Genomic DNA, 57,671 nt, shown 5'->3' on the forward strand with positions numbered 1-57,671 from the left:
AAGGGCGTGCGCTGCTCTAAATACTCGTCGGCAAAGGCTTGATAGATCATCTGAGAGGTGATCTCTTTGCCCGTACGCTCCGCTACTTCCTGCACGACCTGACTGAACTCGATAGAGAGACGACGTGGCAACTCTATTCCGTGCTCTTGCTCCAGCAGATAAGAAACGCCGCCTTTGCCTGATTGACTATTAACGCGAATCACCGCCTCGTAGCTACGGCCCACATCAAGCGGGTCGATAGGCAGGTAAGGCACGTCCCAAATGGCATCAGGATTCGCCCGGCGATCCGCCATGCCTTTTTTGATCGCGTCCTGGTGTGAGCCTGAAAAAGCGGTAAATACCAAATCGCCTACATACGGATGACGCGGATGCACCGGCAGTTGGTTGCAGTACTCCACCTCACGCATGATCGGGGTAATATTGGAGAAATCGAGCTGGGGGTGAACGCCCTGGGTGTACATATTCATGGCCAAGGTGACGATATCCACATTGCCGGTACGCTCGCCGTTACCAAACAGCGTCCCTTCCACACGGTCAGCGCCCGCCATTAGCGTTAACTCTGCTGCCGCCACACCTGTACCACGATCATTATGGGGGTGAACGCTCACAATCAGCGTGTCACGATTTTTCACATGGCGGCAAAACCATTCAATTTGGTCGGCGTAATTATTAGGCGTGGCCACCTCGACCGTCGCCGGTAGGTTAACAATCATCCGGTTATCAACGCTCGGTGCATAGGTGTCCATCACCGCTTCGACAATCTCTACCGCAAAATCCATCTCTGTGGTGGTAAACAGCTCGGGTGAGTATTGAAACGTCCAGTTCGTTTCAGGTTGATCTGCCATCAAGTCACGAATTTGTGCCGTAGCATCCACTGCTATTTGCACACACTCGTTTTTATCAACGTTAAAGACTACCCGGCGAAACATCGGATCAGTCGCATTATAGACGTGAACAATCGCGTTTTTGGCGCCTTCTAAAGCTTCAAACGTGCGCTCAATCAAGTGTGGGCGCGCCTGAGTAAGCACCTGGATCGTCACATCGTCAGGAATCTTATCCTGCTCTATCAGCGAGCGCACAAAATCAAAGTCCGTTTGCGATGCCGAAGGAAACCCCACCTCAATCTGTTTAAAACCGACCTTGAGCAACCTATCAAATAGGCGCTCCTTACGCTCTTGATCCATAGGGTCAATCAGCGATTGATTGCCGTCACGCAAGTCAACACTGCACCAGATAGGCGCTGTCTCAATACGCTGGTTGGGCCACTGGCGGTCAGGCAGCTCTACGGCCACGAAGGGGCGATATTTTTTTGAAGGCTCGGGCAGCATCATGGCAGGGCTCCTAACGTCAGTCGGTTTTGGGTGTATCGGCACGCTGGGTAAGCGCGGCTTCCATACGATCCAGCTGGCTGCGTAACTCTTTTACATCGGCACGCAATCCTTGCATTTCTGCAGCCTCCCCCTCGCCGCTTTCGAAGTCAATCAGCGCGCTCTCTTTTTGCATAACGTCCAGCACAATACCAATCATCATATTCAGGAAAATAAACGCATTGAGAAAAATGAACGTCAGGAAATAGATCCAGGCGTAGGGGTAGTATTCCATGGTGGGGTAAAGCACCGCGGTTGCCCAGCTCTCAAAGGTGGCTACCTGGAACAGCGTCAGCATAGCGAGGGCAATATTTCCCCACAGCTGCTCATCCACGTCATGGAAGATAAAACTGCCAATGGCGGCATAAATATAGAAGATGATGAACATGAGTAGCGCAACATAGCCCATGCGCGGAATCGACTTAACCAATGACACCAGCAATAGGCGAAGCTCTGGAATCATCGACACCAAGCGGAGCACCCTGAAGATTCTTAGCAGGCGCGCCAGCAGCACCATCTCCGAATCATCCATGGGGATGAGGCTGGCGGTCACAATCAGGAAATCAAAAACATTCCAGCCCTTTTTAAAGAAGCTGAGTAGGTTTTTCTCTGCCGCCATACGGATCAGCAGCTCAACTAAAAAGAACACCGTGACCGCGACGTCTAAGTATATAAGCCACTGTTCAAACTGACTTGCTTCTTCATAGGTGCGCGCCCCTATCATCAAGGCCGACACGACGATGATGGCAATGACTACTGTTTCAAACAGCTTATTGCTGCGCAGCTTCTCAAAACGGGCTTGCCAAGTAGTAAAGGATTCACTCATGGAGCAGGGGTTCTCTAGGGGTGTAATCGGCACACTTTATACCAAACTATTGGCCGTTCCACAGGTGTTGGTAGGTTTTGATTTCGGCCTAGCCGCTAGTGGTCGATATCACTTTCCGGTAAGCTCCTCCCGATTTAACAGCCTGGTTTGAGGTGGATATATGTGGAGCCTACTTAGGCTACCTGCCCTATCACTAACGATGCTGGTGATAGCGGGTTGTTCAGACCCCAAAATAGACACAAGTTCAATGCCCGCTGCGGTTGTCTCTGTCGATAAAGTGCGCGAATCGCTGCCTGCCTATAAACGCAACGAGTTCGACCAAGCGCTGACCATCATTGCAATGTCGTCGTTTAGCGGGGTCAATATCCTCAACCCCCACCGCATGAACGCCGCTGAAATTGCCGAGTCCGCCAATGCTTACATGCACGGCTTAACGGGCGATGAAATTATTGAGCGCGCCGACAAAATGCTGCGTGAGCGACGGGCAAGAGAGCGCGATCAAGCACTACGAACGCTTAACCGCCTGGAAGAAAAAGAAGCCAACGCCGAACAAGACCGCCAGCAACTTACCCAAGTGAGCATTGATCAGGCCGACTACTACCTCAGCACTAGCCCCTACGGCGCCCCGGAGCCTGTGATTGAACTAGCAGTGGCGAACGCGACTGAGCAGACACTATCCCAGCTGATGCTGCGAGGCGAGCTATCAAGCCCTGAGCACGATACACCGTGGGTCGACGAGACGTTTTTATACGTTATTTCTGGCGGGTTAGCGCCGGGCGAAACCGGCCAATGGAGTCTCGCCCCAAACCGATTTGGCCCCTGGGGCGACCCTCAAATTCCTCGGGACGTAAGGTTAACGATCACGCTTGAAGGAGTAAGGGATAGTGAAGGCAACCCCCTCTGGAACTCGCCGCCCCTAACGGAATCCGAAGCGGCGAGACTAGAAGCACTACGCAAAGACTTTGCGGGTATTCGCTTAGCTGATTAGATCGCTGGCGCGGTAGCCCATGAGATAAAGCACCCCATCAATGCCTAGGGTAGAAATTGCCTGACGCGCCTGGGCACGCACAACGGGCTTGGCACGAAAGGCAATTCCCATGCCCGCTTTGGCTAGCATTTTAAGGTCATTGGCGCCATCGCCCACGGCAATGGTTTGCGCAAGTGAAAAGCCTTCTCGCTGAGCGATCTGCTCTAGTAGCAGGGCTTTTCGCTCGGCGTCGACAATCGGCTCCTGCACTTCGCCGGTTACCTTGCCGTTTACAATCAACAATTCGTTGGCATGAATCTCATCAAAGCCCAGCCTCTCTTGGAGGTGGCGGGCAAAGTAAGTAAAGCCCCCAGATAGAATCGCCGTGCGGTAGCCAAAGTGCTTGAGGTTTTTCATTAACCGCTCGACGCCCTCCATCAGTGGCAGCTCAGCAGCGATACCGGCTAATACGGACTCGTCCAGCCCTTCGAGCTTGCTCATACGCTCGCGGAAGCTGGCTTGAAAATCCAGCTCGCCACGCATGGCACGCTCGGTCACCGCAGCCACTTCATCGCCCACGCCGTGGCGGCGCGCTAGCTCATCAATGACTTCGGCCTTAATCAGGGTAGAGTCCATGTCAAAGCAGACTAGCCGTGGTTTAGCCAGATCACGGTGATCCTCTTGGATGACAATATCCACCCCCAGCGACTCACCCAATGATAAGGCGGCTTTGCGCAATGCTTCCGTGTCTATCCGGTCACCGGAGAGGTGCTGTTCCACGCAGTCATGCGATTCTCCCGGCAGCGATGCATCTGCCAGTTGCTTGGGAACCCCTGCCTGCAAACCAAACTGCTCGACTAACTCAGCCACTTGCCGCTGGGCGTCCGCGGTGATCCGCGGCGCTAATACGGTTAAAAGAACATCACCGCGTGCCATCTATTACTCCCCTGCTTCTAAACGGTCTACTTTTTGGAAACCCCGCGGCAGCTTGCTGCCTCGCCTACCCCGCTCACCGCGATAATACGCGAGATCGTCGGCTTTTAGCGTCAGCTTGCGCTTACCCGCATGGATAATCAGCTCTTTATCATCCGCCACAACGGTAATATCGCGCACAAACTCCTCGCGCCGTGCGGCTCGGGGGCCAGGAATATCGAGCATTTTATTACCCTTGCCTTTAGACATCTCGGGCAATTGATCCAGTGGGAACAGCAGCAACCTACCTTCGTTAGAAACGGAGGCAACCCACAGCTCGTTGCCAGCAGGCACTTCTATTGGTGCCATCACGCTGCACCCCTTGGGTAGGCTGAGCACCGCTTTACCGGCTTTATTTTTACCCGTGAGCGTATCAAGCCGTGCCACAAACCCATAGCCACCGTCGGTGGCAAGCACAAAGCGCTGCTCGGGCGGTGCGAACATCAGCCCGGCCATTTTCGCCCCAGCCGCCACATTGGCACGGCCTGTCACCGGCTCGCCCTGGCCCCTTGCGCTGGGCAGGTTATGCGCCGACAGCGTATAAGCACGCCCGGTGTCATCCAGCAGCACCAGTGGCTGGTTAGTTTTGCCACGGGCCGCCAGGTGGAAGCTATCCCCTGCTTTGTAGGAGAGCCCTTCGGGGTCGATATCGTGGCCTTTCGCTGCGCGAATCCAGCCTTTGTCCGAGAGCACAACGGTAATCGGGTCGGCACCCATGAGTTCAACTTCAGAGAGTGCCTTGGACTCAGCACGCTCCACTAGCGGTGAACGACGGTCGTCGCCGTGCTCTTTGCCCGCCGCGCGAATCTCTTTCTCGATTAACGTAGTGAGTTTGGCTTCGCTACCCAGTAGGCCCTGTAGATACTTTCGCTCTTTCTCTAACTCATCCTGCTCGCCGCGAATTTTCATCTCTTCGAGCTTGGCAAGATGACGCAGGCGCAGCTCTAAAATGGCTTCAGCCTGACGCTCGGAGAGACTAAAAACAGCCATCAGTGAGGCTTTCGGGTCGTCCTCCTCGCGAATAATACGGATCACTTCGTCAAGGTCTAGATAAGCGATCAGCAGACCTTCCAGAATATGCAGCCGATCTTCGACCTTGCCTAGGCGGTGCTCTAAACGGCGACGTACTGTGCTGCGACGGAACTGTAACCACTCGCCCAGCATCTCAGGCAGTGGCATGACCCGTGGGCGGCCATCTAGGCCGATGACGTTCATGTTCACCCGCACGTTCTTTTCTAGATCCGTGGTGGCAAACAGGTGCGCCATTAGCGATTCAACATCAACGCGACTAGAGCGCGGTTCAATCACTAGGCGAGTGGGCTCTTCGTGGGTCGACTCATCGCGCAGATCAGCCACCATGGGCAGCTTTTTAGCCTGCATTTGCGCGGCGATTTGCTCTAACACTTTGGCACCGCTCACTTGATACGGCACCGACGTGATAACAATGTTGGCGTCTTCACGAATATAACGCGCACGCAGCTTGACGGAGCCTCGCCCGGATTCGTAGAGCTTTCTTAAGTCCGCAGGCGGGGTGATGATTTCGGCATCTGTTGGGAAATCCGGCGCTGGGACGAACGCCATTAAATCAGCAGTCGTGGCGCTGGGGTTGCGCAGCAGATGGCAGGTCGCTTCGACTACTTCCGTCACGTTATGGGGCGGTATATCCGTCGCCATACCCACCGCGATGCCGGTGCCACCATTCAATAACACATGGGGTAATCGAGCCGGCAACACAACAGGCTCTTGCATGGTGCCGTCGAAGTTAGGCGTCCACTCCACGGTGCCCTGGCCAAGTTCGCTGAGGAGTACTTCAGCAAACTTGGAAAGTTTGGCCTCGGTGTAGCGCATGGCGGCAAACGACTTGGGATCATCCGGGCTACCCCAGTTACCCTGGCCATCTACCAGTGGATAGCGGTAGCTAAACGACTGCGCCATCAGCACCATGGCTTCGTAACAAGCGCTGTCACCGTGGGGGTGAAATTTACCCAGCACGTCACCGACAGTACGCGCCGATTTTTTGTACTTGGCATTGGCGTGCAGCGCTAGCTCGCGCATGGCATAAATAATTCGCCGCTGCACAGGCTTCATGCCATCGCCAATGTTGGGCAGGGCCCGATCTAAAATGACGTACATCGAGTAGTCGAGGTACGCTTTTTCGGTGTAGTCGCGTAGGGAGAGTCGTTCGACATCACCCTCCGCTACTTGAATATCCATGGTCATCGGGGGTTATACCTCAATGTCTGCGAGGTTGCCGTAATCTTCCAGCCATTTTTTGCGGTCGCTGGCGCGCTTTTTGGCCAGCAGCATATCCATCATTTCCATGGTGCCGTCGCCCTCTTCTAGGGTGAGCTGAACTAAACGGCGGGTTTCCACGGCCATGGTGGTTTCACGTAGCTGCAGCGGGCTCATTTCACCCAAGCCTTTAAAGCGCTGAACATTGGGCGTTCCACGCTTGTTGGCCAGCTGTTTGAGAATGGCGGCTTTTTCGCTCTCATCCAGGGCGTAGTGAACTTCTTTACCTAAATCGATGCGGTAAAGCGGTGGCATCGCTACATAAACGTGGCCTGCATCAACTAGACTCGGGAAGTGGCGAACAAAGAGCGCGCATAACAGCGTTGCAATGTGCAGACCGTCGGAGTCGGCATCCGCGAGAATGCACACTTTGTGATAGCGCAACTTCTCCAGATCCGCACTGCCTGGGTCGGCACCGATCGCCACGGCGATATCGTGCACCTCCTGAGAGCCGTAAATATCGTGGGTCTCCACTTCCCAGGTATTCAGAATTTTGCCGCGCAGTGGGAGAATCGCTTGGGTTTCGCGATTACGCGCCTGCTTAGCGCTACCGCCCGCGGAGTCACCCTCAACTAAAAAAAGCTCGCTTTGGGCGGGGTCTTGGCCGGAGCAGTCGGCGAGTTTGCCAGGCAGCGCAGGGCCAGAAGTGACCTTTTTACGGGCGACCTTTTTGGACTTTTTCTGACGCTGCTGTGCGGCGCTGATCACCATTTCAGCCAGCTGCTCAGCCTGCTCAACATGATGATTAAGCCATAGTGAGAAGGCGTCTTTCACTACGCCAGAAACAAAGCCTGCAATGGTACGAGATGAGAGGCGCTCTTTGGTCTGCCCAGCAAACTGGGGATCGAGCATTTTCACCGAGAGCACGAAAGAGGCACGCTCCCACAGGTCTTCGGCGGTAAGTTTAATGCCCCGAGGCAACAGGCTACGGTATTCACAAAACTCCCGCAGCGCGTCTAACAGGCCAGAGCGAAACCCATTGACATGGGTGCCGCCTTGGGGAGTCGGGATCAGGTTAACGTAGCTCTCCAGCAGCGCCTCGCCGCCTTCGGGTAGCCACTGAATCGCCCAATCCACGCCGTGCTCATCATCAATAAAGTGACCAATGAAGGGCTCTTTGGGCAATACCTCGTAGCCGTCGGTGGCTTCGGCTAGGTAGTCGCGCAGGCCATCTGCATAGGCCCACTCGGTTTTGGTTCCGTCGGGTTCTACTAGCGTGACGGACAGCCCAGGGCACAGCACGGCTTTGGCGCGTAACAGGTGTTTTAGCTTGGAGAGCGCAAGCTTCGGGTTATCGAAGTAGCTTTCGTCGGGCCAGAAACGCACCAACGTACCGGTCGCCTTCTTGGCAGCTTTACCAATTTCATGCAACTCTTCGACTTTTTCACCAAACTCAAACGCCATGGCGTGACGCGTGCCGTTACGCGTAACTTCAACGTCTAGCCTGCGCGACAGGGCGTTAACCACCGACACCCCTACCCCGTGCAAGCCTCCTGAGAAGCGGTAGCTGGTGGAGGAGAACTTGCCACCCGAGTGCAGCTTGGTGAAGATTAACTCAACGCCGGATACGCCGTGCTCGGGGTGCAGGTCGATGGGCATGCCCCGACCATTGTCCTGAACCTCAATGGCGCCATCACTATGCAGCACCACGCTGATCGCCGAGGCGTGACCGGCGAGCGCCTCATCGACACTGTTGTCGATCACCTCTTGGGCGAGGTGGTTGGGCCGCGAGGTATCGGTGTACATACCGGGACGCTTACGCACCGGTTCGAGCCCGGACAGGACTTCAATAGAGCTCGCGCCGTACTGGGAGGCATCAAACTGGGTCATGTAGCGTCAGTTCCTGAAAAATAACGGTTCCTGAAAAATAACGGTTCCTGAAAAATCACGGTGTCTAAGAACAGTCGTGCCAGCCGCATAGCGTAGTGACACACGCTGCCTATACGCGCGGCTGACAAAAGGGCACAGGATAGCGGAAAAGCAAAAAGCTGTATATCTAGCCATGCTTATCGCAGGCAATGTGATAGAGGGCATCCCCCTCGTCAGGGGTAGCGGAGCGCCATTACTGGCTCGCTGACTCCTGCTCCGCTGCCCAAAACGCCTCGATTAGCCCACGGCTAGAGGCATCCATGCGGGATATATCACCCTCACCATCGATGATTGCCTGGGTGTCAGTGGCAATTTGCTTGCCGAGTTCTACGCCCCATTGATCAAATGGATTGATGTCCCATATCACCGCCTGCACAAATACTTTGTGCTCGTACAGGGCAATCAGCGCACCCAGGGTCGCTGGCGTTAGCTTATCCAACAGCACGGTAGAAGAGGGCTGATTGCCTCGGTAGCGCTTGTGCTCTGGGCGGGGGCCATCATCTTCCAAGGCGTCATCTCCTAGCATGAGTACCCGGGACTGGGCGAAGCAATTCGCCAGCGCCAACCGGTGCTGGGCTTTCAAGTGGCGGCGGGTATCCGGGTCTTCCACCTCATCGTAGCGTTTCAACGGGGCAATAAAATCACACACCACCGGCTGAGTGCCTTGATGAAGCAACTGATAAAACGCGTGCTGCGCGTTGGGGCCAAGCTGCCCCCATAGTACCGGGCAGGTTGAGTAGTTCACCGCCTTACCCTGACTGGTGACTGACTTGCCGTTGGATTCCATCTCCAGCTGTTCAAGATAGGCAGCAAAGTACTCCAACCGTCCATCGTAAGGCAGAATCGAATGGGCGCGAATATCTAGAAAATTGACATTCCAAATACCTGCCAAGCCCAACAGCACCGGCAGATTGTCTTCCATCGGCGCATGGCGGAAATGAGTATCCATCGCATGGGCACCCGCCAGCAGCTCGCGGAAGTTCTCCATGCCAACCACCAGCGCAATAGGCAAGCCAATGGTGCCCCATAGCGAGTAGCGACCGCCTACCCACTCCCAGAACATCAGCTGATGATCTGACGCAATTCCCCACTCGCTCATTTTATCGGGGCTAGCGGAAACTCCGATAAAGTGCTGACGAATGACCAGCTCCGCGCTGACGGGATTGGCATGGGTACGGGGTTGCTGGCCGCCATCCAACACATCGCTATGCTTGGAAAGCCGCCCTAGCAGCCAGTCGCGGGCTGTGTTGGCATTAGAAAGCGTATCGATGGTGGTGAACGACTTTGACGAGAGCACAAAAATAGTCGTTTCCGGATTAAAGCGGCTTAAATAATCTGCCAGTTGGGAGCCATCCATAGTGGAGGCAAAATGTACCTCTACCGGGTGAATATCCTTCGGTCGATAGTCGGCCAGGGCGTGGGTGACCATCAGCGGCCCTAAGTCCGAGCCGCCCACCCCCAGGTTCACCACATGACGAATCGGTTTGCCGGTCGCCCCCCGCCACTGCCCCGCGTGCAGCCGCTGCACTAGGCGCTCCATCTGGGCAAGACTCTCATGCACGTCGCTGACCACGTTGTGGCCTTCCACATTAAGCACGGCATCGGCAGGTAGCCGAAGAGCGGTGTGCAGCGCTGGACGATTTTCGCTTACATTTACCCGCTTACCGCTCAACAGGGCATCAATCGCCCCTGGCACGCCTGCTTCATGGGCAAGTGCTAACAGGTGTTCTAGGGTGTCGTCGTCCCAACGCTGCTTGGAAAGGTCCAGGGTGAGCCCCGCCACTTGACGCGTAAAGTTAGTCCAGCGGCTGGCATCGTCGCCAAATAGATTTCTCAAATGAACGCGTTGCAGCGACTGAGCATGCTGCGTAAGCGTTTGCCATGCGGGTAGCGTATCTGGGGTTGCGCGTGTTGCTGATGCCATGTGCCCTCTCCTGTGGCGTCATTCCATGTGGCAGGAATCTGTGATGGGCAGGTCTGTTCTGGTTAACCAAGGCCGCGTAAACTACGCAGCCTCATTAACAAACCTGGCTAGCCCATGAGTGATGCATCTTACCGCGACGCTATCTTTTCAACACCCCTTGATAAGGTGGCAAGGTTCTCCTTCGACGAACAGGTGGTCGCGTGCTTCCCTGATATGATCCGCCGTTCGGTGCCCGGCTATGGGCAAATCCTTGGCATGTTGAGCTTAATTGCCCAGCGCCACCTGCGCCACGGCGCCCACGTCTACGACCTGGGCTGCTCATTGGGGGCGTCGGGGTTGGCGCTGGCGGGCGCGCTGCCTGCCGATGCGTTTCGCTACACCGGGGTCGACCTTTCACCTGCCATGGCGGCTAGGGCCAAGCAAACGTTTCAAGAAGAGTGCCCTGATCACGCCATGCAGGTGGAAGAAGCCGACATACGCACGCTTGAGTATGCGCCTTCCGGCATGATCATTCTCAACTTTACGCTGCAGTTCCTGCCCCCCGCTGACCGCGATGCGCTGCTGAAGCGGCTGTACGACGCATTAGAACCCGGCGGCGTGCTGATTTTGTCAGAAAAAACCATCGATGCCGACGAACGAGATAACGCCTGGCGGGTGGAGCGCTACCACGACTTCAAACGCGCCAATGGCTACAGCGATATGGAAATCAGTCAAAAGCGCACCGCGCTGGAAAACGTCTTGATCCCTGACACCTTAGATGCCCTGCATGGCCGCTTAGCCCAGGCGGGTTTCCCCCGATCAATGACCTGGTTCCAGTACCTGAATTTCACCTCGCTAATCGCCTTTAAGGAGGGGTGACGTGCCGCTACTGCCCGACGACCATCGCGTGCTCTATCAAGCGTTTTTAGACCAAGCAACACAAGACGCCACGTTAACACCGTGGCTAGCCAAGCTGCCCGAGCAGCTCGCCAATGGGCTAGACCGCCATCGCCACGGCGACCTTTCGGCCTGGGAAAAAGCAGTCGCTAAACTGCCCAGCCTGCCAGCTGAGCGCCACGTCGATCTGACCAGCGATACGCTGACGGTCGACGTGGTCTTGACTGATAGCCAGCAGCGCCAGTGCTTTAACCTGCTGCGCAAGCTCGCCCCCTGGCGCAAAGGCCCCTTTCGGCTTGGTGGTATTGATATCGACACCGAGTGGCGCTCTGACTGGAAATGGCAACGCGTCGCCCCGCACCTCGCCCCCTTAAAGTACCGCAAGGTACTGGATGTGGGCGGCGGCAGCGGCTACCACGCTTGGCGTATGGCCGGTGAGGGCGCAGCTTTTGTACTGGTCATTGACCCTTCGCCGCGCTTTTACTGGCAGTTTCAGGCGGTGCGCCACTTTGTCGGCAACGCTGATGAAGGCCGTACGCAGTTTCTGCCGGTGGGCATAGAAGACGTACCGGAAAAACTGGGCTTTTTCGATACGGTATTTTCCATGGGCGTACTCTACCACCGCCCTTCACCTCTTGAGCACTTACAGCAGCTGAAAGATGCGCTAGCCCCCGGCGGCGAACTGGTGTTGGAGACGCTGGTGGTGGAAGGCGATGAACAAACGGTGTTTGTGCCCGGCGAGCGCTACGCCGCAATGCCCAACGTTTATTTCCTGCCCTCTTCAAAAGCGCTTTGCCACTGGCTAGGCCGTTGCGGCTTTACCAACGTGAGGGTGGTCGACGAAGCGGTAACAACGCTCGATGAACAGCGTTCAACCGAGTGGATGACCTATCAATCACTGGCAGACTTCCTCGACCCCAACGACCGTACGCGTACCATTGAAGGCTATCCCGCCCCACGGCGAGCGGTGATATTGGCGAATAAGGCGGGGTAGGCGTGCACGCTGTCAAACTTAGCGTTCACCGCGTTGTAGGCTCATAACGCTGACCAGCAAGCTACTGGTCAGGTTACAATTTTAACCACTAGCCATGTGCCAGCGCGTTACCAGCGCAGGTAGCTTCTGTTCGCGCTCGATAAAGAAATCGGTAGGGAACTGACAGTATATCCTGCTTATCATTTCATCTTGTCCCTTTTCAAGCACATCGATGCCATTCGCATCAGCATCGCTACGGCGTTGTTCACCGTGATAAACAAACTCCCACTCGCCTGCGCCATAGCCAGGCAACCAATCAAAAGGAATAGTATGGCTATTGAAACCCTTGAGCTTTTTCCAGCGGCCGGTGGTGGGGGTGGTCGTCCAGGTGAGCGGGTCGCCTATCAGATCGCGGCAGTCGGCAAGAATGTCCAGTACCGCTTGGCGCTACCTTTACGTGCATCACGCGCACGCTGGGTAACCACGCCTTTTGGGGTTAGGCAGTGCACCGCTGAACAAGGGCAAACCATTGGCTGCGCTCCTGTTCGCCAAATGCATTCAGGAAATGGGGCAACACTTCGTGGTTGGCCAGAGCACTTCGTTGCCCTGGTCATTCAAGATCATTAGCCAATACTGAAAATGATCGACCAGTTCCTGAGATGAGGCACGACTTTCTAGCAGACGCCCCAGCGCGGGTTGGGCGGCATCTAGCACAAGATGCGTGCATGAAGGCAAAGCCATTCTCATGAGGCCGCCCCCTGTGGGTTTTTCAAGGTGTCGGCACAGAGGTCGCTGAGTGCTTTGCCACTGCTGGCCGCCTGTTTAAGCGCTATCGCCTGCCCTTGAAAGCAGTGGGCTGACGTTTTATCGTCTTCGCTAGTCGCTTTACCTGGCAAACGCTGCCCCTCAGCCGCTTGCCCGGCACGCATATGAAAGGTGCCTTCCACGCTTAAGTGGTGGCACGCCTTGGTTTGCGCAAAGCGGTGGCGGTGTACCGTGTGGTGCTCGTCGCAGTAGATCCCTTCGCCTTCCGGCCCCACCACAAAGGCTACCTGGGGGCCCTACACAGGCTCCATGAGGAAAGTCTGGTTAAAGGCCATCTCGGTCTCCCGGTACTACATCAAATAGTTTCTTACTCATGCAGAGCTAACGTTCGCTCTAAACGGAAAGGTAGGATAAGCCTGTTGGCTAGCGGCAGGTACCGCCACGCCAAAACGCTTTTCTATATCGCCCATTTCAATAAATTTTTCGCTGCGCTGGTAAGCCGCTCGCAGATGCTCACTCAATTCGTTAACAGCCGCCGAAGGCTTGGCCCATTGGGATTCGGGTAAGGGTTTTGACCACTCGGCCAGCCAGTCGCTGGGCACGGCTTTGGGCAGGATATGCTTCATGCGGTATTCGGTGTACCAGTGGGCGAAGCGAGCATGCTCCCATAGGCGCTTACGCCGAAAACGCCGCCAGCGGGCGGGGTCGTTGGTGCGTTCGCATTCGGCTTTCTCGCGGGCTACATAGGCATTGTACCACTCGACGCCCCACTCCCTGGCAGAAGGGGTAATGGCATCGGCACCGTCTTCCATAAAGCGACGAATATACTCCCACTGAGCCAGCGCGCCGGGCAGTCCACCTACGCCCACCATTATGCCCGCACCCGGCAATGTATAGCCTGGGCGTTCCGGATCAGGGGGCAGCAGCGCAAAGTTCCAGCCAAAGCCGGTGATCGCTCCTGGCCCGAGGTTGGGGTTAAAGCCACACACCGCGATGACATCTTCCCAGGGTGCCAACACCGTGCGCCGTTCGCGTTTGAATAGCCGACAGATGGCATCATAAATCGGCGGGTAAACGTAGAAAAAGGTCATAGCGCCGATATGCAGTAGTGTCAAACCGACAGGGAAACTCTCCCGAGCACCGCGCAACCATTCGCCAATCTCAATTATTCCCATAAAACCCGATGCCGCTGCGGCTAGGCCCACTGCAGACGTTAACCACAGGTTTTGAGGCGCAGGAAGCCAGAAGCGACCTGAGGGATCTACCACAAAAGCAACTTCACGGCGCTGGCGGTTTAAGCGAATAGGGGGTATGCGCTTAAGCAGCGTATTGATCCAGATAATGCCTAAAATAAAGACATACAGGAAAACAAAGTACAGCCCCCCCCATCCTATAAGCACCATGTCGTACAAAGAGTTTTTAGTAATGGCAATAAAAAACAGCAACAACCCGAAGCCGTTCATAAACACAGCTCCTACGCTTAACATATGTCCCGCCGTCATCATGCTATCGGGGCTGGCACCCTGGCGAATATCCATAGTCACGTCATCGTGACGCACATCGATATGCGCCACATCCACCGCGTGCTCGCTATCTGCCGGTAGCGGTAACGGGCTTAAACAATATTGTTCGCCCCCGGCGCGGCTTTCATGTTCGCCTGCGCGCATGGGAGGCAGAGTTCCTTTTGGTTGGGTGTTAAACATAACTCTTCCTTGTTTAGGACGTCCAGGGCGTTAGCGGCATACTTGGACAAGTACCGAGTCTATTGCTATACCAACTATTTTCGAGGGCGCTTAGCTCGCGCCACTCCCCTAGCAGCGCACGGCCGCGGCGGTGTAACTCATAAACGCTGGTGGTCGATTCACCGTTGAGGCATGAGCGTACCACTAGCCGAACGAAGTAGTACTGGCTTAGCTTCTCTGGCAAAAAGTGGTAGATGACTGCGGTTCTGGAGCTTTCTGTTTGCTTATGGGCATAAGCCAGCACATCACTTGTCAGATCTTGATGCGCTCACTGGCCACTCAGCCTGAAATTGCCGTCTCCTCGACATAAACCTCAGCAAAGATAGCGGTGATCGGCCGGCTTGGTTGCCGGGCATGGCGCTGTTCGACCTCTTTTGAGAGGCGCGTGAGCTCTTCGCTAGGCTTGGCCCACTGTTCTTCGGGCAGGGGTTGCGACCACTGATCAAGACTCTCTGGTAGCGTTTTCTGTCCAGCTTTTTGGATGACGCTTATCTCCCATTCCGCAAGGTAAAAAGGTATCGTCCATAGGTCGATAATGTGCCACAGGTACCACATGGTGACCGCGAACAGGCCGATATCGCCCTCGCGGTAGCGGCGGTGCAGCCGGCGCCGGGCATTGTGGAAGGTATGCACGCCCTCGTAGGGCGGATCGCCGGGGCGATGCAGCCCGTGGGGGTCTTGGAGTTCCTCGCGGGTATTGACCTCGTGCTCCATATAAGCCCGCACTGCTTCCCAAAGCCCCAACGCCAGGGGCATGCCCGGCTGTGATAATTCAATAAAGTGCTGCTGCCCTGTCTCTGGCTCGATAAAGCCTATCCCCAAGCCATACTGACGCTGCACACCGTATTGCGTTACCCCCTGCGCTTGAGTCACCCAGGCCGCCACGCTCTCCCAGGGCACGATGATAGGCGGTTTGCCATCACCCGGCGCAAAGGCCACCTCGCGGCGCTGGCGATTAAAACGGGTAGGCACAGCCTCACGGAACTTGAAGTGGTAGTGGGCTTTAATCACTAAGGCTAATAGTAATACCAATGTCGAGAACACTACGGCCTGAGCAAATACCTCATCAAATACGAGTCCAGTAACCAGAAAAAATGCATCTACATCTTTTCCATATATCCCAATTGCCCCCCCTCCAATCAAGGGAAGAAGAAAAACTAGCATTAAAAACCCTATAAAAGGTATGCCTAACGTAAACTGCCAAGTAAATGGCGTGGGAAGGCTACCGCCGAAATCCAAGTAGGCATCGTTCACTTCCCCAATTGCCTGGTTGAAATCCAAGGGCGCTTCCCCTGTGGGCAAGGGAGCAGGTGAAAGATAGATAACTTTGCCACCTGGAAAGGGCTCGACATCTCCAGCCCGGTGGGGCTGGAGGATGTCAGGGCGCGGCGTTGGGTTTTGCTTGGCCGACATAGGAATGCCTTACATCAAGTAACTAGGGGTCAGGCAATGTATTGCCCACTTCGTCAGGCTGAAATTGTCGCCTTCTCGACATAAACCTCAGCGAAGATAGCCGTGATCGGCCGATTTGGTTGCCGGGCATGGCGCTGTCTGACTTCTTTTGATAGGCGCGTGAGCTCTGCGCTAGGCTTGGCCCACTGTATTTCGGGCAGGGGTTGCGACCACTCATCAAGGCTCGCCGGTAGCGTCTTCTGACCGGCCTTTTGGATGGTGCGGATTTCCCACTCAGCAAGATGGAAGGGAATCGTCCATAGGTCGATAATGTGCCACAGGTACCACATGGTGACCGCGAACAACCCGATATCGCCCTCGCGATATCGGCGGTGCAACCGGCGCCGGGCATTATGGAAGGTGTGCACGCCCTCGTAGGGCGGATCGCCGGGGCGATGCAGCCCGTGGGGGTCTTGGAGTTCCTCGCGGGTATTGACCTCGTACTCCATATAAGCCCGCACCGCTTCCCAAAGCCCCAACGCCAGGGGCATGCCCGGCTGTGATAATTCAATAAAGTGCTGCTGCCCTGTTTCAGGCTCGATAAAGCCTATCCCCAAGCCATACTGACGCTGCACACCGTATTGCGTCATACCCTGCGCCTGAGTCACCCAGGCCGCCACGTTTTCCCAGGGCACAATGATGGGCGGCTTGCCGTCGCCCGGCGCAAAGGCCACCTCGCGGCGCTGGCGATGAAAACGCGTAGGCACAGCCTCACGGAACTTGAAGTGGTAGTGGGCTTTAATCACTAAGGCTAATAGTAATACCAATGTCGAGAACACTACGGCTTGAGCAAATACCTCATTAAAGAGCCCAGCAATCCCTGCGTAAAATAGTGCGATATCCTTCCCTATTATCCACATTAGCCCCCCCCCCCAACATTGGAATAACAAAAACCAACATTAAAAAACCTATAAAGGGTATGCCTAACGTAAATTGCCAAGTGAAGGGAGTAGGAAGACTGCCTCCGAAATCCAAGTAGGCATCGTTCACTTCCCCAATCGCCTGGTTGAAATCCAGAGGTGCGGATTTCGTAGGCAAGGGAGCAGGTGAAAGATAGATAACTTTGCCACCTGGAAAGGGCTCGACATCTCCAGCCCGGTGGGGCTGGAGGATGTCAGGGCGCGGCGTTGGGTTTTGCTTGGCCGACATAGGAATGCCTTACATCAAGTAATTAGGGGTCAGGCAATGTATTGCCCACTTCGTCAGGCTGAAATTGTCGCCTCCTCGACATAAACCTCAGCGAAGATAGCCGTGATCGGCCGATTTGGTTGCCGGGCATGGCGCTGTTCGACCTCTGCCGAGAGGCGCATGAGTTCTTTACTGGGTTTGGCCCACTGTTTTTCGGGCAGGGGTTGCGACCACTCATCAAGGCTCGCCGGTAGCGTCTTCTGACCGGCCTTTTGGATGGTGCGGATTTCCCACTCAGCAAGATGGAAGGGAATCGTCCATAGGTCGATAATGTGCCACAGGTACCACATGGTGACCGCGAACAACCCGATATCGCCCTCGCGATATCGGCGGTGCAACCGGCGCCGGGCATTATGGAAGGTGTGCACGCCCTCGTAGGGCGGATCGCCGGGGCGATGCAGCCCGTGGGGGTCTTGGAGTTCCTCGCGGGTATTGACCTCGTACTCCATATAAGCCCGCACCGCTTCCCAAAGCCCCAACGCCAGGGGCATGCCCGGCTGTGATAATTCAATAAAGTGCTGCTGCCCTGTTTCAGGCTCGATAAAGCCTATCCCCAAGCCATACTGACGCTGCACACCGTATTGCGTTACCCCCTGCGCCTGGGTCACCCAGGCTGCCACGCTCTCCCAGGGCACGATGATAGGCGGTTTTCCGCCACCCGGCGCAAAGGCCACCTCGCGGCGCTGGCGATGAAAACGCGTAGGCACAGCCTCACGGAACTTGAAGTGGTAGTGGGCCTTAATAAACAACCCCAAAGCAAGAGTCAGCCCCCCACGCCCCCATTTCGAACCCTACATCAAAAAAAATCTTAAATTCACTGAAGAATAAATATTCTGAATTCGACGTTATAGCCGCAGAGAATGCCGGAAATACTAAAGCCATTATTAAGAAACCGATAAAAGGTATTCCTAATGTGAACTGCCAGGTAAAAGGTGTAGGAAGGCTTCCTCCGAAATCCAAGTAGGCATCGTTTACTTCCCCAATCGCCTGGTTGAAATCCAAGGGCGCCGCTCCCGTGGGCAAGGGAGCAGGCGACAGATAGATAACCTTACCACCTGGAAATGACTCAACATCTCCAGCCCGGTGGGGCTGGAGCATGTCAGGCCGCGGCGTTGGATTTTGTTTGTCCGACATAGAAGTGCCTTAATCAAATAAAAAGAAGGGGGTCGATGTGTTGCCACGGGGCCTCTTGACCACGAATAGCAACATCCGATGGCGTGTAATCTCCGCTGCCCCCTGAGGGTGATACATAAATATGGTAATCGTTGGCCTGATATTGGCCATCGCGGCCCAGCACTTCCAGCCGAACGGCAAAAACATTATGGGTGGGGCGCGCGGATATTGAGTTCAGTGGCTCGGGCTGAGGCAGGGCAAACGCAAGCGGCGCTTTATCCGCAAGGGACAAGCTTTCCACGATCTTATCGGTAGCCGTCACCCAGCGCTCAGGCCGATAATCTCGGCCACCATCTTCAGGGTGCACCTGGTAGGCCCCCAGGGAAAGGCGCACCGGTGCCTTGCCGCCAAAGGGTGCTGTTAGGTCTTGAAGGCTAATAGGAAAGACAAGTTTAAAATCGACCGATATTGGCCCGCTTACTCTCCTCTTCCACCAACTGTCAGCCTCTTCAATCGTGACATTGATTTTGGGCGCCTGGGCAATCTCTTGTAACCGTGCCTGATACGCTTCAAGCGTATCATTACCGGCCTTAGAGGCATCCTGGCTCCAGGGCGTAGAGAGCAACCATTCGTCATGGCGACTAATACTGTAATAGTTAGTCAGCCAGCTCCCTCCCAGTTCAAGTATGCTAAACAAGCCCCCAGCGAGATTAAAGCGCCAAAACACCGTCCCCAGGCGTGTACCCGCCGCGGCCCACTCGGCGCCTCGGAATACCACCGAATAGCCGGTGTGTAGTGTATGGGTTAGCCCATATACATTGGCGCCCAGCATCCCACCTGCACCGATTGTACTCGCCATGGCAGCACTCTGAGCGTTACGGTTACCACTACGGACAGCTTCCTGCCATGTTCCGTGCCGGTTAGAAAAACTTGAATACGCTGCAAAAGATCCAAAGAAGTATGTAAAACCGCCAAGAAAAACATGTAGCCTTCCAAGGGAGGCGCTCACACTTTGAGCACCGGGCACATTGAAATCACCGGCAAGCGCTTTCGCTCTAGCGCCGAGGGCAGTATCCATAATTGCTTGAGCAGCTAGGAACCCGGCCGAACCAGTAGCGGCAAAGACCTTAGCCAAATCAATAACAGTCAGAGCCTCATCAGTACCTCGCAGATTTTGGTACTGCCTAAATGTTTCTGCTAGTGTTGATAGCTGAGCCGCAAACACCAAAAGCCCCAGCCCATCCCCAGCCAAACTGACCCTCGGCGCTACCGCAATCCCTTGGCGTACATTGCTAATTAACCTGCCCACCTCGGCCTGCTGGGCGGCGGAAAATATCGCTGTCAGGCCAATCCGTCCGGGTTTAGCCCCCGCGATACGAACGCTGTTCTCGGGAAGCTCTTCGATTGGGCTAATGGCTTTAGCAAGGGCGGGCTCATGCACCGTTTGTAGCTCATGGCGCAGACGCTTGAACTCATTAAGTAGATCTTTCGCTTCAGGGGAGCGGTGCCCAGCGGTTTTCTTCACCTCGTTGCGGCGCTTGCGTATCGTGTCGAGCTCCTCACGCAGTGCCAAGACGCGCTGCACGGTGCGACGGAAATTCACTAACTCTTCATGCGACGCCACCACAAAAGTGGCTCCCGTGCGCTGTGCGGCATCCAGAATTCTCGCCGGTAGGGCCTTGGGTAGGCGTCGGAATAGCTCCTCAATATCAGGCATCGAGTGACGGTCGATACTTTGATAGAACTCATCCATCACGTGGGCAATTCCCCGCGAGATAGCGGGCCCCAGAGTCTGATGGGCACTATCAGCGATAACCTGAGTATTCTCGAGTAGTGTATCAATCGCAGGTAACCGCCCCGCCTCAAGGGACATAAGCTCACTGCGTAGGTCGTCTAGCTTGAGCAAGGTGCCGTAGCCAGCATTAGCAATTGAAGAGTACTGGCCGATGAAGTCATTTTGATCCACAAGCGGCAGCGTATGGAACAGCGGCCGATCATAGTGCGGTGCCTCCTCTAGCCAACCGGCTATTCGCTCAGTGACCTCGTCGCTACGACAGATATCCTTAAGGCAGCCATACTGGACTTTGAAAGCCTCAAGGGCCTGAACGTCGTCCTGCGCATCGAAATACCAAGCAGCGTTGTGGAAGCGTGTATTGCACAGCATATCGGCACGATCATCAGAGATAGTATCGAGCAAAGCATTCCAGCGCTGCAGCCGGGGGCGCTGTTCAGCAAGGAAGTCATCCATGCGCCCCCGATCAATCAGGTCATTAATGCCTCGCTCCCCGATTTTACTGCCTTTTAGCAGGGCCTTGAGCCGCTCATTGTGCCCCTGCTTCACCGAGAGCAGCGCCTCGCCATGGCGCTCTACAAAGTCGCTCCCTAAACTGTCGCCAAGACTCTCTTCGACATAGTAGCGATGAACTTCGCTATTCAATTGATCGGCGATTGTCCGCCAATTAGCGCGGTCTGCCTCGAGACGGATTTCGTATAGGCGATCCTTAAGGTCTTCGGGTAAGTCCGGGTCGGAGGGTTGCGGCAAACTACCGGTATTACTCTCCTGATTGAGGAAATCAAGCAGCGCCTGCCGAGCCTCACTTTGCCGAGGCTCCTCCATCGCGGCAACTTCGTCCCACATCGCCTGAACGGCTGGATCATTAAACACTTGGCGCATGTCATCCAGTGAGGCTTCGTTCAGTTGGGAAAGCGACTCTATATAGCAGGCCAGCATGTAATCCCGCTCGGTACGCCCCTCGTTCTCAGTGGCCCACTGCTCTATCCACCCTACGACTTCATCCTGAAACTGGGCCAAATCACGCATCACGCCAATATCATCGCGCGCAATCAGGCAAAGGCACTCGTCGCAATCTTCGACTTCATGCTGAGCAAGCAGCTTGCCTAAACGCGTTTTGTGGTAGTAGTGATCGTTTTCCCAGAGATAGGGCTCCGCCTCATGCTCGTAACCTTCTTCTGGCACTTCTAGCTCGGCGTCTTCTGCAAACTCGGCTACCCACTCTTCTGCCTGGGCTGTCGTGATCAGATGCCTGCCGCCACCGGTGACCGGGTTGGCACTGGCAAGATTGATCGCTTGCATAAAGGCATCGCGATCCTCTTCGCTTTCCTGCACCTGGGTGCGTTTTGCTGCGGTCCATTCGACCTCTGAAAAACAGACGTAAAGCGTGCGGTCGGTCTCGTATTCGAGCTTGCCGCCATTGTGCCCCTTAAGGGTATTCCCTTGATCGCGATACTCGTACTCATGCAGTTCGTTGCTTTCGCCATCCAGTACATAGAGATAGCCATTGCGCAGCAAACGAATGCCTAGCGGACGGGCTCTCAGTGAGTAAGGCATGCTTTTGTCGGGTTCAAGCTCTTCTACTATGCCGTAACGAAGCGGCACCAGTCGTACCTTGCCGGTGAAAAGAGAGCAAGTAGCGGCTTCGTCGCTATCCCGCGAGGAGAGTTCGTGGGCGGCAAATTCGGCATTGTCACGTTCATCTGAGGGGCGTTCAAACGCCGACATTGTTAGGCTTCCTTATATCGCCGCAGCGGCGGTATTTGGTGATCCAGTTTTTGGTGACGTAGCAGCTAGCGCTTGCTTCAGGCGCTGCTGGGCTGAATCGCTGCTGGCGATTAACAATGGATAAATCGAGTGCTGTTCTAGGGCTTGCCAGGAGGTGAGGCTCAAACGCGCCATTAAGGTGCACAGCAGCGCCCACTCTTTAGGCGAGTTGAAACCGTAATGACGTGCGTCCTCGACTAATAACGCAAGTAATTGAAAGCGCTGGAGGGTTGAGTCTGTACATGGCCAGCCGCCATGATGCTGTTCCACAAAGGCCATCAGGTGACGAATATCGCGGCGTCGATTACAGCTCTGCAGTCGTTGATGCTGCTCTTCGTTCAATGGGTAGCCACTCACGTCAAGCGTTAGCGGTGTCTCAGTCGTGGATTGGGGCGCATGATACTGCCACGCGCTTTTCACTGCATCGGGCAGATATAACTGCTGTATAGGCCCCCATGGGGCTGTGGCCATTGAGCTATTATTAGGCAGCATGGCGGCAATCACCGCCGGGTCGGCCACTCTGAGCATCATGGGTGTGCCCAATGGGTGTAACACAACTAATAGATGGCGGTAGTGTTTTGCCACCTCGGTGAGAGGGGCGTCACTTTCGATTAAATAGCCCCACTCAGCCAGCGTTCCTTGCGCCAGATAGTGTTTCAACACTAAATCCTGAGGCCCCGTCAGTTGGATTAGCCATGGCGAAATATCGTTCAGTGATGACAAGGGCGTCCCGGCATAAAGCAACTCTGCGTTTAAGTTCCCTTCTGACCAGTTATATAAGCGCTGTGCGGCTTTTTTGACCCTGACGCCATCTAAGATAAGGAAAACATTCCGGTGACGTGGCCATTGCCAACGGATGGTGTTGAGCAAGTGGGATGGCTGATTAGCAGTGGCCATCATTACTTCGCCTCCTTACGGGGGGAGCACAGTGGGCATAACGCGCTTTCTTGCAACAGCGCGGCGTACTGCGTGGCTGGCTCAATCGCCGTACTGAGCAACGGCGAGTGCCCTATCGCCTCTTTCCGCTCATGGTCTTTACCTTCCAGCACGGGGGCCAGTTTGGGCAGTTCAACCGCTTGCCCGGCGCCATTGCCGGGGCTGCCACCGGCATTGACCAACACTTTGGGGCCAACGATAGTGATACCGCTGGCGTCGAGTTTGATAAAGCTGCCACCGGCTTTTAGGGTGATTTCGCCATCGGCTTCAAGTACCGCTTTTTGCCCCGACTTGATATGCAGTTCCTGACCACTCTCACTTAACCAGGCCTCTCCGGCACGCATATGCATGGTGCCTTCCACGCTTAAATGCTGGGCGCCTTCGGTGTGCTCAAAGCGGTGGCGGTGCACGGTGTGATGCTCGTCGTTATCGATCTCGCTGATGCGGTCGTTGTGTACCTTAAGGTGGCTGTCGCGCTTGATCTCTTCCGTGCGGTCATTAAGGGTGAGTAGTTCAAGGTCTTTCTGGGCGTGGAGCCAAATTTGCTCTTCCCCGGTGGCGTCCTCAAAGCGCAGTTCGTTAAAGCCTTCTGACTTATGGCTCTGGGTACGGATGACCGTGCGGGTCTTGTGTTCCGGTAGCGGGTAGGGCGGGGTATTGACCGCGTGGTAGGTGCGGCCGGTGACCAGCGGTTGATCGGGGTCGCCCTCTAGGAACGAGACAATGACCTCGTGGCCGATACGGGGAATCGCCATGCTGCCGTAGCCGCCGCCTGCCCAGCCTTGGGCCACCCGCACCCAGCAACTGGCGGTTTCATTGGGTTCGGCGTAGCGGTCCCAGGGGAACTGGACTTTGACCCGGCCGTGTTCGTCGCAGTAGATCTCTTCACCTTCCGGCCCCACCACAAAGGCCACCTGGGGGCCATCCACGCGCGGCTTGGGGTTGGGCGTCGGGCGGAAGGTCTGCTCCTTCGGCATGATCACCACGTCATTGTGGTAGCGGGTCATTAGCTCGCCCGACTGGGCCGACGCAGAGCCGCTGCCCCCATTGTTACTGTCATAGCCTCCCCGGGCCATCCCGTCCTCTTCCAGGGCCTGGGGCTGCTCACCATGGTGCACCACCGAGACCACTTGCCAGTCACGGTTGAGGCTATCGATATCGTGGTCGGTGAGGGTAAAGCAAATACCGGGCGCAAGTTCGGGTAAATCACTCTCCGCTTCGGCGGTGGTGGCATCGGCACGCAGGGATTCTAAGCGGTGACGGGTGAAGGCCTTGCCGGCGGCGTCCTTCTTATAACGGCCAGGGTAATCAAAATGTTCGTAGTCTTCCCGCTGGGCATGCTCACCCAGCCCAGGGTCGTGGTGTTCGTGACTCTGGTCGTAGGGTGGGTTCTTAAAGGTGTAGTCTTTAAGCATGGCCGAAGCGGGGCGTACCCGGCTGGCCTGACGCAACTTGCGTACGTGGCGTCGGGGCGGGGAGCCCCCGGCGCGACCGTGGTAGACGCGCTCGCCTATGCTGGGCAGTACCACGGTGGCGTCAGCAAACACTAACGAGTGTTTACCCCCTTCGGCGTTCTCAAACGCATGGAAATAGAAACACCCCTCTTCGGCGGCTACACGCTCGATAAAGGCCAGATCGGTCTCGCGGTACTGCACCAAAAACTCGCGATCCAGGGGCGTGCGGGTGGTGGCAAAGCCGATATCGGTGAGGCTGCGCTCGCTGGCTAGCGTAGTAATCGCATCGTAAGGCGAGGCGTCCTGAAAGATGCGCGAATTATGGCGCAGGGATAACCGCCACAGCGCAGGGCGAATCTCGACCCGATAAAAGCTGCGTCGATGACCGCGATCGCCGCGATGCAGCTCTGCGATCACCCCATGCACGCGGCGCAGCGGTTCGCCGTCCTGCCAAATGCTAAGCGTCGCCTCCTGATCCAAACAGTCGGTGGGCGACAGGTCGTGGGTACGGCTGGCAAAGTCCACGGAGAGGGTAAACGGCTCAGAGAGGGCTTCACGATGGGTAAAACGCACCACGGCGGTATCATCCACCCCGGGTAGGGTCAGGGTAAACTGCAGGCCCGTTTTATCCGCCATCGCGCCGCTCCTTGGATCGTTATCTACTAAATAAGAACGGATTAGGATAGCGGCAACGGGGCCCGAGACAAGCCCAGATAGGCAAGTCACAGGGATCTCTTACGCGTGTAAGAAATGGCTTACAAGATTCTAAGCGCTGGCTTACAAAAAGGTGGGCTACCTGTTAAGGCGCTTGCAATTGCTAGCAAAAAACTGCATCCGATTGGCATTTATAAAAAGCTCTAGCGCCTCAAAATCACCAGCCAGCGGCCCAAGTTCATCACGCTGGCCAGTGACGCCGCCACGTAGGTAAACGCGCAAGCGGTGAGTACGTGGCGAGCACCGGGCATATCGTAGGGGGGGACGTACTCTTTGAGCAGTGGCAGTGCGCGGTTAAAACTGGCATCGAACTCCACGGGTAGCGTTACGAGATGCACGAGCGCGGCGGTACCAAAGCTAATCACCGCCATGGCGATCACCACGGCTAACCCGCCTGGCAGCCGGGTCAGCACAAACAGGAAAGGGGCCGCCATCATTAAAATAGCGCCCAGCTTTTCGGCTTTCTGAGCCACTTGCACTAAACGGCTGCGCGCTAGCAAGGGCGTATAGCCTTCATGGTGCTGGATGGCATGCCCCACTTCATGGGCAGCCACGGTGACGGCGGTAAGCGAGCGGCCATCGTAGTGGTCGGGGGAAAGGCGCACACACCTCGCTTCGGGGTCATAGTGGTCGCCATACTCCGTGCGCTCAACGTTGACGCCTTCTACCCCTAAACGGCGTAATAGATGGTCGGCTAGCTCCGCCCCGGTGCCCGGGTAATCGTCACGCCCACGGGTATGGCGTTTTAGCACCCATTTCGCCCACAGGTTGGGCAGCACAAAAACTGCCAGCGCCAACGCAATTAATACGATGAACATAGAAGCACCGAGCCTGAAAACGCCGCGAACATGATATTCACCCCTGATGAAAGGTCTAAATAAATGACCCGCTTATAGGCATTTAGTTTTATCACGTTCGCCGCAGCGCTGCATATGGCAGAGCTGGTTTGCCATTCAGTCCGGGGTGTTTCGGTGTGCTTCGACATCCCGCTCCACTGCCTGCAGCCCTCTGGCAGAAATATCGCCTTGGGCATAAGCATGCTCAGCAATCAAAATACTGTCTGCCGCGAGTACCAATTCACACGCGGTATCAGCCAATTCATCACGCAAGCGTTGAATAGCCGCTTCGCGCTTAGGGTCTTTATCTACCCGCCGAATATAGATCGCTTTAATCCGCCCTGGATAGGCTTTGACGACCTCGGTATAGACCTCCGGGTCGTGCTGGCCGCTGTCGCCAATTAAGATACACGGCATATCGCTATAGAGCGTCAACATACGATCGATAAGATCACGCTTATGGGCTTCCGCTCGCCGCGGCCATGGCTTGCGCAATGATATCCCCCACTCGCGCAGAAAGAGAATAGGGCCAACGGGAATGCGGTTAAGCTGAAAGAAGGTTTCCAGCATTTCATAAATAGCCCAAGGCCCCCTGGAAACATACAGAATAGGCCGCTCAGCCTTTTCGCTTTTACCGCGATAGAGCGCCTGATAGAGAGAAGCAACCCCAGGAAATGCCGTGCGACGATGAGGTTTACGCACAAATAAGCGGTAAAGCATTTTGAGCTTTTCTGCCACGCCAGTGAACATAACCGTATCGTCAATATCGCTAATGACAAGCAGGTCAGCCTCAGGCGGTGGCACGTAAACCTCAACGCTGGTGCGAACGGGCGCCTGCCCCTTGGCGTGCACTAAGATATCGGCTCGGTGCCAGGAAACATCCAACGGCAGGGTGGAACTGATAGGCAAATGAGCGTCAAAATAGCCGTCGCGATCGGTTGTCATGCATAGCTGATTATCGCCCACATGGATCTCAACCTGGGCATCAGGTAAACCACGCCGAAAGATACGCCGGGCCACATCGGCTGTGTCCCGCAGCATTCCTCGGCGAGGTATCGCACGCCCCAGGGCCGCCTGACGAAACACCCGGCCCATAACAAATATTTCACGCTGAGAACCGTAACCACGATAAGGATGCACAACCATCCCACCGCGCCCGCTGTCCCGCTTCATGGGCTTTGCAATAACGTGAGTAAGCCTTTTGGCAAAGCTTACCCATGGGTGATACCACGCCATTAAGCGAGCTGACCTGAGTGGCGACCTTCCTGCAACTCTTCCAGCAGTTTGGCATTAAAAGCGTCCAGGTCTTTGGGGGTACGACTGGTCACTAGGCCGTTATCAACTACGACCGGCTCGTCGACCCAGTTCACACCGGCATTGAGCAGATCTTGGGCGACGCTCAGCACGGAGGTCATTGTGCGCCCTTCTACTACGCCAGCATTAATCAAAATCCAAGGCGCGTGGCAAATGGCGGCAACCGGCTTGCCCGCTTGAAAAAATGCCTTAGCGAAGCTTAGCGCGTCTTCGTTCAAACGCAGCTCATCAGGATTGAACAGGCCACCGGGCAGCACCAGAGCGTGGTAGTCTGATTCTTTAGTATCTGCCAGCGACTTGTCAGCGTCGTAAGTATCGCCCCAGTTGGTTTCGGCCCAAGCGCGAATGCCCTTGCCCTCAGGCGAGACCACATGCACATCAACCCCTTCTTTTTGGAGCGCTGCGCGGGGCACGCTTAGTTCGGACTCTTCGAAACCGTCAGTAGCGAGAATGGCAACGCGTTTACCGTTCAATGCTTGATTCATCATGCTCTCCCTTTCGTGATGAGTGTGCGTCTACAATGCCTCTCCCAGTGTGGCGCATCTTGTACAGTCGTCAAGCGCAGATAGCGAATCCGTCCAGGCCCCACGCGTCTAGGCGTTGTACAACACGCGGCCCAGTTGGCTTACATCGTAACCGTTTAATGTGTTGGCTCGTTGGGCAAATCGGGGCGTGCGGGCAAACGCAAAAAGCGCCTGAACGGCTGGCTCAAAATAGCTTCTCCGATGCATCACCACATCGAAAGACTCCTCCACCAGCGGGATGAAATCTAGCTGCTGACGCTGTGCAGCAGCCTCCATGCCGAGTCCTACATCGGCATCGCCTTGGGCAATGACCAGCGCCAAATCGTCTTCGCTAAGGGAGGAATGCGCTGCCCACCTCAGCGCTTCTGGCACGATACCTGCCTCCTGTAGCAAGCAGCTTAAGAGCTGAGCAGCCCCCGCTCCTGGCTGGCGATGGGCAAGCACCACCCCTTGTTTGGCAATATCGCCTAGCGACCAAAGGTTCAGCGGATTACCCGGCGCCAACAGCAGCCCCTGGCGGCGCTTGGCCCAGTGCAGCACAATCAGATCGCGTACCCCGTTCAACCCTAGCGCAGCGGGTTCGTTATAACGCCCAGAAGAAGCATCCAGAAGATGAATGCCCGCCAGCATTGCCTTGCCCTCTAGCAAGCGACGCACGCCGTCGCCGCTGCCATGACACAACAAGGCCAGATCACTGCCGCTCTCGCGCACAGCCCACTCCAACAGCGGGTCTTGGCTACCGGCTAAAACCGCCGGAGGCGACTGCCGCTGTGCTTGGTCCCCTTCCAAGTGGCTAAGCACCCAAATGTCGATGTGCTGACGAGGAAACAGCAGTTTTCCCGTGGCGCGACTACAGGGAATATGGCCTTGGCGCACCAAGTCATACACCTTGCGCTCTTTTAAGCGCAAATAATCGGCCACTTCAGCGGTAGTTAAATAGCTGTGGTACATCGCTTACCCTGCATTTTTCTGCGTAAAGCTGCATATATTTCAGCAACTGATGCATAACTTCAATTAAACGTACACTATGCAGAATAACAAATACGTTTAGCTAACCCGTTGCCCTACGGCCATTACACTGGCTTTTCCGCGACCAGACGCTCCCACATCAGGTACTTATGTCAGCAAGTGATAACCCTTTCTATACGGCACTCGGGCTGATTCTGGGCATGGATTCCGCCTTGATCAACATTGTGACACTCTCACTGCAGGTGTCGCTGATTGCCGTGTTAATCGCCAGCGCCTTAGCCCTGCCAGTAGGCGCAGCGCTGGCGTTATGGCGTTTTCCTGGCCGCAACGCGCTAATCGTGCTGCTCAATGCATTAATGGGATTGCCACCAGTGGTAGCCGGGCTATGTGTTTATCTGCTGCTCTCCCGGGCGGGGCCGCTGGGCCAGTTCGGACTGCTGTTTACCCCCACCGCCATGGTGATTGCGCAGGTCATTTTGGTCTTTCCCATCATCGCGGCGCTAACCCGTCAGCAGGTTGAAGCACTACATCACGAGTATGCCGAACAATTACGCTCCTTGGGGCTTACCCAACTGCGCATGATGCCCACCCTGCTGTGGGATGCCCGCTTTGGTCTGCTTACGGTGGTACTGGCGGGCTTTGGGCGTGCCAGCGCCGAAGTGGGCGCAGTAATGATTGTCGGCGGCAATATTGATGGCGTTACCCGTGTGATGACCACCAGCATCGTACTGGAAACCAGCAAGGGCAACCTACCCCTTGCGCTGGGATTAGGCATTGTACTGCTGACACTGGTAACACTGATTAATGCGTTGGCTCACAGCGTCAGTGAAGCAGCAAAAAGGCGGCTAGGATGAACGCACCGCTGCTAACGCCCTCACAATTAAGTCACATGCCTCCGTCTGTAGTGCCCGCCCTGCACTTTCAGCAGGCTCATTTTGAGCATCGCGGCCACCGTTTGTTAGCCCCCACAACGCTTACGCTATCCGGCTGCTATCGCACCCTCATTATGGGGCCTAACGGGGCGGGCAAAAGCCTGTTCATGCGTTTGGCCCACGGGCTTTTGTACCCCAGCGGCGGCCAGATAAGTTGGGGAGGCGCAGCCCCGGTTCAGGCGATGGTATTTCAGCGGCCGGTGTTACTACGCCGCTCGGCCATCGACAACCTCACCTATGCCCTGGCGGTACAAGGTGTGCCCTGGCGCCAGCGCAAACCACTCGCCATGCAGGCGCTGGAGAAGTTCGGTTTAGCCGCCCTAGCCAGGCGCCCTGCACGAGTACTTTCCGGCGGCGAGCAGCAGCGCCTAACGCTGGCCCGAGCATGGCTTTTAAAACCCGCCGTACTGTTTTTAGATGAACCTACCTCGGCTCTCGACCCGGCGGCTATCAAATCCGTGGAAGACGCAGTGAATGAGTTCCACCAAAACGGTACGCGCATTGTGATGACGACCCACGACCTGCATCAAGCCAAGCGCTTGGCGGATGACGTGCTGTTTATGTACAGCGGTCAGGTACTCGAGCACACCCCTGCCGAACGTTTTTTCAACGCCCCAGCCTCTTCTCAGGCCAGGGCGTTTATCCGGGGTGAGCTGGTTTGGTAAGCCCCACCCAGCGCTGAACAATACCTAAAGGAGCAGACCGTGGATAAAACGACCACGCTTATTACCGCCAGCCTATGCACGACCGTCTTGGCCTGGAGCGCTTCGCTACTCGCGGATGACGACTTCATTACGCTCGCCTCTACGACCTCTACCGAGAATTCAGGCCTGTTCGACGCCATCATTCCCACGTTCACCGAGGCCACCGGCATCGACGTGCGGGTCGTAGCCGTTGGCACCGGGCAGGCGTTTGAAATTGCCCGTCGTGGCGATGCCGACAGCCTGCTGGTTCATGACACGGCGGGTGAAGAGCAGTTCGTGGCAGATGGGTACGCCACTGAGCGTTTGGACGTTATGTATAACGACTTCGTTATCGTAGGCCCGAGAGACGACCCGGCGGGCATCAGCGATAGCGAGAGCGTAGCCGACGCGTTTGCCCGCATTGCTGAGAGCGAGTCACCGTTTGCTTCTCGCGGTGATGACAGCGGCACGAACCGTGCTGAGCTGCGCCTATGGGAAGAGGCGGGCGTGACGCCCCAAGGCGAGTGGTACCGGGAGCTAGGCAGCGGCATGGGGCCGACGCTGAACACCGCGGCAGGTATGAATGCCTATACCTTCACCGACCGCGCCACGTGGGTCGCGTTTGAAAACCCACAAGACCTCACGCTGCTGTTCGAAGGCGACGAGGCGCTGTTCAATCAGTACGGGAGCCTGCTGCTGTCCGAGGAGCAACATCCGCACCTCAAGCATGAGTTGACCGCTCAGTGGCACGAATGGTTGGTGTCTGACGAAGGACAACAGGCCATCGCAGACTTTACCGTTGGTGGTCAGCAGCTGTTCTTCCCTAACGCGGAGTAACCCCTGCCAGTACGCAAAAGCCGCCTTGATCGCAGTGATCAAGGCGGCTTTTTTTTGCTGCTGTTTATTGCTTAAGGCAACGCGCTAGCGGAGTAGGTCGCGAATGTCCTTCGATTCCCAATGGGGAAAGTGCTTGCGCACCAGGGCATTCAAATCCCGCTCAAAAGCGACCCAATCGGTAGCGTTAGCTTGCTCACGGGCATTGGCCGCGCCGCGAATCATGCCTGCACCGACAGTCACGTTACTCAGCCGGTCAATGATAATAAAGCTACCCGTACCGGGGCTGGTGCGGTAGTTATCGACCGGAATTGCGGCGGTCAGCTCGACCTCGCAGCGGGCAATGGCGTTTAAGCCCAGCGCATCGGTGGTGTGCTTTTCCAGCGTATTGACATCGATCTGGTACTCAATCGCGCTTACCTGACCCGAAAGATCACGGGTGGCAAGCTTAAAGTCATAAAGCTTGCCGGGGGTGAGCGTCTCTTCATGCATCCAGACAATGTCGGCGTTGAACGCATTGGAAAGCGGCAGCTCAGCGTCTGCGCTGACAATCCAATCCCCACGGGAAATGTCAATTTCATCCTCTAGGGTGACGGTGATCGCCTGGCCTGGGTAGGCAGCCTCTAGGTCACCATCAAAGGTCACCACACGGGCGACGCGCGATGTTTTACCCGATGGCAGCACCTTCACTAACTGCCCAGGGCGCACGACGCCCGCCGCCAAGGTGCCGCAATAACCGCGAAAATCTAGGTTCGGGCGGTTAACGTACTGCACTGGCAGCCTTAGATCCGTGAGGTTTTGGTCGCGGCTAATTTCCACGCTTTCCAGCATTTCGATGAGCGTTTTACCTTCGTAGCGTTCATCAGTACTCGCATCAAAATACCAGGGCGTTTGTTCGCTTTGATTTACCACGTTGTCGCCGTTAAGGGCCGACATCGGCACAAAGCGGATGTCCGGCGCGCTCAGGTTAGTGGCAAATTCGCGGTACTCGGCAACGATTTCATTAAAGCGCGCCTCAGAAAAGCCCACCAAATCCATCTTATTGACCGCAATCACCAGATGCTGGATACCCAGCAAGTCAGCAATAAAGCTATGGCGTCGGGTTTGGGTCTGCACGCCATAACGGGCATCAATCAGAATAATCGCCAGGCTCGCAGTAGAAGCACCTGTGGCCATATTACGGGTGTACTGCTCGTGCCCTGGGGTATCGGCAATAATGAACTTACGCTTATCCGTCGAGAAAAAACGGTAGGCGACATCAATGGTAATGCCCTGCTCGCGCTCAGACTGCAGGCCATCTACCAATAGCGCCAAGTCCACCGTATCGCCGGTGGTGCCGCTGGTTTTGGACGCTTGAGTGATCGCCGCCAGCTGGTCTTCAAAGATCATTTTCGAATCGTGGAGCAATCGACCAATCAACGTGGACTTGCCATCATCAACGCTGCCGCAGGTGATAAAACGCAGCAAATCTTTGTTTTCATGCTCGTGCAGGTACTGCTCGATATTATCCGCGATTAAATTGGACTGGTGAGCCATTAAAAGTACCCCTCACGTTTTTTCTTCTCCATCGAGCCTACCTGATCACGATCAATGGCCCGGCCGCTGCGCTCGCTGGTTTTGGTCAACAGCATCTCTTGAATAATTTCCGGCAAGGTAGCTGCTTCAGACTCCACTGCACCGGTCAGCGGGTAGCAACCTAATGTCCTAAACCGAACAAACTTCTCTTCCGGCACTTCATCTGGCGCGAGGGGTAGGCGGTCATCATCGACCATCACTTGCATACCGTCACGCTCCACCACCGGGCGCTTGGCGGCGTAATAGAGTGGCACGATAGGAATCGACTCAAGGTAGATGTACTGCCAGATGTCCAACTCGGTCCAGTTAGAGAGCGGGAACACGCGGATAGACTCACCTTTATTGACCTTGGCGTTGTACACATTCCAGAGCTCAGGGCGCTGATTTTTCGGGTCCCAGCGGTGGTATTTATCGCGGAAGGAGTAAACGCGCTCTTTGGCGCGAGACGCCTCTTCATCACGGCGGGCGCCGCCGAAGGCCGCATCAAAGCCGTACTTATCCAGGGCTTGTTTCAGCGCCTGAGTCTTCATAATGTCGGTGTACTTGGCGCTACCATGATCGAAGGGGTTGATATTGGCCGCCCGCCCCTCTTCGTTGGTATGCACAATCAGTTCCATCCCCGCTTCTTCTGCCATGCGGTTACGGAACTCGATCATTTCCCGAAATTTCCAGGTGGTGTCGACATGCATCAGCGGAAACGGCGGTGTGCCGGGGTAGAACGCTTTGCGAGCCAGATGGAGCATGACCGAGGAGTCTTTACCGATAGAGTACATCATGACCGGGTTGCTAAACTCAGCGGCCACTTCCCGGATAATGTGGATCGATTCAGCTTCTAGCTGCTTTAAATGGGTCAAACGCGCGGCATCAGGTGCGCCGGGCACCTCTTGCCGAACCGTCGACGGCGCAGAAAACTGGTTCATTACCTACTCCCTCACAAAACGAAGCTTGCATGTGCAAACACTGTTTGCCGTCACACTGGGTATTACCCAGGGGTGGCTAATGATGAGTAGGGTAACGCTGGCCCGATAATAACCCAAAAGAATTAATAACTATCTTTTTATATCTTTATCGACTATCAAAAGATACCCAGGTAATTTTTACTAAGATTATTGCTGCGTGCACAGAAATCGCTATACCGCCACTCGCTCAATCCAGGTCTGCCACTCGGCGCCGTGCAGGTCGATAACGCGATAGCCAGGCCGAGAGGCTTCATCAATCGCGAAGCTTTCAGCACTGGGCATAAACTGATCCGCCATGGCTGGGCAGCCATACACGCCGATGTCCGCTCCCGCCACGCTATGCTTCTGTGCATAAGCCTGATGGGCATGACCAAATAGCACTATCTTTACCTGGGGGTAGGCACTTAACACTTGCCAGAAGGCATCACGGTCTTGCAAACCAATGGCGTCCATCCACGCGGCCCCCACGGCTACTGGCGGATGGTGCATGGCAATTAGCGTCGGCCTGTCGTCGAATTCAAGCTGTGCGGCAAGGGTGGAGAGCTGCTCGCTGCCGAGCCTACCGTATGGCTGCCCCTCAACCCGAGTATTTAGCAGCAGTAGGCGCCACTGCTCTAAATCCACTTCTTCAAGCAGCGGATGTTCCGCCAGCATCAGCTCAGGCTGATCGTGATTGCCAGGAATCCAGAACCATGGGCAAGGCAGCGCAGCCAGTGCCTGGCAGGCCAGCGAGTAAGAGGCAGAGGTTTCATCCTGGCTGACATCACCGGTGAACACGACGATGTCGGGCCGCTCGGCGATGACGCGCTCAAGCACCTGCTGAAATTGTCGCCAAGGCACACCGGCTCTAGAGCGTGCTTCTTTATCGGCATGTAAGTGAGCATCGGTAATTTGTACCAACCGCATTTAAGGTGTCTCCGGCACATCATAGGCGTGGCCATGGGCCAAACCGTGGGCTAACCACTCGCCCAAAAAGCGGTTGAGCTGCAGCTTTTCATCGGGTTGGTGCATTCTGGCATTGGGGTAACGGTAGCGGCCGCTGAAGTGACGCTCGCGCTGAAAGTCCGTCACCTCGGCCATACGCACATCATGGTAGAGGTGGACGCGCATCCGCGGCCCTTCAATCACCGCATCCAGAGGGCCGCTCTGGGAAACTTCTATCATGGTGGTATAGGGGGCCTGCTGCACAATGGTCAGATGTAGATCGCCAAAGTGCTGGTCGTCGCCATGCAGCGCAATATCGCGCTGCTGGCCACACTCCATATCCCCTACCAGACGAATCAAGCGCAGGTAATTAGCGCTACACTCACCCTGCAGAGATTTTAAATCGGTGACATAGGCAGCTCTGGCCATGCTCACTCCTTAATCAGGTTCGCTTGGCATCTGTGTTTGGCAATACAGCGCGATGAGAGGCCGCGCGCAGGGACGCGCGCTGCCCTGCTAACCAGTAAAGCGCAATCAAACACATGGCGTTGTCGAGCCTTCCCTGCTCCAGGAGTTCCCATACAGTGGGGTAATTAACGACATGAACACGAATATCTTCGTGCTCTTCATCCAATCCATGAATACCGCCCAGCCCTTGGCTATCGATCAGCCCGCAAAAGAGCGTCACCCGCTCGTTACAGGCGCCGGGGCTAGGGTAATACGTGTGCAGCTGAGTGATCTGGCCAACGTGGCATCCCGCTTCTTCCAGCGCTTCACGGCGGGCAACTTCTTCAAGCGGTTCATCCTTATCCGCAAGCCCGGCCACCAGTTCTAATTTCCAAGGAGACAGCGGGTCGTCAATGGCCCCTGCGCGAAACTGCTCGATCAGCACCAGGGCATCTTTAGCAGGGTCGTACAACAGAATGCCTACCGCATCATGGCGATTATGCACTTCACGGCGCATGGTGCTGCTCCAGCCCCCTTCAAACAGACGATGGCGCAGTTCCAACGCTTCTAGCCGGAAGAAACCTTGATAGAGAGTGTCGCGCTTAAGAAGCTCAACGTCGCTGCGGCCAAGTTGTGGCGGTGCTGAGGGGTTCGAACGATTCACCATAAAGCACTCCCGATGATAACAATCGATCTATTATCAATGCTCACCACCGGGAATGCCAATGCCGCTATAACTGTCTAGAAAAACTGGCTAGAAAAACTGTTTAGAAAAACCATCTTGAAAAGCTGACTTAAAAAGAACTCTAAAACTATAGCGTTTGCAGCAGTGCCTCTGCATCTTGGCGCAGTGCTTCATCAGATGCTTGGCGGCTATCACGCGCGGTACCGTTGACAGCGCGTTCAGCATGCTCGCGGGCGGCTTGTGTGTTGCCCTCTTCTTTTAAGAACGCCGCATAGTAGTAGTTAACGTCAATACCGTCAGGGCGGATCTCTAACGCTCGCTGAAACATGCGCTCAGCGGTATTGCTATTGCCGAACCCTAGCGGGCGACCCGGCGCGCGATCATAAAGGGCACCAAGGGTCACATACGCCGACCCATTGCCACCCTGCGGGTCGATCTCAATTGCTCGCTCTAACACATCACGGGCATCGCCAGCAGTGCCTAACGCGCCTAGACCGCCACGCTCACGGGCATAAGAAGCCAGCACAATACCCTGCCAAATCAGCACTTCAGCTTCATTGGGGTGCTGGCTCGCAAGGTTTTCGGCTTCGCTTGCCAGCGCTCTTAGTGTGCTTTCGCGCTGATTCGCCGGCATATCAGTCACGGTGTTTTCCCAACGATTTTTCAGTGAGAAAAGCTCACCGTCATAGGCCGACGCAGTTAACGGCGCTAAGGCCAGGGTACTGCCTAGGGCAGCAGCGATCAGTAAGCGAGAAAAAGGGTGTGTACGCATTAAAAGCTCCTAGATTATTTTTATACAGTGGATGACTGGAATAGCTTACCCTCACAATGTAACGAACGTTTGAATGATTCGCCAGTAGATCATCGGCTATGTGATAGTGAGCGCCCTTAGCGTAAGCTAGTCATTTTGTTCAAGGCGAAGAAAACCGATGAAAGGCCGCAATATGACGCGCTGGCGCGACCCAGCTAAAGATCCGCGCCAAGCGCCCAAAAGCAATTTAATTACCGCCGAAGGCGCTGCCCGCCTGCGCAGCATTTTAGATCACCTGTCCCGGGTGAAGCGGCCAGAAATATCGGCCAAGGTAGGCGAGGCCGCCGCCCAGGGCGACCGTAGCGAGAACGCGGATTACACCTACAACAAAAAAGAGTTAAATCGCGTTATTGCGCGGATTAGCTACTTAACCAATCGTTTGGATGAGCTGCAGGTCGTTGATAGGTTACCGGCCAACACCGATAAGGTGTTTTTTGGTGCCTTTGTAGATTTGGAAGATGAGGAAGGCGAAGCACTCTCCATTCGGATTGTTGGCCACGATGAAATCGATACTAAAAAACGCTGGATCAGTATCGATGCCCCCATGGCCAAAGCGCTGCTAGGCAAAGAGGTAGGCGACGACGTAACGGTGCTTACGCCCAACGGCGAAACGCTCTACACCATTACCGCCATTCGCTACACTGGCAAAGCTTAATCTGCGTTCAGCGCCGTTTTTTGGACGCCTGAACGCTGGTTTTGCTACTGTCTTCCGGCTTGGCACGGTAAACCCGAAAGCGTCGATTATCCGCCAGCGTTTCGAAGCTGCCAAACGTGCGCTCAAGCAGGCCGGGATAAGGTAAAAACGCATTGGCCACCAACACCAGCTGCCCTTTACCGGTTAAATGATTAGGCGCCTCTTCTATCAACCGCGCACTGGGTCCATAACTAATCTCGCGCTCTTGGTGAAACGGTGGATTACTCACAATCAGGTCAAAACGCTGCCCTTCAAGCGCCGAGTAAACATCACTTTCCAATACCTGGCCGCTAAGGTGGTTAGCCGCTAGCGTTCGGCGGCAGGCTTCTACTGCAAAAGCGCTTACATCCACGGCGGTAACTTCATGGCCACGGGCCGCTAGCCACGCACTCAAAATGCCATCGCCACAGCCCATATCCAGCACCTTTAATGCTTTTGGGGGCAGGGGCTCTAGGGCTGTTTCTACAGCGTGCAGCAGTAGCTGGGTTCCTTCATCCACTTTGCCATGACCAAACACACCAGGATGGCTCATCAGCGTCAGCGACAATGCTTCAAAGCGTTGCCATGCGCTGTCAGGATTTTCAATAGCCACGGTCCGGGTAGCAAACAAAGAGCAACGCCGAGCGTTATCCAGCTTGTCGCAGCGCATCCCCAGCCCGCTCAGTATTTTTGGCACGCGCTTGATACCGCCCTGGTGTTCACCCACCACGTCAACCGGTGTATTTTCAGGCAGCATGCGGCACAGCCACTCAAGCCACCAGATCCCCAACTGGTGGGCTTTTGGCCAAAATAGTACCACCTGCCCAGCCTGCTGAACAAAAGGCACATCGAACGGGCTAACGGCGGCTTTATCGCGGCCTTCCCACAGTCCACGCAGCGACACATTATCGCTCACCATCGCTTTGGAGCGATCGATCAGCCAAGGGTCTTCCGGGGGGGCAATCGGCCAAAGCTGGGCTGCCTGCCCATAATAACGTTCAAGGAGTTGGCAAGCGGGCAGTTGAGCACTCATTGGTCAGCCTCGGGTTTAGTAAAGGTATAAAGTAAATAGCGGCCTAGCCGCCAGTGAGGATCTTGGCGGCAGTACTGCTTTTCTAGCGCCAGCAGCGTTGCCTGCTCGCTCTCTTTGCCAGGGGGCTGGCGTAGGTAGTCTTGAAAGATACGTACCCCTGCAACGCTATCCATGATTAAGCCGTTCTCAGCCCCCCACTGGCATATTTCATCATGGGTAACCGGGGAAATCGGTGTTAAGCGCTGCCGCTTGCCCTTACCTTCCAACTGGTCACTGAGTGCTTTTTGCAGGTTGCCCTTCACCACGTTAGAAAAACGCAGCGCATCGCGGTTAAACACCATTAGGCTTAACTGCCCGCCAGGGGCTAAGAGGCTAGCGAGGGTTTGCATGGCCTGCCGAGGCTCTCCCAACCACTCAAGCACTGCGTGGCAAGTAATCAGCGGCCATGGCCCTGGGGCTTGCTGGGGCAATGCTTGAAGCGGCGCCGACAGGTAATCAAGCTGTTCGGGCAGCATGGCGCCTGCGGCAATACGCTCAGCATGCCAAACGCTTGCATGAGCTAGCATATCCAGGGAAGGCTCTGCCATGGTCACCGCGTGCCCACGCTCGGCAAACCACGCTGAAAGCTGCCCCAAGCCGCCGCCTACATCAAGCACAGGCTGCGCGTTTAGCGTCAGCATATCGGGCAGTAAGTAATCCAGCATAGCCAAGCGCAGCTCGCCCCGGGGTGCTTGATAAAGTGAGCGCGAGAACTTATCGACTAAGCCATCGAAGTAGCGATCTCCTGCCGACGTTAACTCGTAGCTTATAGGTGTATCTGTGGGGTTCATGCAGAGCGCCAAGCGTTGTTTCAAAGCCGCGTAGTTTACCCTGCTTAAACGCCAAACGCTTGCGGGCTAATACGGCACTGCCAATCGTCATGTTGCTCCATGGCGGCCGCTAGCTGAAACAGCTGTTTATCCTCCCCAAGGCGCCCCACCACTTGCACACCAACGGGCAAGCCATTAGCTGCCACATGAAAAGGCACAGACATCGCCGGCTGGCCGGTAAGGTTAGCCAGCTGTGTAAACGGGGTTCGGCGAAGCGCATCCACCGCTAAGCGTTTTAACATGCCCGCTTTTAGTGCCAATGAAGGCACCCCGGGTATGGCTAACAGCGCCATTAACCGTTCACGGGCGGCAGTCGGATATAGCTCACCCATTTTAGGGGCGGTATCTGCGGCCACCGGCATCACCAACGCATCAAAGCGCTGGTGAAAGTGACTCATCTGCTCCGCGGCCACATGCCAGTAACGCTTGGCAAGCTCATAATCTCTTGCTGAAAGTTTGGCTCCCAGCCTACCGACAGCTCGGGTGGAAGGCTCAATAGCTAGCCGATGCACCGGCACTCCCGTTTGCTGGCTCACCCAATGCAGGTCTGCGGCTAGGTGGCCTAAATAGAGCGTTAAATAGCTATCCGCCAGGGCATCACCTTCAACCGGCGGGTCGCACCACTCTACCTCATGCCCCATGGCGACCAACGCATGGGCAGCTTTCTCAACGGCGGCTGTCACCTCCGCACTTACCCGGGTGCCAAGGCCGCGACTCAAAAAAGCGCCTAGCGACACAGCGATACGCAGCGGCTTGCTGGAAGACGATAACGCAGCCACATAGCCCGTCTCACGGGGAGTGGGGTACGGCCCAGAGGGCGCCATGCCATTAATATGCTCTAACAGCTCCGCGCTATCCCGCACGCTACGCGTCAGCGCATGCTCAACCACCGCTCCTTGCCACACCTCACCGTGGGCAGGCGCGAGTGGCACCCGGCCACGGGAAGGTTTAAAACCAAACAGGCCACAGTAACTGGCGGGAATGCGAATAGAGCCACCGCCATCCCCCGCTAGCGCAATGGGCACCATGCCACTGGCAACCGCCGCGGCGGCACCACCGCTTGAGCCGCCGGGGGAGTACCCCTCCCGCCACGGGTTTTGTGGATGTGGAAACGCCTTTGGTTCGGTAATGCCCATTAGCCCAAGCTCTGGGGTTGCGGTCTGCCCCATCACCACCAAACCGGCCTCTCGCACGCGCTTAATCAGTAGCGAATCCTCTTTAGGGCGCCAGCTGGATAGTGAAGCACTACCAAAGGCGAGCGGCTCCCCTTCAAGGGCCATCAATAGGTCTTTGCTTAACGTGGGCACACCCGCAAAGGGGGACTTCTCAGCAGCGTTCAAGCGCTCCTGGTTGGCCCGTTCAAAACGCGTTCTTACCACCCCATGCAGCGTAGGATTTAGCGTTGTAATCGCATTTACCGCGGCATCAAACACCTCTTTTGAGCTAACCTTACCACCACGAATCAGCTCAGCGAGGCCGATGGCATCGTACTGTTGATACTCATGAACGTGCATTGTATTCGCTCGTTGTTAGTAAGACATTCATTCAAGACTAGCAAGGATACCTAGCGGTTGTTAGACGCCAGTATTACTATCCCCTCGGTGAGATAACGCCCCCCGTAAGTGTCGAGTTGATGCCCTTAGCTTTCGCACAAGGTACACTGGCTACGGTTAGACAATAGATTCATTTGAAGGCACTTCATGACCAGCGCGCCCCCACTTTATCTGCAAATACAGCAGCACCTGTTAGAGAAAATCCAGAGCGGTGCCTGGCCTGCACACCACCAAATCCCCCCCGAAGAGCAGCTTGCCCGAGATTTTGGGGTAAGCCGAATGACCGCTAACAAAGCGATCCGTGATCTCGTCCAAAAAGGCTACCTAACGCGCCAACCTGGGCTGGGTACCTTTGTGACAGATCGCAAAGCAGAGTCGTCTTTGGTCGAGGTGTACAACATTGCCGATGAAGTACGCTCCCGAGGGCATCATTACAGCAGCCACGTGTTGCTTTGCGAAGCCATTAAAGCAGATGACGAAATCGCTTTGCGCCTGGGTGTGCGCCTTGGCAGTCGCGTGTTTCAAACACTGCTCGTACACTTGGAAAACGACACGCCCATTCAACTTGAAAACCGCTATGTTAACCCCCGCTGGGTACCCAATTATCTGAAAAGTGATTTTTCGGTACATACACCCAACGAAATACTGGTAGCGGCCTGCCCAATCACTGACGTAGAGCACATCGTTGAGGCCGTGCTCGTCGATCAGCAAACCGCCGAGTGGCTGGCTATTGATACCGCTACCCCCTGTCTAAGCATGATCCGGCGCACATGGTCAGGTGAGCAGCTCATCAGCTATGCACGCTTACTGCACCCAGGCAACCGCTACAAGCTGCGCTCCTCGGTACATCGCCAATCTTCATAGATCCACGCTCTAGCCTCCCACTCTAAAGTCCCACTCATCGTATTGAAGTACTGCACCACACTAAATGTATATACATGAAACGTTAGCTGATGCTTTTTCCTCGTGGAAAGAGTAGACATTAGTCTAAACACTTAAGTGTAAATACTTACCCAACATCTTTAAAAAATAAATTAAAAAATTGATTGTATTGAAAAATACCAAGAATTCACCACCTCTCGACTGACCACTCTCTATTTTCTTGTTGTTGGCTACCTTGACGAATCCACTTCAATTGACCTTAATTGTATATACATTATGTTGTTCGAAATAAGTTTTGAAATAAGATTTTTGAGAGGAGCTCCCTATGTCGAATGCAACGGATCGTCGTCTCTGGCGCGATATCAGCGTCTTCGATGGCGTGCGGAAACTGCCCGACCGCATGGCCGTTATTACCGAGGGAGTGCACATTATCTCCTTGTCACCCATGGCTGAGTTCAACGAGGGACTCGCTAATAACTGCACAGAAATGGGCAGCGGCGGCGTAATGACGCCAGGCTTGGTGGATTGCCATACTCATCTTGTATTTGGTGGTTCTCGGGCTGAAGAGTTTGAAGCGCGACTTGAAGGGGCTAGCTATGAGGAGATCGCCAAACGCGGCGGCGGTATTCTTAGCACTGTTCGCGCCACCCGCGAAGCTAGCGAAGAGGAGCTGCTAAGGCTTGCTAAACCGCGTCTTGAAGCCCTGATTACCGACGGCGTTACCACCGTAGAGATTAAGTCTGGCTACGGGCTAACCGTCAAAGATGAACTCAAGATGCTACGCGTCGCGCGGCGGCTTGGCGAGATATTGCCTGTACGGGTGGTCACCACACTATTGGGTGCTCATGCCCTCCCCCCTGAATTCAAAGACGATAGCGACAGCTATATCGATCTGGTCTGCCAGGAGATGATACCCGCCGCCGTAGCCGAAGGCCTGGCAGATGCGGTTGATGTATTCTGCGAGAAGATCGCCTTCTCGGTGGAACAGTGCGAGCGGGTATTCGAAGCCGCCAAGGCCCATGGCCTACCCATTAAGGCCCACGCCGAGCAGCTCTCTAACCTAGGTGGAACGGCCATGGCTGCTCGCCACGGTGCGTTATCTGCTGATCACATTGAGTACCTGGATGACACGGGTATCGCCGCCATGCAGGAAGCTGGCAGCGTGGCGGTCATACTGCCCGGCGCCTTTCACACCTTACGCGAAACGCAACAACCACCTATCGCCGCGCTACGCAATGCAGGTGTGCCGATGGCGGTGGCAACAGATGCCAACCCCGGCAGCTCCCCGCTGTTTATGCCCACACTAATGCTCAACCTGGCCTGTACGCTGTTCCGTATGACACCCCAAGAAGCATTGGCGGGTATGACGGCTCATGGGGCAACCGCCCTAGGGCTGCCAGGTAAGGGGCTTATCCACGAAGGTGCAGAAGCTGACCTCTGCGTATGGGATATCGACGCACCCGCTGAGCTTGCTTACGCCGTACAGCCTGGGCGCCTTCGTCAGCGGCTCTTCCAGGGAGTGCTTACCCATGGCAATTAACCATGCTTCTAACAAAACGCCTCCCCGTACATCCGTTGAAACAACGCTCGACATGTCGCTCTGGACGGGACGAACAGACCCAGAACCCAACAGTGAGCGTTGGCATCAAAAGATCCAGCCCCTCAGCCAGAAGGCAGCGCCGGGCTGTGCGTTATTAGGTTTTGAAAGCGATGCAGGTGTTGCCAGAAATCAGGGGCGCATCGGTGCCGCGCAAGGCCCTACGGCACTGCGTAAAGCCCTGGCACCGCTGGCTTGGCACCGCACTGACCCGGCCTACGATGCGGGGAATGTGCGCTGCGAAGGTGATGCGTTAGAAACCGCCCAACAGACCCTCGCCGATCATGTATCGGCGCTGCTTAAGGCTAAGCACTTCCCCATTGTGCTGGGTGGCGGTCATGAAGTGGCCTACGGTAGCTGGCTGGGGCTTGCCCAGCATCTCGCTGATAACGGCGAAAAAGCCCCACGTATTGGCATTATCAATTTTGATGCCCATTTCGATCTGCGCGACCCCTCTCACGTGCGCTCTTCGGGCACCCCCTTTACGCAAATTGCTGATGAATGCGCCCAACGCGGCTGGCCATTTCGCTACGCCTGCTTAGGCGTAAGCCGCGCTGCCAACACACGCGCCCTGTTTAACCGTGCCGAACAACTCGATGTCATGGTGCGTGAAGACCGTGCCTTTCAACCGGCACACCTTGAGCGCATTCAACGCGACCTAGAGCGCTTCATAGTGCGCTGTGACCACCTCTATCTAACCATCGACCTGGATGTGCTACCCGCCGGGGAAGCCCCTGGGGTCAGCGCCCCTGCCGCCAGGGGCGTCTCACTCGCGTTGATTGAACCGCTCATCGAGGCCATCCGCGACAGCGGCAAGCTCCGCTTAGCCGATCTCGCCGAGCTAAACCCAGATCACGATACCGACAACCGTACTGCTCGCGCGGCGGCTCGGCTCGTTTTTGAATTAGCGCTCGATACTTAGCGCCCGGATTCGTTCATTCATCTATTACTAGCCCTTTAATAACAAACCGATGACTCAAGAGGAGTTTTGCCATGCCCACTAACGATAAACGTCACGACGCTTCCCGCAAAATTGCCGCCCCTACCGGTAACCAACTCAGCTGCAAAAGCTGGCTGACCGAAGCGCCAATGCGCATGTTGATGAACAACCTTCACCCTGACGTGGCCGAGCGCCCAGAGGATCTGGTGGTATATGGCGGTATTGGCCGCGCAGCGCGTGACTGGGAGTGCTACGACAAAATCGTTGAGACGCTGAAGCGCCTGGAAGATACGCAAACCCTGCTGGTGCAGTCCGGCAAGCCGGTGGGTGTATTTGAAACCCATAAAGACGCCCCCCGGGTGCTGATTGCCAACTCCAACCTGGTGCCCGCCTGGGCCAACTGGGAGCACTTTAACGAGTTGGATAAAAAAGGCCTGATGATGTACGGCCAGATGACCGCTGGGTCTTGGATCTACATCGGCTCCCAGGGCATTGTTCAAGGCACCTACGAAACCTTTGTTGAAGCGGGCCGCCAACACTTTGATGGTAACCTGACAGGCCGCTGGATTCTCACGGCGGGCCTTGGCGGCATGGGCGGCGCTCAACCTCTCGCCGCCACCCTCGCCGGTGCCTGCTCGCTGAATATCGAGTGCCAACAAACCAGCATCGATTTCCGCCTGCGCACACGCTACCTGGATGAGCAAGCCCACAACCTGGACGATGCACTGGCGCGCATAGAGCGCTACACCGCCGAAGGCAAAGCAATTTCGATTGGCCTATGCGCGAATGCGGCAGATGTATTGCCTGAGCTGGTCAAGCTTGGCGTGAAGCCCGATATGGTAACGGACCAAACCAGCGCCCATGACCCGCTGCATGGCTACCTGCCAGCAGGCTGGACCTGGGAAGAGTACGTCACTCGTGGCAAGTCTGAGCCACAAGCCACCGTCAAAGCGGCCAAGCATTCGATGGCCGTGCATGTTCAAGCCATGCTCGACTTCCAGAAAATGGGCGTGCCCACGTTTGATTACGGCAACAATATTCGTCAGATGGCGCAAGAAGAAGGGGTTGAGAATGCTTTCGACTTCCCAGGCTTTGTACCGGCCTATATCCGCCCCTTATTCTGCCAGGGAATTGGCCCCTTCCGCTGGGTCGCGCTATCAGGCGATCCGGAAGATATTTACAAAACCGACCAGAAAGTCAAAGAGCTGATCCCCAACGACCCGCACCTGCACAACTGGCTGGATATGGCCCGGGAGCGCATCAGCTTCCAGGGCCTTCCGGCACGTATCTGCTGGGTTGGCTTGAAAGATCGCGCGCGGCTTGGTCAAGCCTTCAATGAGATGGTCAAAAACGGTGAGCTTAAAGCACCGGTGGTTATCGGACGCGACCACCTGGATTCCGGTTCCGTGGCCAGCCCCAACCGCGAGACCGAGTCAATGATGGATGGCTCTGACGCCGTCTCCGACTGGCCGCTGTTGAATGCCCTACTTAACACCGCCGGTGGTGCAACGTGGGTGTCGCTACACCACGGAGGGGGTGTCGGTATGGGCTACTCCCAGCACTCCGGCGTAGTCATCGTTGCCGATGGCTCCGATGATGCCCACGCACGTCTTGGCCGCGTGCTGCGTAACGACCCAGGTACCGGCGTTATGCGCCACGCAGACGCAGGCTACGACATTGCTAAAGCGTCTGCCCGTGAAAACGGCCTCGATTTGCCGATGCTGAACCAGTAAAAGGAGTATTTGATCATGACCCATCTCGACATTCAGCCCGGTAAAATGACGCTGGCGCAGGCACGCCAGGTCTTTCAGTCCCCTGTCACTGTTAACCTACCAAGCAGCGCCAACGATGCGATTCAAAAGAGCGTCGATTGCGTTAACCGTGTAGTCGACGAGAACCGCACCGTTTATGGCATCAACACTGGGTTTGGGCTGCTTGCTCAAACCCGTATTGCCGATGAAGACCTAGAAGCGCTGCAGCGCTCGCTAGTGCTCTCCCACGCTACCGGCGTTGGCGCTGCGATGGATGACAGCCTCGTTCGGCTGATCATGGTGCTTAAGGTTAACAGTCTGGCGCGGGGCTTTTCCGGCATTCGTCGCGAAGTTCTCGATGCGCTGATCGCACTAATCAACGCCGAGGTATACCCGCATATTCCGCTTAAGGGTTCGGTGGGCGCCTCTGGTGACTTAGCGCCGCTAGCCCATATGAGTGTGGTACTGATTGGTGAAGGCAAAGCACGCCACAAAGGCGAATGGCTCTCCGCTGAGGAAGCGCTCAAAGTCGCCGGTCTTAGCCCCATTGCGCTGGCTCCTAAAGAGGGCCTGGCACTGCTCAACGGCACCCAGGTTTCCACCGCGTACGCGCTACGCGGCCTGTTCGATGCCGAAGACTTGTATGCCGCCGCCACGGTCTGCGGCTCACTGACGGTGGAAGCCACGTTAGGCTCGCGCTCGCCGTTCGATGCGCGTATTCATGAAGTGCGTGGCCAACGCGGCCAAATCGACGCAGCGGCGGCTTATCGGCATCTGCTCGGCGAAACCAGCGACATCGGCAACTCCCATGCCAACTGCGATAGAGTGCAGGATCCTTACTCCCTGCGCTGTCAGCCGCAGGTAATGGGGGCAGCACTGACCCAAATTCGCCATGTGGCTGACGTACTGGCAGTAGAAGTCAACGCGGTGTCTGATAACCCCTTAGTGTTTGAAGATACAGACGACATCATCTCCGGTGGCAACTTCCACGCCGAGCCAGTCGCCATGGCCGCGGATAACTTAGCCTTGGCCATTGCCGAGATCGGTGCGCTGGCGGAACGCCGTATCTCCTTAATGATGGACAAGCACATGTCCCAACTGCCGCCCTTCCTGGTCGAAAAAGGCGGCGTCAACTCTGGGTTTATGATCGCCCAGGTGACGGCGGCCGCCCTTGCCAGTGAAAACAAAGCGCTAGCGCATCCGCATAGCGTGGATAGCCTGCCTACCTCGGCCAATCAGGAAGACCACGTTTCTATGGCCCCGGCGGCTGGCAAGCGGTTATGGGAAATGGCCGACAACGTGCGTGGCATTCTCGCGATCGAATGGCTCAGTGCCTGCCAAGGGCTCGATATGCGCCACGGTTTAAACACCACCGAGCCACTGGAGCAAGCCAAACAGTTGCTGCGTAAGCATGTTACCCATTACGAACAGGACCGCTTCTTTGCCCCAGACATTGAAGCAGCCAGCGACCTTTTAGCCGCCAGAACACTAAGCCACCTGCTTCGGCCTGGCACCCTGCCAAGCCAGCACTAAGCGGCTGGTCTAACTGATAGCCAGAACGACCATATCTGGGGCAGTGTGGTACCGACCTACTGGTACCACAATATCCCGCTGATTGGCTTTCGGTTGGTAGCTGCCGCGAGTGCACATGCCGCGTTTGGTAAAAAAAGCAGTTTTTAAACACAACATTATTCTGAAAAACCTAACAGCGCGCCAACGAGCTAAGGGAAAACTCAAATCGATTTGCTGATATCGACAATGATAGCTACGCTGTTTTCAGGGTTTGTACAAAAAGCAATCGTGAAAAATAGCTTTGGTATAAATTCTAGCCGAGCAGAGTGTAATAGCACCCCTATTTGGCAGTTACTTATCTTCAAATTCATAAGGAGTGTGACGCTATGTCCAGCCCGGAACATAAGCAGAAGATCTGGAAAATGATCAAAGATATCAAGGTGGGCATGTTGGTGACGTTGGATAATGATGTGCCCCGGGCACGCCCGATGCACCTGGTCCAGAATGAATATGACGGTACGCTATGGTTCTTTACACGCCGAAGCGCTGAAAAAGTGTTTGAAGCGAAGAGGGATCACGACGTGTGCCTTAGTTTTTCTGACCAAGAAGATGGCGTCTATGTGTCGCTATCAGGAACAGCTAACCTGACTGACAATCAAGAGCTGATCGACAAATATTGGAATTCCTTTGTTGGGGCTTGGTTTCCAGAAGGTAAAGACGATCCTGACGTTGCCTTGATGGAAGTAAAAGTGCAAATGGGCGAGCACTGGAAGGCAAAAGAGAGCAAAGCCTACCAACTCTACGAAATCGCAAAGGCGAACCTTAAAAAGGACACCACTCCTAACTTAGGTGAAAACGAGAAGTTCGGCGGGTGACCGTTCCCACCTAGAATACCAAGCGCCCTATTCAACGGGCGCTTTTAGCTAATAGGTAGCAGCATTACGGTGATTCAGGCGGCCTGTGGCAAAGGCAAGCGCCGTTGTAGCTGCAAACGTATCGGAAAAAGCGCGTGTCTGGATCAGGCGTGCATCGTTCAATGCGATCTTAGCCAGGCTGACTTCTGCAAGCGTTGCCAAGCCATTTTCGTAAAGGCCTAGCGCTGTATCGTAAGTTTCTCGTCCTGCTTCTACTAACGGGCCAGATGCAGTGTAGGCAGCCAAGCTACTATGCAACAGGTTGTATGCCTCAACTATCTGGTGCGCAGCAGCACTACGAATTTCCCGAAGATCTTCTTCTGCGGCCTCTGCTTGTATTCTCGCCTGTGCCTGCTGGGTTTGACGCCGCCCTCCATCGAAAAGCGGCATGGTGAACACCACACCCGCAATAATTTCGTCTAATGGACGATTCATGGAACCTAAACTACCAAAACGGCTATCGCTCAACTCCACGTGCCCATGTAATTGCCCAACATTGGCCACCGCCGCCACTTTCGGCCGGGAATCTGCCGCGATGAGCTCAACTCCTGAACGTGATGCACGCACGCGCGCCAACGCCGCCTGAATATCAGGGCGTAGGGTCAACGACGTTTCTATTAGCTCCTCAAGCGGCCTGGGCACTTCTCGTGGCAATGTTCTACCCGACAGATCGGCCACCTCAAACGAGGTTAGAGGCGGCAGCCCCATCGCATGGACAAGAGTAGCATTAGCACGCTCTACCCGATTGTTGGCCAGGGTAAGATCAAACTGAGCTCGCGCCTCTATTTGCTGCGCCTGAGCAACTTCCGCTCTAATAGCCACGCCTTCTTGAAGCCGACCTTGTGCGACTTCGCGCAGCGTTTGGGCATCCTCTAGGCGCTCCTGGTCGATTGTCACCTCAGCCTTAGCCGCCATCAGTTGAAAGTAAGCTTCACTAACGTCGAAGATAACCTTTTGATGCGCTCCATGAAAAATAACATTACTAGCGATAGCCGTCTGTTCAGCCACTTCGCGAGCAGCATCACGGGCACCAAAATCAAACAGCAGCCATTCTACAGCAAGGTTAGGAAACAGCTGATAGCCTGTCGCGGTAAGGCGACCAGGCCCAATACCCAGGTCAGGAATACCCGACTCCGGCCGAGACACTCTTTCATACCCTGCCAGCACATTGGCTGATAACTGAGGGAGCCGTGTAGAATCCACCACGTCTATCGCCAGCTCAGCCTCACGGGCACGCAGCCATGCAGCGCGGGTGGCGGGGCTATTACGCTGTGCAATATCAATCAGCTCTGGGAGGGTGTAGCGATGTTCAGAATCAATATCAACATCGAGAGAGGACTGGGTAGAAAACTGAAAAGGAGCCAAGGGGCTTTCGGTAGTTTGTAAGGTAGCGGGCAAAGCAGCACTATTAGCACCGACATGCATTGGCATCTCGTCTATAGACGCCAATGTATTTGAGTATCCTCCCTGCTGCACACAGCCCGTTATTGCCCCACATGCTGCGACGAGCATTAATCGCTGAAGCGCTCTCCTCATGCTTTTCCCCCCTCTTCAGACAATAGATGGATCAGCGCAAACGCACGGTCGAGCGCGACATCATCGCTTCCCACAGCGTTGAGTGTTTCAAGGCGTTCGTGATTCGCAGACGCTTGCAAGGCAGCAGCCAGCGGCGCGGCGGCAGAGGCGCTCATAAGGGGTAGCAGCTGTGCCAACTGTAAGGCTACCGCAAGCCGCTGAGCACCTGCGGCGTCTGCTGCACTTTCAAAGCGAGGCCACTCAAACTTCATCACTTCACTCGCATGCTGAGCGGTATCAAGATGGCCATAAACGGTTTCTAGCGTGCCCTCACCCCGCAGAACTCTGGCCATACTCGCGAGCGCCTTATCGGTCTCTAACGCTCGAGAATCCCCCGCTTTTTCCGGCCAGATCAATGAAAATACTAGCCCCATGATGGCGATACCCACAAGAATGCCGAGGATGCGGTAGCCGGCATCCGCCAGGTCATAGTTTGGGCCAAAGCTTAGCGGTGAACCGGGCAGCACACAGATAAAAAACGCCAACGCCATTTGGAAACCAGCGTACTGCACTCTATATGATCCCGTTGCTACCCAGCCGGCTATAAAGCTGCCTATCGTGATCAGCAAAAAAAGGTGCCCTGGATCACTCAGGTGAGGCACGACGAAATACACAGAAAAAACGCCCATGGCGACGCCAACAAGACAGCCAATAATGCGCAGGGTGCTTTTTTGAAGGGTGTCACCGGAGGAGCTAAGCGCCACCACAAAGCAGGTCACCATAGCAGTGTGAATTTCAAAAAGACCGATACTGGTATACAAGGTGTAGGTCAAAAAAACAGCCAACAACACCTTAAGAGCGAACCTGATATAGGTGGGATTAGAAAACGCATCCTGATGGAAAAATGCGCCTTTTGCAGCGTGTTGTGCCGAGTTCGGCTGAGTAGCCAGAGGCTCGGCATACGCACGTATAGCCTGCGCCACTGGATCTTCCTCTGTGGGCAAAGGCATTTTAGCCTCACCCTGTGACAACTGAGACAAAAGCGAACTCCATTCCGGTGAACGCTTTCCTGCCACTGCCGCTGACTGTGCGACCGCAAGCAACTGGAAGCTAGCCGACAGTTGTTGCGCCATCCGCTCATGCGATTCCCGCGATACTTGGCCCAAAAGGCGTGCCATCCCAAGGTGCTTCTCCCCCGCTGTGTTACCTTCTCGCAGCAGCGGTTCAGCATCGCTGGGATCTCCGCCTGACAATAGGTGCGCCGATACTTCCAACCGTTCACGCAGCCGTTTCTGCACCAAGCGATATGGACTGCGACCAGCAAACATTCCCAAGGCGGCAAGCAGCACCATAGGCACAAACACCACCATCCATACCCAGGTTAATGCGCGCACCACCAGCCCTGGCATGCCGATATAGTCGTAAGCAGACAGGATGAAGACGAGAATAAACCCAAGTAGACCCGCGGGCTCTCCCAATTTACTCGCACGTGCCAGCCACATGCTCCCGAAGGTAACGCCCCCCATCAGGGCTAGCCGCAAAGCAGGTGAGCCTGCCACCAGCATCATCAGCACCACGCTAAGCGCAATAATGATCGTTACGGCCAGAATCAAGCCAACGCCGATGACAATATTCTCCCCTGCGTTATCTCGGTACATGAGAAAAATGAGATAGCAGGAGAGCAGCGCCAACGGCACTTGAAGCGTCATGGTCAGCACGGCGGTCATGCCGCACAGTAACGCAATATGCAAAGACATCACTAGCCGTCCATCAAACGGCTTCAGCTCTGCAAGCAGCGTGCCGCCAACCCCTCGAGGGGATCGCTTGGGCGCGCTACTCATGCAACTGCACCGAACGGATGATCACCGAGGCCGAAGCACCAATGCGCATCAGTTCCTCCGGTGGATCATCAAGACGAATGGTCACTGGAAAGCGCTGCGCCACACGTACCCAGTCAACCGAGCTATCCACAATCGGCAAACCAATGATATTGATCTCATCCGTGGTTCTGACGCCATACCCTAGACTTTCAACCCGCCCGCTCAAGCGCTGATTGGGTGCCGACATGACAAAGACATCGACCGGCGCTCCAATATGAATATTTGGCAGCTCTGTTTCACGGAACAGCGCAGACACTCTCCAGTCATCAGTATCAATCAGCGTAAATAGGGGAACGCCCACCATGACATGGGTGCCTACTCCAATATCTGCACCGGTAATACGACCAGAAATAGGGGCATAGACGTGGGTATCGCGCAGCTCTCGCTCTGCCATCGTTAGCGCTGAGCGTGCCAGATCAACCTGCGCCATTGCAGCGTCTAGCGAACCCACCAACGTTTGAGCGGCGGCCTGCTGACTCAACGTCTCATCCAGCGAGATCAGAGCATCTTGATACAAAGAGCGTGCGTTATCGACTTGCTGAGCCGTAACCATACCGCGGGGCAATAGGTTTTCCAGCCGCTCCAGCGTCTGACGAGTGAGCTCTACATGATTGCGGGCACGATCAATCTGGCGAGTGGCAATGTCTACATTTGTGTCTTGGACAGCAATTAAGCGGCGACCTGTCGCAACTTCTGCCTCGGCAGTACGTAGAACTGCTTGCGCTTGCTCGACCCTTAGCTCGTAAAACTCAGGGTCGATACGAAAGAGTAAGTCTCCCGCCTCGACAAACGTATTATTCTCGACGAAGACATCCACAACACGCCCCGGAACGTGGCTAGCAATGGGCACGGTCGTCGCTCGAATGGAAGCGTGGTCGGTACTGAGCGAGCTTTCTCGGAGCGTAATAACCCATATAACAGCCATGGCGGCTGCAGCTATTATTGCAAAACCTACTATGCGGACGAACATCGCCTTAATTGGAATGCGGTTCAATGCAGGCTTATGTTTTGTTTCGCTCATAGTGCCAGCTCTCCAGTCCATAGCGCCCAAATAATCACGCTAAATAGGATCGCTAAACATAAGTACACCAGCACCGGGGCCGGAAGATGTTCATTTAATCCGACACGTATAAAGGCCACTCTGATAAGTACGGCACCCATAATGCCGAGCAAAGAAGCCAGCAGCCATACAGGAAAGAAGGAACCATACAGTGGCATCGATGGCGCATGGGCCTGCATGGTGCAGCCAGTGAGCAGCACAAGCGCCACGCTCCCTAGGGTCAGTTGCTTAAAAACGTGCCTTACAATCATCGCAGCAGTTAACAACCTATTAAGCGTCAGCACTACTCATCCCCCTGACCCAATATTGAGAAGCAAGACAATAGCGAGCCCCCATAGCGTTAGCAGCGTGTTGGAAACTGCGTAAGGTACGGTGTAACCAAGCATAGGTACGTTGCTTTTGGCCACCTCTGACACCATGGCACCAGAAGCGGTGGACGTTCGAGCACCACCACAGCAGCCAAGATTAATAGCAGGATCAAAGCGGAAAATATACTTACCAATTAAAGGCGCAAGTACCATGGGCATACCCGTTGCAAACAGGCCTGCAAAGAAAATACCGAACCCCGCCTGCTGAAGGCCTGCAATAAAAGTAGGGCCAGCACTAATGCCCACCACCGCAATAAAGACGTTCAGGCCCACCGAGTTCATAAACCAGAGCGTTGACTCTGGCACATTGCCCACTCTTGGGTTCACCGTGCGATACCAGCCCAAAATAATACCCGCTATCAGCGCACCGCCAGAAGTTCCAAGCGTAATCGGCACCCCGTGGAGAGGTAGAATCAGCGAGCCTATTAGCCCTCCGACACAGATCCCAAGCCCCACTAATACCATGTTAGTTATTGTGGCTGGCCTATCTGCATAGCCAAGCGCTTCAACCACTCTCGCAGTATGGGTAGCGGTACCCGTGATGCGCACGATATCACCCCGATGGAGCTTGGTTTGCGCCAGTATCGGCACCTCTACACCAGCCGAGCCACGGCGAACGCTGTTTAAGTAGACACCGCGGGCAAAAGGCTCCTGGGCAAGTTCAATCAATTGGCGACCATCAACGGATTTAGCGGTTACCAAAACATCCACAGCCTCCACAGGAATATCAATAAGCGCCCGATCTTCAACTTCTTCGGTCATATTTGATAGCGCTACCAGCGCTTGCCGACGACCGGAAACAGCCACTACATCGCCTGCTTTCAACACTAGGCCGGGGGTAGGCTCGACAACCTGATTATGTTGGCGCACCCCTTCAATAAATAGCCGCTCACCGGCTGCCGCCTCAGCCTGGGCAAGGGTCATTCCCTCCACGCGACCACCTGCAGGAATTCGAAATGCGCGAATTTCATGCTGATGCCAGGCACTTCCCATTCCTCCTGAAGGCGCTCCAATGGAGTGCTCGCGCTCATAACGAGCACACTCCGCGGCGATATCAACGCGCAGCAGCTTTGGCCCCAGATAAGCCAATATCCAGCCTGTTCCAACGGTGCCAAAAATATAGGTAATGGCGTAGGCAACGGGAATGAGATTTTCTTGGTCAGCTATTTGCTCTGGCGACATACCTGTGCGCGCCATCGCATCCGTCGCAATACCGATAGAAGCGGAGATAGTTTGTGAGCCTGCCAGTAAGCCCGCGGCCAGCCCCGGACCGTATCCCGCTATCATGGCTGCTCCGGCAACAAAGGCTAAGATGACGCAACAAACCACCACAGCAAACAGTGCTTGAGGCAAGCCATCCGAGGCGATACCTCTAACAAACTGCGGCCCCACGCCAAAACCAACGGCAAATAGAAACATAATAAAAAAGATAGACTTAATCTGATCTGATATATCAATACCTAGTTGCCCAACCACAATACCGGTCAGCAGCGTTCCCGTTACAGCGCCAAGGCTAAACGATCCAAACCGTCTCGCTCCGATCCAGTAGCCGACTGCTAACGTAATAAAAATCGCCAGCTCTGGATGATTGCGAAGAGTGGACGGTATCCACTCAACTAAATAATTAACCATCATCTTGTTCGCTCCCTGCTAGCGTTAATTTAACGTTACCTCATATTTAACGCTAGTCGTCAAAAACTCGCCACCAGTGCTTAATTTAGTTTTTATTTACAATACAACTACGCTACAGATCCACGCAATAAAATTTAAACAACATTTCTATAGCAGCGCTCGCACATTATAAGAAAAATAATTTTTATATTAAAAATATCATTTACTTACCCAGACTCAGGATAAAAAAATCCTGTCAAAAAGATAGCACGCTAAAATAATCACTAAAGATAAGCCAAATAATAATTTATTTTTGAATAAAAAAACTTTAAATTTCGATAGTCTTAGGCTTATCTTTACAGAAAGACATCATGGGGAGAGCTGAAATGAGTGATCAGAACCATACTGAATCAAGCAAAATGTCGCCCTGGGATATGTTTAACATGGAAGTCCCTGAAGATCATATGCCACGTCAAGGTGTTCATCCACGTGCAGCTAAAGCTATTGTTAATAGTGAGGCATGGACAGATGCTCGCCCGGAGATGAACCTCTCATCCTTTGTTACTACATTTATGGAACCTGAAGAGGTCGAGCTGGCAAAAGAGCATATTCTTAAAAACCATATCGACCACGACATGTATCCACAACTGTTCAACATGGAACGCCGAATGGTGAAGTGGCTGCATACGCTGTGGAACGGCCCACAGGATGTTGAGCCTTACGGCGCTGCTACCGTCGGCTCTTCCGAAGCCTGCATGCTTGCAGGACTTGCTCACAAATGGAACTGGCGACAGGCCCGGGAAAAGGCCGGAAAAGACACCACACGCCCCAATATGGTCACCGGCGGCAATGTTCAAATTGTGTGGAAAAAATTCCTTCGCTATTTCGATGTTGAACCAAGAATCGTGCCCCTCAAGCCTGGCAACTACCGCCTGACAGCCGAGCATCTTGATGAATATGTCGATGAGAATACGATATGTGTCGTGGCGATTGCGGGTCAGACCTTCACCGGTGAAGATGATGATATTCAGGAAATTCATGATTGGCTAGATGGCTATGAGAAGCGCACGGGCATCTCTATCCCTATGCATATCGATGGCGCCTCAGGTGGGTTTGTTAACCCCTTCTGTTACCCAGAATATGAATGGGATTTCCGCCTTCCCCGTGTACAGTCCATCAATGCCTCTGGACATAAATTTGGACTCGTACCGCCTGGTCTTGGGTGGGTGATATTCCGTGAAAAAGAGGTCTTTAATAAGGATCTAATTTTTTATGTGAATTACCTGGGCGGGGAGATGCCCACTGCAACACTCAACTTCTCGCGCAATGCCGTTCAGATCGCTTTGCAATACTACGGCTTTATACGGCTAGGGTTTGATGGCTATCAGCGCATAATGACAAAAACGGTTGAGAACTCTCAATATCTGCGCGACCTGCTGATAGACAGTGGCTACTTCACCATCATGAATGAGACCCAACGCATCCCTGTGGTCGCCCTAACGCTTAAAGAGCAGTACAGCAATTTTAACGAGTTCGACGTGTCCGCCAAAGTGCGCGAGCGCGGTTGGGTGCTATCCGCCTATACCATGCCACCCGCCGCTGAGGAAGTTCGCTCGTTGCGTATCGTCGTGCGCCCACACCTAAACAAAAATGTTCTCAAAGGGTTAGCCAACGATATCATCAGCGCCTGCAAGTGGTTAGAGGAGTACGGTGGCAACAGCAAGCCTCCTGAACTACATACCCACGCCGCAACAGCGTACAAAGTCGCGCCCAGCAAATGTTGATCAAATATGTAGCTCGCGCCTAATCACAGAGCGCTGGCTGGAGCATCTGGTAGCCTGCGGAAGCCAGGAGTGGCAGTGTAAAACAGTCAGAAGGCTGCCACTCACAACGCTAATAAACGCTGCCCTCTATTGTGTGTTTCAAGGCTATGCCTTTCTGCAAGGATCACGACATGTCACAACGTAAAAAATCGACACTATCTGCGCTAACGGTGGCTGTATCAGGGTTGTTGATAGCGCCCGCACTCCTGGCGTGCACATCACTACTCTACAGTGATGCTCACAACAACGCCTATGCTGGGCGGACATTGGAGCTGCCCATGGAGCTTCCTTATAAGGTATCGTACTTCCCACAGGGCGCTACGTACGGCTCTCAAGCAGATAAACACCATGCGCTTGATTTTACAGGGCAAAACGCTTTTGTCTCTATCGGCGTGCCCGACCCAATATCCGGTGATGTTAAAGTGGTTGAGGGTCTCAACGACAAGGGTTTAACGTTCAGCCTTCTGGCGTTCCCAAGTGCAGAAGGCCCAACCGACATGGTGGATAACACCCAAGCGGTACTAGCGGCCATAGATCTCGGTGCCTGGGCTCTGTCACAGTTTGATACGGTTTCAGCGGTGAAAGATGCACTAGCAGAGCAGCCGACTATGGTAACGTCGTTACTTCCCGGACACCTGCTCAGCACGCCGTTTCACTATGTTATTCATGATGCTAGCGGAGAGTCTGCGGTTATTGAGTTCTTTAATGGTGAAAAAAACATCATTGATAACCCTTTAGGTGTTATGACGAATGGCCCAGAGTTCTCCTGGCACATGACAAACATGAATAACTACACTCACTTAAGCAATATTGACCACTCACGCCTTGACGCCCAAGGTGCTCGTTTAGAACAACCAGATTCAGGTATAGCAACAGCCGCACTACCTTCTTCTAACACCTCAGTTGGCAGGTTTGTGCGTGCTTTTTACTATGCAAACTTCGCTGAAAAAGCAGAAACCCCCGAGAGAGCTATTACAACGCTGTCGCAAATAATGAATAACTTTGACCGCCCCCGAGGCATCACAATAGATAACCGTTTTAAAGACGGCATCGCTAATATTACGGCACCGGGTGTTCATGACAACCGCGTCTATACTTCAGAGTATACGTCATGGGTCACGCTTACTGATTTAGCGCAGAGAAAAATCTACGTTCGCACATACGACAGCCTTAACTATATGAGTATTGACCTTAAAGAACTGACCGAT

49 protein-coding genes (2 of these 49 cut by a window edge) are annotated in these 57,671 nt (G+C 55.0%); 16 read left to right on the plus strand and 33 right to left on the minus strand.

The genetic code is table 11. From position 1 onward, the window contains the following. On the minus strand, nt 1-1,331 hold the 5' portion of the coding sequence (gene leuA, locus P8S54_RS04440) for a 2-isopropylmalate synthase (protein WP_281443377.1). The gene continues 376 nt to the left of window position 1, outside the view; only the first 1,331 of its 1,707 coding nucleotides appear in the window; it begins with the start codon at nt 1,329-1,331; its stop codon lies beyond the left edge, outside the window. Between the two features lie 16 nt (nt 1,332-1,347). Then, nucleotides 1,348-2,193 (minus strand): ion transporter, encoded by an 846-nt coding sequence (locus tag P8S54_RS04445; RefSeq protein ID WP_281443378.1) that lies wholly within the window; start codon nt 2,191-2,193, stop codon nt 1,348-1,350. Between the two features lie 160 nt (nt 2,194-2,353). Here P8S54_RS04445 and P8S54_RS04450 point away from each other — a divergent pair, with 160 nt between their 5' ends. After that, nucleotides 2,354-3,181: a DUF6694 family lipoprotein gene (locus P8S54_RS04450; RefSeq protein WP_348651275.1), complete on the plus strand. Its 828-nt coding sequence runs from the start codon at nt 2,354-2,356 to the stop codon at nt 3,179-3,181. Here P8S54_RS04450 and serB read toward each other — a convergent pair. The 4 genes from serB to pgi all read right to left on the minus strand — a co-directional run bounded on the left by serB (nt 3,170) and on the right by pgi (nt 10,217). Next, nucleotides 3,170-4,096, minus strand: coding sequence for a phosphoserine phosphatase SerB (gene serB, locus P8S54_RS04455; protein WP_281443379.1), 927 nt, complete (start codon nt 4,094-4,096; stop codon nt 3,170-3,172). The two genes, P8S54_RS04450 and serB, sit on opposite strands and share 12 nt — an antisense overlap. Before the next feature lie 3 nt (nt 4,097-4,099). Then, nucleotides 4,100-6,352 (minus strand): DNA topoisomerase IV subunit A, encoded by a 2,253-nt coding sequence (parC, locus tag P8S54_RS04460; protein WP_281443380.1) that lies wholly within the window; start codon nt 6,350-6,352, stop codon nt 4,100-4,102. A gap of 6 nt (nt 6,353-6,358) precedes the next feature. Further along, nucleotides 6,359-8,254, minus strand: a complete 1,896-nt coding sequence (gene parE / locus P8S54_RS04465; RefSeq protein WP_281443381.1) for a DNA topoisomerase IV subunit B — start codon at nt 8,252-8,254, stop codon at nt 6,359-6,361. A 232-nt stretch (nt 8,255-8,486) separates the two neighbouring features. Beyond that, nucleotides 8,487-10,217 (minus strand): glucose-6-phosphate isomerase, encoded by a 1,731-nt coding sequence (gene pgi / locus P8S54_RS04470; protein WP_281443382.1) that lies wholly within the window; start codon nt 10,215-10,217, stop codon nt 8,487-8,489. Between the two features lie 114 nt (nt 10,218-10,331). On the opposite strand from pgi, the gene cmoA reads away from it, so the two are divergent. The 3 genes from cmoA to P8S54_RS04485 all read left to right on the plus strand — a co-directional run bounded on the left by cmoA (nt 10,332) and on the right by P8S54_RS04485 (nt 12,693). Continuing rightward, a complete protein-coding gene (gene cmoA, locus P8S54_RS04475) occupies nt 10,332-11,075 on the plus strand; it encodes a carboxy-S-adenosyl-L-methionine synthase CmoA (RefSeq protein WP_281443383.1) in 744 nt (247 codons plus the stop codon). Between the two features lies 1 nt (nt 11,076). Further along, nucleotides 11,077-12,087, plus strand: coding sequence for a tRNA 5-methoxyuridine(34)/uridine 5-oxyacetic acid(34) synthase CmoB (gene cmoB, locus P8S54_RS04480; RefSeq protein ID WP_281443384.1), 1,011 nt, complete (start codon nt 11,077-11,079; stop codon nt 12,085-12,087). A 309-nt stretch (nt 12,088-12,396) separates the two neighbouring features. Further along, nucleotides 12,397-12,693, plus strand: a complete 297-nt coding sequence (locus P8S54_RS04485) for a hypothetical protein (protein ID WP_281443385.1) — start codon at nt 12,397-12,399, stop codon at nt 12,691-12,693. 116 nt (nt 12,694-12,809) lie between these two features. Here the strand turns inward: P8S54_RS04485 and P8S54_RS04490 are convergent, their stop codons facing one another. The 13 genes from P8S54_RS04490 to P8S54_RS04550 all read right to left on the minus strand — a co-directional run bounded on the left by P8S54_RS04490 (nt 12,810) and on the right by P8S54_RS04550 (nt 28,614). Then, nucleotides 12,810-13,109, minus strand: coding sequence for a hypothetical protein (locus P8S54_RS04490; protein ID WP_281443386.1), 300 nt, complete (start codon nt 13,107-13,109; stop codon nt 12,810-12,812). A 93-nt stretch (nt 13,110-13,202) separates the two neighbouring features. Further along, complete coding sequence (locus tag P8S54_RS04495) at nt 13,203-14,534, minus strand: hypothetical protein (protein WP_281443387.1); 1,332 nt, start codon at nt 14,532-14,534, stop codon at nt 13,203-13,205. A 318-nt stretch (nt 14,535-14,852) separates the two neighbouring features. Further along, nucleotides 14,853-15,986, minus strand: coding sequence for a hypothetical protein (locus tag P8S54_RS04500; protein WP_281443388.1), 1,134 nt, complete (start codon nt 15,984-15,986; stop codon nt 14,853-14,855). 53 nt (nt 15,987-16,039) lie between these two features. Next, nucleotides 16,040-16,885, minus strand: coding sequence for a hypothetical protein (locus P8S54_RS04505; protein WP_281443389.1), 846 nt, complete (start codon nt 16,883-16,885; stop codon nt 16,040-16,042). 342 nt (nt 16,886-17,227) lie between these two features. Then, nucleotides 17,228-17,920, minus strand: a complete 693-nt coding sequence (locus P8S54_RS04510; protein WP_281443390.1) for a hypothetical protein — start codon at nt 17,918-17,920, stop codon at nt 17,228-17,230. A 31-nt stretch (nt 17,921-17,951) separates the two neighbouring features. Then, entirely contained in the window at nt 17,952-18,347 is a 396-nt protein-coding gene (locus P8S54_RS04515; RefSeq protein WP_281443391.1) for a hypothetical protein, read from the minus strand. 13 nt (nt 18,348-18,360) lie between these two features. After that, complete coding sequence (locus tag P8S54_RS04520) at nt 18,361-21,846, minus strand: toxin VasX (protein WP_281443392.1); 3,486 nt, start codon at nt 21,844-21,846, stop codon at nt 18,361-18,363. A gap of 12 nt (nt 21,847-21,858) precedes the next feature. Continuing rightward, entirely contained in the window at nt 21,859-22,785 is a 927-nt protein-coding gene (locus P8S54_RS04525) for a DUF4123 domain-containing protein (RefSeq protein ID WP_281443393.1), read from the minus strand. After that, nucleotides 22,785-24,911, minus strand: coding sequence for a type VI secretion system tip protein TssI/VgrG (tssI, locus tag P8S54_RS04530; protein WP_281443394.1), 2,127 nt, complete (start codon nt 24,909-24,911; stop codon nt 22,785-22,787). The genes P8S54_RS04525 and tssI overlap by 1 nt, the downstream gene beginning before the upstream one ends. Before the next feature lie 221 nt (nt 24,912-25,132). After that, nucleotides 25,133-25,807, minus strand: coding sequence for a zinc metallopeptidase (locus tag P8S54_RS04535; protein ID WP_281443395.1), 675 nt, complete (start codon nt 25,805-25,807; stop codon nt 25,133-25,135). Between the two features lie 135 nt (nt 25,808-25,942). Then, nucleotides 25,943-26,998: a phosphatase domain-containing protein gene (locus P8S54_RS04540; protein WP_281443396.1), complete on the minus strand. Its 1,056-nt coding sequence runs from the start codon at nt 26,996-26,998 to the stop codon at nt 25,943-25,945. Between the two features lie 62 nt (nt 26,999-27,060). After that, complete coding sequence (locus P8S54_RS04545; RefSeq protein WP_281444064.1) at nt 27,061-27,624, minus strand: type 1 glutamine amidotransferase domain-containing protein; 564 nt, start codon at nt 27,622-27,624, stop codon at nt 27,061-27,063. Nucleotides 27,625-27,732: 108 nt separating this feature from the next. Continuing rightward, complete coding sequence (locus P8S54_RS04550; protein ID WP_281443397.1) at nt 27,733-28,614, minus strand: helix-turn-helix transcriptional regulator; 882 nt, start codon at nt 28,612-28,614, stop codon at nt 27,733-27,735. A 167-nt stretch (nt 28,615-28,781) separates the two neighbouring features. On the opposite strand from P8S54_RS04550, the gene P8S54_RS04555 reads away from it, so the two are divergent. From P8S54_RS04555 to P8S54_RS04565, 3 genes are read left to right on the plus strand one after another with little or no spacing between them, the layout of a single operon-like run. Next, nucleotides 28,782-29,486 carry an ABC transporter permease gene (locus P8S54_RS04555; RefSeq protein ID WP_281443398.1) on the plus strand — a complete coding sequence of 235 codons (705 nt, stop codon included), beginning with the start codon at nt 28,782-28,784 and terminating at the stop codon, nt 29,484-29,486. Continuing rightward, a complete protein-coding gene (locus P8S54_RS04560) occupies nt 29,483-30,229 on the plus strand; it encodes an ATP-binding cassette domain-containing protein (protein ID WP_281443399.1) in 747 nt (248 codons plus the stop codon). Before P8S54_RS04555 ends, P8S54_RS04560 begins: the two co-directional genes overlap by 4 nt. A 39-nt stretch (nt 30,230-30,268) precedes the next feature. After that, complete coding sequence (locus P8S54_RS04565; RefSeq protein ID WP_281443400.1) at nt 30,269-31,084, plus strand: substrate-binding domain-containing protein; 816 nt, start codon at nt 30,269-30,271, stop codon at nt 31,082-31,084. 84 nt (nt 31,085-31,168) lie between these two features. Here the strand turns inward: P8S54_RS04565 and cysN are convergent, their stop codons facing one another. The 6 genes from cysN to P8S54_RS04595 all read right to left on the minus strand — a co-directional run bounded on the left by cysN (nt 31,169) and on the right by P8S54_RS04595 (nt 36,443). Then, the gene (gene cysN, locus P8S54_RS04570) at nt 31,169-32,617 is read right to left on the minus strand and encodes a sulfate adenylyltransferase subunit CysN (RefSeq protein ID WP_281443401.1); all 1,449 of its coding nucleotides are present in this window, start codon (nt 32,615-32,617) and stop codon (nt 31,169-31,171) included. Beyond that, the gene (gene cysD / locus P8S54_RS04575; RefSeq protein WP_281443402.1) at nt 32,617-33,576 is read right to left on the minus strand and encodes a sulfate adenylyltransferase subunit CysD; all 960 of its coding nucleotides are present in this window, start codon (nt 33,574-33,576) and stop codon (nt 32,617-32,619) included. Before cysD ends, cysN begins: the two co-directional genes overlap by 1 nt. A 210-nt stretch (nt 33,577-33,786) precedes the next feature. Beyond that, entirely contained in the window at nt 33,787-34,521 is a 735-nt protein-coding gene (locus tag P8S54_RS04580; protein ID WP_281443403.1) for a phosphodiesterase, read from the minus strand. Beyond that, nucleotides 34,522-34,968, minus strand: coding sequence for a DUF1249 domain-containing protein (locus P8S54_RS04585; protein WP_281443404.1), 447 nt, complete (start codon nt 34,966-34,968; stop codon nt 34,522-34,524). Between the two features lie 13 nt (nt 34,969-34,981). After that, nucleotides 34,982-35,653 carry an NUDIX domain-containing protein gene (locus P8S54_RS04590; protein ID WP_281443405.1) on the minus strand — a complete coding sequence of 224 codons (672 nt, stop codon included), beginning with the start codon at nt 35,651-35,653 and terminating at the stop codon, nt 34,982-34,984. A 145-nt stretch (nt 35,654-35,798) separates the two neighbouring features. Beyond that, nucleotides 35,799-36,443, minus strand: a complete 645-nt coding sequence (locus P8S54_RS04595; protein ID WP_281443406.1) for a hypothetical protein — start codon at nt 36,441-36,443, stop codon at nt 35,799-35,801. Between the two features lie 157 nt (nt 36,444-36,600). Between P8S54_RS04595 and greB the strand changes: the two genes are divergently transcribed. Continuing rightward, the gene (gene greB / locus P8S54_RS04600; RefSeq protein ID WP_009099880.1) at nt 36,601-37,137 is read left to right on the plus strand and encodes a transcription elongation factor GreB; all 537 of its coding nucleotides are present in this window, start codon (nt 36,601-36,603) and stop codon (nt 37,135-37,137) included. Nucleotides 37,138-37,144: 7 nt separating this feature from the next. Here the strand turns inward: greB and P8S54_RS04605 are convergent, their stop codons facing one another. The 3 genes from P8S54_RS04605 to P8S54_RS04615 are packed head-to-tail and all read right to left on the minus strand — an operon-like array spanning nt 37,145 to nt 40,571. Further along, nucleotides 37,145-38,188: a methyltransferase gene (locus P8S54_RS04605; RefSeq protein WP_281443407.1), complete on the minus strand. Its 1,044-nt coding sequence runs from the start codon at nt 38,186-38,188 to the stop codon at nt 37,145-37,147. After that, nucleotides 38,185-39,018, minus strand: a complete 834-nt coding sequence (locus P8S54_RS04610; protein ID WP_281443408.1) for a methyltransferase domain-containing protein — start codon at nt 39,016-39,018, stop codon at nt 38,185-38,187. The genes P8S54_RS04605 and P8S54_RS04610 overlap by 4 nt, the downstream gene beginning before the upstream one ends. Before the next feature lie 44 nt (nt 39,019-39,062). Then, complete coding sequence (locus P8S54_RS04615; protein ID WP_281443409.1) at nt 39,063-40,571, minus strand: amidase family protein; 1,509 nt, start codon at nt 40,569-40,571, stop codon at nt 39,063-39,065. Nucleotides 40,572-40,757: 186 nt separating this feature from the next. Between P8S54_RS04615 and hutC the strand changes: the two genes are divergently transcribed. From hutC to P8S54_RS04645, 6 genes are all read left to right on the plus strand, one after another. Continuing rightward, nucleotides 40,758-41,474, plus strand: a complete 717-nt coding sequence (gene hutC / locus P8S54_RS04620) for a histidine utilization repressor (protein WP_281443410.1) — start codon at nt 40,758-40,760, stop codon at nt 41,472-41,474. A 343-nt stretch (nt 41,475-41,817) separates the two neighbouring features. Further along, nucleotides 41,818-43,032, plus strand: a complete 1,215-nt coding sequence (gene hutI / locus P8S54_RS04625; protein ID WP_281443411.1) for an imidazolonepropionase — start codon at nt 41,818-41,820, stop codon at nt 43,030-43,032. After that, nucleotides 43,022-44,011, plus strand: a complete 990-nt coding sequence (gene hutG / locus P8S54_RS04630) for a formimidoylglutamase (RefSeq protein WP_281443412.1) — start codon at nt 43,022-43,024, stop codon at nt 44,009-44,011. The genes hutI and hutG overlap by 11 nt, the downstream gene beginning before the upstream one ends. Before the next feature lie 71 nt (nt 44,012-44,082). Next, on the plus strand, nt 44,083-45,762 hold the full coding sequence (gene hutU, locus P8S54_RS04635; protein WP_281443413.1) for a urocanate hydratase: 1,680 nt from the start codon (nt 44,083-44,085) through the stop codon (nt 45,760-45,762). A gap of 15 nt (nt 45,763-45,777) precedes the next feature. After that, nucleotides 45,778-47,313 carry a histidine ammonia-lyase gene (gene hutH, locus P8S54_RS04640; protein WP_281443414.1) on the plus strand — a complete coding sequence of 512 codons (1,536 nt, stop codon included), beginning with the start codon at nt 45,778-45,780 and terminating at the stop codon, nt 47,311-47,313. A 365-nt stretch (nt 47,314-47,678) separates the two neighbouring features. Then, complete coding sequence (locus tag P8S54_RS04645) at nt 47,679-48,167, plus strand: pyridoxamine 5'-phosphate oxidase family protein (protein ID WP_281443415.1); 489 nt, start codon at nt 47,679-47,681, stop codon at nt 48,165-48,167. Between the two features lie 48 nt (nt 48,168-48,215). On the opposite strand, the gene P8S54_RS04650 is transcribed toward P8S54_RS04645, so the two are convergent. The 5 genes from P8S54_RS04650 to aspT form a co-directional block, all read right to left on the minus strand. Beyond that, entirely contained in the window at nt 48,216-49,631 is a 1,416-nt protein-coding gene (locus tag P8S54_RS04650; RefSeq protein ID WP_281443416.1) for a TolC family protein, read from the minus strand. A 107-nt stretch (nt 49,632-49,738) separates the two neighbouring features. Continuing rightward, the gene (locus P8S54_RS04655) at nt 49,739-51,562 is read right to left on the minus strand and encodes an FUSC family protein (RefSeq protein ID WP_281443417.1); all 1,824 of its coding nucleotides are present in this window, start codon (nt 51,560-51,562) and stop codon (nt 49,739-49,741) included. Then, nucleotides 51,555-52,526, minus strand: coding sequence for an HlyD family efflux transporter periplasmic adaptor subunit (locus P8S54_RS04660; RefSeq protein WP_281443418.1), 972 nt, complete (start codon nt 52,524-52,526; stop codon nt 51,555-51,557). The genes P8S54_RS04655 and P8S54_RS04660 overlap by 8 nt, the downstream gene beginning before the upstream one ends. A gap of 92 nt (nt 52,527-52,618) precedes the next feature. Continuing rightward, on the minus strand, nt 52,619-52,945 hold the full coding sequence (locus tag P8S54_RS04665; protein WP_009099856.1) for a YtcA family lipoprotein: 327 nt from the start codon (nt 52,943-52,945) through the stop codon (nt 52,619-52,621). Between the two features lie 3 nt (nt 52,946-52,948). Then, nucleotides 52,949-54,664 carry an aspartate-alanine antiporter gene (gene aspT, locus P8S54_RS04670; protein WP_281443419.1) on the minus strand — a complete coding sequence of 572 codons (1,716 nt, stop codon included), beginning with the start codon at nt 54,662-54,664 and terminating at the stop codon, nt 52,949-52,951. A gap of 362 nt (nt 54,665-55,026) precedes the next feature. On the opposite strand from aspT, the gene P8S54_RS04675 reads away from it, so the two are divergent. Continuing rightward, nucleotides 55,027-56,424, plus strand: a complete 1,398-nt coding sequence (locus P8S54_RS04675) for a glutamate decarboxylase (RefSeq protein ID WP_281443420.1) — start codon at nt 55,027-55,029, stop codon at nt 56,422-56,424. Between the two features lie 170 nt (nt 56,425-56,594). Further along, nucleotides 56,595-57,671, plus strand: partial view of a linear amide C-N hydrolase gene (locus P8S54_RS04680; RefSeq protein WP_281443421.1) — the 5' portion only. The gene runs 78 nt beyond the window's last position; the window shows 1,077 of its 1,155 coding nt (coding positions 1-1,077); the start codon lies at nt 56,595-56,597; its stop codon lies beyond the right edge, outside the window.

The sequence above is a fragment of the Halomonas sp. M1 genome (assembly GCF_029581375.1).
In the GTDB taxonomy this organism is placed as follows: domain Bacteria; phylum Pseudomonadota; class Gammaproteobacteria; order Pseudomonadales; family Halomonadaceae; genus Vreelandella.

Excerpts from the sequence above, each read along its gene's own strand:
- P8S54_RS04445 (WP_281443378.1), bottom strand. The coding sequence starts at position 2,193 with ATGAGTGAATCCTTTACTACTTGGCAAGCCCGTTTTGAGAAGCTGCGC.
- P8S54_RS04450 (WP_348651275.1), top strand. The coding sequence starts at position 2,354 with ATGTGGAGCCTACTTAGGCTACCTGCCCTATCACTAACGATGCTGGTG.
- serB (WP_281443379.1), bottom strand. The coding sequence starts at position 4,096 with ATGGCACGCGGTGATGTTCTTTTAACCGTATTAGCGCCGCGGATCACC.
- parC (WP_281443380.1), bottom strand. The coding sequence starts at position 6,352 with ATGACCATGGATATTCAAGTAGCGGAGGGTGATGTCGAACGACTCTCC.
- parE (WP_281443381.1), bottom strand. The coding sequence starts at position 8,254 with ATGACCCAGTTTGATGCCTCCCAGTACGGCGCGAGCTCTATTGAAGTC.
- pgi (WP_281443382.1), bottom strand. The coding sequence starts at position 10,217 with ATGGCATCAGCAACACGCGCAACCCCAGATACGCTACCCGCATGGCAA.
- cmoA (WP_281443383.1), top strand. The coding sequence starts at position 10,332 with ATGAGTGATGCATCTTACCGCGACGCTATCTTTTCAACACCCCTTGAT.
- P8S54_RS04485 (WP_281443385.1), top strand. The coding sequence starts at position 12,397 with ATGGCTATTGAAACCCTTGAGCTTTTTCCAGCGGCCGGTGGTGGGGGT.
- P8S54_RS04495 (WP_281443387.1), bottom strand. The coding sequence starts at position 14,534 with ATGTTTAACACCCAACCAAAAGGAACTCTGCCTCCCATGCGCGCAGGC.
- P8S54_RS04500 (WP_281443388.1), bottom strand. The coding sequence starts at position 15,986 with ATGTCGGCCAAGCAAAACCCAACGCCGCGCCCTGACATCCTCCAGCCC.
- P8S54_RS04505 (WP_281443389.1), bottom strand. The coding sequence starts at position 16,885 with ATGTGGATAATAGGGAAGGATATCGCACTATTTTACGCAGGGATTGCT.
- P8S54_RS04515 (WP_281443391.1), bottom strand. The coding sequence starts at position 18,347 with ATGTCGGACAAACAAAATCCAACGCCGCGGCCTGACATGCTCCAGCCC.
- P8S54_RS04520 (WP_281443392.1), bottom strand. The coding sequence starts at position 21,846 with ATGTCGGCGTTTGAACGCCCCTCAGATGAACGTGACAATGCCGAATTT.
- P8S54_RS04525 (WP_281443393.1), bottom strand. The coding sequence starts at position 22,785 with ATGATGGCCACTGCTAATCAGCCATCCCACTTGCTCAACACCATCCGT.
- tssI (WP_281443394.1), bottom strand. The coding sequence starts at position 24,911 with ATGGCGGATAAAACGGGCCTGCAGTTTACCCTGACCCTACCCGGGGTG.
- P8S54_RS04535 (WP_281443395.1), bottom strand. The coding sequence starts at position 25,807 with ATGTTCATCGTATTAATTGCGTTGGCGCTGGCAGTTTTTGTGCTGCCC.
- P8S54_RS04540 (WP_281443396.1), bottom strand. The coding sequence starts at position 26,998 with ATGAAGCGGGACAGCGGGCGCGGTGGGATGGTTGTGCATCCTTATCGT.
- P8S54_RS04545 (WP_281444064.1), bottom strand. The coding sequence starts at position 27,624 with ATGAATCAAGCATTGAACGGTAAACGCGTTGCCATTCTCGCTACTGAC.
- P8S54_RS04550 (WP_281443397.1), bottom strand. The coding sequence starts at position 28,614 with ATGTACCACAGCTATTTAACTACCGCTGAAGTGGCCGATTATTTGCGC.
- P8S54_RS04555 (WP_281443398.1), top strand. The coding sequence starts at position 28,782 with ATGTCAGCAAGTGATAACCCTTTCTATACGGCACTCGGGCTGATTCTG.
- P8S54_RS04560 (WP_281443399.1), top strand. The coding sequence starts at position 29,483 with ATGAACGCACCGCTGCTAACGCCCTCACAATTAAGTCACATGCCTCCG.
- cysN (WP_281443401.1), bottom strand. The coding sequence starts at position 32,617 with ATGGCTCACCAGTCCAATTTAATCGCGGATAATATCGAGCAGTACCTG.
- cysD (WP_281443402.1), bottom strand. The coding sequence starts at position 33,576 with ATGAACCAGTTTTCTGCGCCGTCGACGGTTCGGCAAGAGGTGCCCGGC.
- P8S54_RS04580 (WP_281443403.1), bottom strand. The coding sequence starts at position 34,521 with ATGCGGTTGGTACAAATTACCGATGCTCACTTACATGCCGATAAAGAA.
- P8S54_RS04585 (WP_281443404.1), bottom strand. The coding sequence starts at position 34,968 with ATGGCCAGAGCTGCCTATGTCACCGATTTAAAATCTCTGCAGGGTGAG.
- P8S54_RS04590 (WP_281443405.1), bottom strand. The coding sequence starts at position 35,653 with ATGGTGAATCGTTCGAACCCCTCAGCACCGCCACAACTTGGCCGCAGC.
- P8S54_RS04595 (WP_281443406.1), bottom strand. The coding sequence starts at position 36,443 with ATGCGTACACACCCTTTTTCTCGCTTACTGATCGCTGCTGCCCTAGGC.
- greB (WP_009099880.1), top strand. The coding sequence starts at position 36,601 with ATGAAAGGCCGCAATATGACGCGCTGGCGCGACCCAGCTAAAGATCCG.
- P8S54_RS04605 (WP_281443407.1), bottom strand. The coding sequence starts at position 38,188 with ATGAGTGCTCAACTGCCCGCTTGCCAACTCCTTGAACGTTATTATGGG.
- P8S54_RS04610 (WP_281443408.1), bottom strand. The coding sequence starts at position 39,018 with ATGAACCCCACAGATACACCTATAAGCTACGAGTTAACGTCGGCAGGA.
- P8S54_RS04615 (WP_281443409.1), bottom strand. The coding sequence starts at position 40,571 with ATGCACGTTCATGAGTATCAACAGTACGATGCCATCGGCCTCGCTGAG.
- hutC (WP_281443410.1), top strand. The coding sequence starts at position 40,758 with ATGACCAGCGCGCCCCCACTTTATCTGCAAATACAGCAGCACCTGTTA.
- hutI (WP_281443411.1), top strand. The coding sequence starts at position 41,818 with ATGTCGAATGCAACGGATCGTCGTCTCTGGCGCGATATCAGCGTCTTC.
- hutG (WP_281443412.1), top strand. The coding sequence starts at position 43,022 with ATGGCAATTAACCATGCTTCTAACAAAACGCCTCCCCGTACATCCGTT.
- hutU (WP_281443413.1), top strand. The coding sequence starts at position 44,083 with ATGCCCACTAACGATAAACGTCACGACGCTTCCCGCAAAATTGCCGCC.
- hutH (WP_281443414.1), top strand. The coding sequence starts at position 45,778 with ATGACCCATCTCGACATTCAGCCCGGTAAAATGACGCTGGCGCAGGCA.
- P8S54_RS04645 (WP_281443415.1), top strand. The coding sequence starts at position 47,679 with ATGTCCAGCCCGGAACATAAGCAGAAGATCTGGAAAATGATCAAAGAT.
- P8S54_RS04650 (WP_281443416.1), bottom strand. The coding sequence starts at position 49,631 with ATGCATGTCGGTGCTAATAGTGCTGCTTTGCCCGCTACCTTACAAACT.
- P8S54_RS04655 (WP_281443417.1), bottom strand. The coding sequence starts at position 51,562 with ATGAGTAGCGCGCCCAAGCGATCCCCTCGAGGGGTTGGCGGCACGCTG.
- P8S54_RS04660 (WP_281443418.1), bottom strand. The coding sequence starts at position 52,526 with ATGGCTGTTATATGGGTTATTACGCTCCGAGAAAGCTCGCTCAGTACC.
- aspT (WP_281443419.1), bottom strand. The coding sequence starts at position 54,664 with ATGATGGTTAATTATTTAGTTGAGTGGATACCGTCCACTCTTCGCAAT.
- P8S54_RS04675 (WP_281443420.1), top strand. The coding sequence starts at position 55,027 with ATGAGTGATCAGAACCATACTGAATCAAGCAAAATGTCGCCCTGGGAT.